General features: G+C 71.6%; 40 protein-coding genes and 1 pseudogene. 14 read left to right on the top strand and 27 right to left on the bottom strand.

Translation table 11 applies throughout. From position 1 onward, the window contains the following. From ACFW2Y_RS09785 to ACFW2Y_RS09795, 3 genes and pseudogenes are all read left to right on the top strand, one after another. A pseudogene (locus tag ACFW2Y_RS09785) lies at window positions 1–156 on the top strand (IS30 family transposase); the annotation flags it as partial. Between the two features lie 827 nt (window positions 157–983). Then, window positions 984–3,032: a SpoIIE family protein phosphatase gene (locus ACFW2Y_RS09790; RefSeq protein ID WP_384875989.1), complete on the top strand. Its 2,049-nt coding sequence runs from the start codon at window positions 984–986 to the stop codon at window positions 3,030–3,032. Window positions 3,033–3,322: 290 nt separating this feature from the next. After that, window positions 3,323–5,389 carry a SpoIIE family protein phosphatase gene (locus ACFW2Y_RS09795; protein ID WP_384875991.1) on the top strand — a complete coding sequence of 689 codons (2,067 nt, stop codon included), beginning with the start codon at window positions 3,323–3,325 and terminating at the stop codon, window positions 5,387–5,389. Between the two features lie 171 nt (window positions 5,390–5,560). On the opposite strand, the gene ACFW2Y_RS09800 is transcribed toward ACFW2Y_RS09795, so the two are convergent. The 3 genes from ACFW2Y_RS09800 to ACFW2Y_RS09810 form a co-directional block, all read right to left on the bottom strand. Next, window positions 5,561–8,623 (bottom strand): hypothetical protein, encoded by a 3,063-nt coding sequence (locus tag ACFW2Y_RS09800; RefSeq protein WP_384875993.1) that lies wholly within the window; start codon window positions 8,621–8,623, stop codon window positions 5,561–5,563. Then, window positions 8,624–10,486 carry an HSP90 family protein gene (locus ACFW2Y_RS09805; RefSeq protein WP_384875995.1) on the bottom strand — a complete coding sequence of 621 codons (1,863 nt, stop codon included), beginning with the start codon at window positions 10,484–10,486 and terminating at the stop codon, window positions 8,624–8,626. A gap of 76 nt (window positions 10,487–10,562) precedes the next feature. After that, on the bottom strand, window positions 10,563–11,537 hold the full coding sequence (locus ACFW2Y_RS09810) for a hypothetical protein (RefSeq protein WP_384875997.1): 975 nt from the start codon (window positions 11,535–11,537) through the stop codon (window positions 10,563–10,565). 510 nt (window positions 11,538–12,047) lie between these two features. On the opposite strand from ACFW2Y_RS09810, the gene ACFW2Y_RS09815 reads away from it, so the two are divergent. Together ACFW2Y_RS09815 and ACFW2Y_RS09820 are read left to right on the top strand one after the other, a co-directional pair. Then, window positions 12,048–13,130 (top strand): DUF3103 family protein, encoded by a 1,083-nt coding sequence (locus tag ACFW2Y_RS09815; protein ID WP_384875999.1) that lies wholly within the window; start codon window positions 12,048–12,050, stop codon window positions 13,128–13,130. 382 nt (window positions 13,131–13,512) lie between these two features. Further along, on the top strand, window positions 13,513–14,193 hold the full coding sequence (locus tag ACFW2Y_RS09820) for a phosphatase PAP2 family protein (protein WP_384876063.1): 681 nt from the start codon (window positions 13,513–13,515) through the stop codon (window positions 14,191–14,193). Between the two features lie 13 nt (window positions 14,194–14,206). On the opposite strand, the gene ACFW2Y_RS09825 is transcribed toward ACFW2Y_RS09820, so the two are convergent. The 21 genes from ACFW2Y_RS09825 to ACFW2Y_RS09925 form a co-directional block, all read right to left on the bottom strand. Then, complete coding sequence (locus tag ACFW2Y_RS09825; protein WP_384876001.1) at window positions 14,207–15,541, bottom strand: glutamate-1-semialdehyde 2,1-aminomutase; 1,335 nt, start codon at window positions 15,539–15,541, stop codon at window positions 14,207–14,209. Between the two features lie 7 nt (window positions 15,542–15,548). After that, on the bottom strand, window positions 15,549–16,100 hold the full coding sequence (gene rfbC / locus ACFW2Y_RS09830; protein ID WP_384876003.1) for a dTDP-4-dehydrorhamnose 3,5-epimerase: 552 nt from the start codon (window positions 16,098–16,100) through the stop codon (window positions 15,549–15,551). Next, window positions 16,097–17,335: a polysaccharide pyruvyl transferase family protein gene (locus ACFW2Y_RS09835; RefSeq protein ID WP_384876005.1), complete on the bottom strand. Its 1,239-nt coding sequence runs from the start codon at window positions 17,333–17,335 to the stop codon at window positions 16,097–16,099. Before ACFW2Y_RS09835 ends, rfbC begins: the two co-directional genes overlap by 4 nt. Further along, a complete protein-coding gene (locus ACFW2Y_RS09840) occupies window positions 17,332–18,279 on the bottom strand; it encodes a glycosyltransferase family 2 protein (protein ID WP_384876007.1) in 948 nt (315 codons plus the stop codon). Before ACFW2Y_RS09840 ends, ACFW2Y_RS09835 begins: the two co-directional genes overlap by 4 nt. Continuing rightward, complete coding sequence (locus ACFW2Y_RS09845) at window positions 18,276–19,595, bottom strand: hypothetical protein (protein ID WP_384876009.1); 1,320 nt, start codon at window positions 19,593–19,595, stop codon at window positions 18,276–18,278. The genes ACFW2Y_RS09840 and ACFW2Y_RS09845 overlap by 4 nt, the downstream gene beginning before the upstream one ends. Further along, on the bottom strand, window positions 19,592–20,950 hold the full coding sequence (locus ACFW2Y_RS09850; RefSeq protein WP_384876011.1) for a DUF4910 domain-containing protein: 1,359 nt from the start codon (window positions 20,948–20,950) through the stop codon (window positions 19,592–19,594). The genes ACFW2Y_RS09845 and ACFW2Y_RS09850 overlap by 4 nt, the downstream gene beginning before the upstream one ends. After that, the gene (locus ACFW2Y_RS09855; protein ID WP_384876013.1) at window positions 20,938–22,002 is read right to left on the bottom strand and encodes an NAD-dependent epimerase/dehydratase family protein; all 1,065 of its coding nucleotides are present in this window, start codon (window positions 22,000–22,002) and stop codon (window positions 20,938–20,940) included. The genes ACFW2Y_RS09850 and ACFW2Y_RS09855 overlap by 13 nt, the downstream gene beginning before the upstream one ends. Before the next feature lie 3 nt (window positions 22,003–22,005). Then, window positions 22,006–22,653, bottom strand: a complete 648-nt coding sequence (locus tag ACFW2Y_RS09860; RefSeq protein WP_384876015.1) for a PIG-L deacetylase family protein — start codon at window positions 22,651–22,653, stop codon at window positions 22,006–22,008. Then, window positions 22,650–23,477: a glucose-1-phosphate cytidylyltransferase gene (locus ACFW2Y_RS09865; RefSeq protein ID WP_384876017.1), complete on the bottom strand. Its 828-nt coding sequence runs from the start codon at window positions 23,475–23,477 to the stop codon at window positions 22,650–22,652. Before ACFW2Y_RS09865 ends, ACFW2Y_RS09860 begins: the two co-directional genes overlap by 4 nt. Beyond that, window positions 23,474–24,709: a methyltransferase domain-containing protein gene (locus ACFW2Y_RS09870; protein WP_384876019.1), complete on the bottom strand. Its 1,236-nt coding sequence runs from the start codon at window positions 24,707–24,709 to the stop codon at window positions 23,474–23,476. The genes ACFW2Y_RS09865 and ACFW2Y_RS09870 overlap by 4 nt, the downstream gene beginning before the upstream one ends. Further along, complete coding sequence (locus ACFW2Y_RS09875) at window positions 24,706–25,980, bottom strand: glycosyltransferase (RefSeq protein WP_384876020.1); 1,275 nt, start codon at window positions 25,978–25,980, stop codon at window positions 24,706–24,708. Before ACFW2Y_RS09875 ends, ACFW2Y_RS09870 begins: the two co-directional genes overlap by 4 nt. Window positions 25,981–25,982: 2 nt before the next feature. After that, window positions 25,983–27,227, bottom strand: coding sequence for an O-antigen ligase domain-containing protein (locus ACFW2Y_RS09880; protein WP_384876022.1), 1,245 nt, complete (start codon window positions 27,225–27,227; stop codon window positions 25,983–25,985). A 1-nt stretch (window position 27,228) separates the two neighbouring features. After that, complete coding sequence (locus tag ACFW2Y_RS09885) at window positions 27,229–28,749, bottom strand: right-handed parallel beta-helix repeat-containing protein (protein ID WP_384876024.1); 1,521 nt, start codon at window positions 28,747–28,749, stop codon at window positions 27,229–27,231. Window positions 28,750–28,757: 8 nt separating this feature from the next. Beyond that, a complete protein-coding gene (locus ACFW2Y_RS09890; RefSeq protein ID WP_384876026.1) occupies window positions 28,758–30,701 on the bottom strand; it encodes an alginate lyase family protein in 1,944 nt (647 codons plus the stop codon). After that, window positions 30,698–32,884, bottom strand: coding sequence for a bi-domain-containing oxidoreductase (locus ACFW2Y_RS09895; protein WP_384876028.1), 2,187 nt, complete (start codon window positions 32,882–32,884; stop codon window positions 30,698–30,700). Before ACFW2Y_RS09895 ends, ACFW2Y_RS09890 begins: the two co-directional genes overlap by 4 nt. Window positions 32,885–32,913: 29 nt before the next feature. Beyond that, on the bottom strand, window positions 32,914–34,848 hold the full coding sequence (gene asnB / locus ACFW2Y_RS09900) for an asparagine synthase (glutamine-hydrolyzing) (RefSeq protein WP_384876030.1): 1,935 nt from the start codon (window positions 34,846–34,848) through the stop codon (window positions 32,914–32,916). A gap of 3 nt (window positions 34,849–34,851) precedes the next feature. Continuing rightward, complete coding sequence (locus ACFW2Y_RS09905; protein WP_384876032.1) at window positions 34,852–36,375, bottom strand: Wzz/FepE/Etk N-terminal domain-containing protein; 1,524 nt, start codon at window positions 36,373–36,375, stop codon at window positions 34,852–34,854. Then, complete coding sequence (locus ACFW2Y_RS09910) at window positions 36,372–37,769, bottom strand: Wzz/FepE/Etk N-terminal domain-containing protein (protein WP_384876034.1); 1,398 nt, start codon at window positions 37,767–37,769, stop codon at window positions 36,372–36,374. The genes ACFW2Y_RS09905 and ACFW2Y_RS09910 overlap by 4 nt, the downstream gene beginning before the upstream one ends. Next, complete coding sequence (locus ACFW2Y_RS09915) at window positions 37,766–39,031, bottom strand: glycosyltransferase family 4 protein (RefSeq protein ID WP_384876036.1); 1,266 nt, start codon at window positions 39,029–39,031, stop codon at window positions 37,766–37,768. Before ACFW2Y_RS09915 ends, ACFW2Y_RS09910 begins: the two co-directional genes overlap by 4 nt. Continuing rightward, window positions 39,021–40,337: a nucleotide sugar dehydrogenase gene (locus tag ACFW2Y_RS09920; RefSeq protein ID WP_384876038.1), complete on the bottom strand. Its 1,317-nt coding sequence runs from the start codon at window positions 40,335–40,337 to the stop codon at window positions 39,021–39,023. The genes ACFW2Y_RS09915 and ACFW2Y_RS09920 overlap by 11 nt, the downstream gene beginning before the upstream one ends. 73 nt (window positions 40,338–40,410) lie before the next feature. Then, window positions 40,411–41,889 (bottom strand): sugar transferase, encoded by a 1,479-nt coding sequence (locus ACFW2Y_RS09925; protein WP_384876040.1) that lies wholly within the window; start codon window positions 41,887–41,889, stop codon window positions 40,411–40,413. 997 nt (window positions 41,890–42,886) lie between these two features. On the opposite strand from ACFW2Y_RS09925, the gene ACFW2Y_RS09930 reads away from it, so the two are divergent. Beyond that, window positions 42,887–43,126 carry a chaplin gene (locus ACFW2Y_RS09930; RefSeq protein ID WP_384876042.1) on the top strand — a complete coding sequence of 80 codons (240 nt, stop codon included), beginning with the start codon at window positions 42,887–42,889 and terminating at the stop codon, window positions 43,124–43,126. 767 nt (window positions 43,127–43,893) lie between these two features. On the opposite strand, the gene ACFW2Y_RS09935 is transcribed toward ACFW2Y_RS09930, so the two are convergent. Beyond that, window positions 43,894–44,265 carry a hypothetical protein gene (locus ACFW2Y_RS09935; RefSeq protein WP_384876044.1) on the bottom strand — a complete coding sequence of 124 codons (372 nt, stop codon included), beginning with the start codon at window positions 44,263–44,265 and terminating at the stop codon, window positions 43,894–43,896. Between the two features lie 267 nt (window positions 44,266–44,532). On the opposite strand from ACFW2Y_RS09935, the gene ACFW2Y_RS09940 reads away from it, so the two are divergent. The 3 genes from ACFW2Y_RS09940 (at window position 44,533) to ACFW2Y_RS09950 (ending at window position 49,872) form a co-directional block, all read left to right on the top strand. Beyond that, complete coding sequence (locus ACFW2Y_RS09940) at window positions 44,533–46,593, top strand: MMPL family transporter (RefSeq protein WP_384876046.1); 2,061 nt, start codon at window positions 44,533–44,535, stop codon at window positions 46,591–46,593. Window positions 46,594–46,660: 67 nt separating this feature from the next. Further along, window positions 46,661–48,268: a molybdopterin-dependent oxidoreductase gene (locus ACFW2Y_RS09945; protein ID WP_384876048.1), complete on the top strand. Its 1,608-nt coding sequence runs from the start codon at window positions 46,661–46,663 to the stop codon at window positions 48,266–48,268. Between the two features lie 788 nt (window positions 48,269–49,056). Beyond that, window positions 49,057–49,872, top strand: coding sequence for a hypothetical protein (locus tag ACFW2Y_RS09950; RefSeq protein ID WP_384876050.1), 816 nt, complete (start codon window positions 49,057–49,059; stop codon window positions 49,870–49,872). 64 nt (window positions 49,873–49,936) lie between these two features. On the opposite strand, the gene ACFW2Y_RS09955 is transcribed toward ACFW2Y_RS09950, so the two are convergent. Both ACFW2Y_RS09955 and ACFW2Y_RS09960 read right to left on the bottom strand, forming a co-directional pair. Then, window positions 49,937–50,758, bottom strand: coding sequence for a TlpA family protein disulfide reductase (locus tag ACFW2Y_RS09955; RefSeq protein WP_384876052.1), 822 nt, complete (start codon window positions 50,756–50,758; stop codon window positions 49,937–49,939). 125 nt (window positions 50,759–50,883) lie between these two features. Further along, entirely contained in the window at window positions 50,884–51,480 is a 597-nt protein-coding gene (locus ACFW2Y_RS09960) for a TetR/AcrR family transcriptional regulator (protein WP_384876053.1), read from the bottom strand. A gap of 689 nt (window positions 51,481–52,169) precedes the next feature. Here ACFW2Y_RS09960 and ACFW2Y_RS09965 point away from each other — a divergent pair. From ACFW2Y_RS09965 to ACFW2Y_RS09985, 5 genes are read left to right on the top strand one after another with little or no spacing between them, the layout of a single operon-like run. Next, entirely contained in the window at window positions 52,170–54,080 is a 1,911-nt protein-coding gene (locus ACFW2Y_RS09965; protein ID WP_384876055.1) for a sensor histidine kinase, read from the top strand. A 7-nt stretch (window positions 54,081–54,087) separates the two neighbouring features. Continuing rightward, on the top strand, window positions 54,088–54,522 hold the full coding sequence (locus ACFW2Y_RS09970) for a roadblock/LC7 domain-containing protein (protein WP_041132185.1): 435 nt from the start codon (window positions 54,088–54,090) through the stop codon (window positions 54,520–54,522). A gap of 2 nt (window positions 54,523–54,524) precedes the next feature. Further along, window positions 54,525–54,896, top strand: a complete 372-nt coding sequence (locus tag ACFW2Y_RS09975) for a DUF742 domain-containing protein (RefSeq protein WP_384876057.1) — start codon at window positions 54,525–54,527, stop codon at window positions 54,894–54,896. Continuing rightward, complete coding sequence (locus ACFW2Y_RS09980) at window positions 54,874–55,497, top strand: ATP/GTP-binding protein (RefSeq protein WP_384876059.1); 624 nt, start codon at window positions 54,874–54,876, stop codon at window positions 55,495–55,497. The genes ACFW2Y_RS09975 and ACFW2Y_RS09980 overlap by 23 nt, the downstream gene beginning before the upstream one ends. After that, a complete protein-coding gene (locus ACFW2Y_RS09985) occupies window positions 55,494–56,063 on the top strand; it encodes a GAF domain-containing protein (RefSeq protein ID WP_384876061.1) in 570 nt (189 codons plus the stop codon). The genes ACFW2Y_RS09980 and ACFW2Y_RS09985 overlap by 4 nt, the downstream gene beginning before the upstream one ends. Window positions 56,064–56,106: the final 43 nt, after the last annotated feature.

Genomic DNA, 56,106 nt, shown 5'->3' on the forward strand with positions numbered 1-56,106 from the left:
ACCGACCTGTCGCGGTGGGATCCCGACGAGCTTCAGGCGGTGGCTCTCGCGCTCAACAGCAGGCCCCGTAAGACCCTCGGCTGGAAGACACCAGCCGAAGCCCTCAACGAGCACCTACTATCGATTCAGGCCCACGGTGTTGCGACGACCGGTTGAGTCCGGGCAGTGATCTTCCATCGTCTCGAAATCGCAGCTCACGGACGTGTTCGGTGTTCGGGCTGCTCGCTCCGGTCGTGGGCGGCGGCCTGCGGAGTCGGTCGTCCCTCAGTACCGTGGCTCGCGGAGCGGCGCAGTGGTTTCGCCGGCCCGGGCCGGCCGGGTCGGGCAGCGGTCGTGAGGAGAGGCCCGTGTGAGGTCGCCTTCGGACGGAGCGGGAGTCCGCGCCGCCTCGTTGCCCGTACCGCGGGTCCCGGACGGTGCCGAGGTGGCGGCGGACGGCCGCTCCTGCCGGGGTGCACACCGGATGCACGAGGACCATCAGCAGCACCTAAGGAATATGGTCGACTCATGGGTGATTTCGTGCACTCCCCGCATGCGCAGTCGCCGGCACGCCGTCGCGAGTGCCGTCCGAGCGCGTACGGGGAGGCGGCGCGGCATGCCCACCGCTGCCGGGAAGCGCCTGTGGCCCGGCAGCGCCCGGCTGAGGACGACAGGACGGTGACCACCGGGGCACGGGTCGTCACGCCACCGGGGCTGCCGTTGCCGGGGCGGGCACCGCTCGGGCCACGGGCGAACGCCGGAGCGGCGTGCGTGCGCAAACCGGCCGAGCGGCACGCCCGGCCGGCAGAGCCGACGGGACGGCCGACGGGCACCGGCCGGGCGTCGCGCTGGGCGGGTCCGCGCGTCGGCGCGAGGGCGGCGGACGGTCGCCCCGGTCTGGCCCGCCCGGCCGCTGCGGTCGCACCGAGGGCAGGGTAGCGACCGTGCGACCGTCCCCCTCAGGCCCGGGAACCGGCCCCGGTGCGGAACGGCTGGAAGCCCTCATGGCCGACGTGATGCACGAGACCGGTGCTTCGGCCGGCCTGCTCTACCTGCTGCAGCCCGAGGACCGGCGGCTGTGGCTGGCGCTGCTCTCCGGAGTGTCCCGGCAGATCGCCGCGCCGTGGTACCGCGCTTCGTTGGATGCGGCGACGCCGGTCACGGACGCCATGCGCCAACGGCGTCCGATCTGGCTGGACAGCCAGGAGGAGGTGGCCCGTCGCTACCCGCAGCTGGGCCTCGTCCTGCCGTACGACTTCGCGCTTGCCGCGTGCCCCTTCGTCAGCGGTACCCCGGTGCGGGGAGGCATCGCCCTGCTGTGGCCGGTCGGATCCACTCCGCATCCGACCCCGTACCGGCACGAGGCCGTCAGCGCGTACTGCCGGCGGACGGCACTCGTTCTGGCGCAGGCCGCCGACCGGGGCGAGCCACTGTTGCCCCCCGAGGAGCCCCGTTACCTTCCGACATCGTTCGAGGGCGCCGACCCCGCCCGGGCCGTGGCCGCGCTCGGCTTCGCCGAACGCCTGCCCACGGGCTGCTGTGCGCTGGACCTGGAAGGCCGGCTCACCTTCATCAACTCCGCGGGTGCCGATCTGCTGGGCAGCGATGCCGCCTCGCTCACGGGCCGTCTGCTGTGGGAAGCGCTGCCGTGGCTGCGCGTGCCAGCCGTCGAAGAAGGCTATCGAGCCGCAGTGATCACCCGTCGACCGACCTCCTTCACCGCAACGCGTCCCCCGGACGGACCCCTGCTCTTCCGGCTCCATCCCGATGGCAGCGGCGTCAGCATCCAGATCACGTCCGCATCACAGCAGACGGACACCGTGGAGGCTCCGCCGGCCGAGGAAGCAGTCGGTGTTTTGGGGCTGTACCACCTCACGCACCTGGCGGCTGCCCTCGCCGAAGCCGCTACCGTCCACGACGTGGCCGACGTCGCCGCCGACCACATCGTGCCCGCCTTCGGCCCCCAGGGCCTGGCCCTCGCGGTCGCCGAGGAGGGCCGTCTGCACGTCATCGGCCACCGCGGCCACAGTGCCGAGCTCATCAACCGTTTCGACGGCACGCCCTTGGCCGCCCGCACCCCGACGGCGCGCGCACGGGAGATCGGCGCCCCCGTCTTCTTCTCCGACTCCGCCGACTTCCAGCGCGCCCACCCCGGCGCACCCCGCTACGACGACAGGAGTTCCTGGGCCTTCCTCCCCCTGACCGCCTCCGGCCGCCGCATCGGATCCCTCTCCCTCTCCTACGACCGGCCCCGCTCCTTCCCTCCGGCCGAACGCGCCCTCCTCACCTCCCTCGCCGGACTGATCGCCCAAGCCCTGGACCGCGCCCGCCTCTACGACGCCCAGCACACCGTCGCCCGCACCCTCCAGACCAGCTTGCTTCCCCCGGCACTGCCCCGCATCGCAGGCCTGGACGCCGCCGCTTGCTACCGGTCCGCAGGCCACGGCATGGACATCGGCGGTGACTTCTACGACCTCATCCACATCCCCACCGCCACCACGGCAGCGATCGGAGACGTCCAAGGCCACAACACCGCCGCCGCAGCCCTGATGGGACAGGTCCGCACCGCCGTCCACGCCCACGCCACCGCCGGCACCTCCCCCGGAAACCTCCTCGCCCGCACCAATCGCCTCCTCGCCGACCTCGACACCGGGCTGTTCACCAGCTGCCTGATCGCCCAACTCGACCTCGCCCGCCACCGCGCCCGCCTCGCCACCGCCGGACACCCCCCGCCCCTGCTCCGCCACCCCGACGGACGCACCGAAGTCCTGAGCCCGCCCCCCGGACTTCTGCTGGGCATCGATCCCAACGCCGACTACCAGACCATCGAAATCCCCCTTCCGCCCGGCGCCGTACTGGTCCTGTACACCGACGGGCTCGTGGAAGTGCCCGGCAAGGACATCGACGACACCACCCGTTCCTTCGTCCGCCACCTCGCACGAACCCGGGTCCACGACCTCGACCGCCTCGCCCAGAGCCTCCTCCGCCACGCCGAACACCCCGCCCGGAACCACGACGACATCGCCCTGCTGCTGCTCCGGCCCCTCCGGTGACCGCGGCAGCCGCCACCGCCCGACATTGCGGCGAGCGGGCCCGACGAGCGCTCGGAAGGCGCCCCCGGAAGGCGCCCCCGGAAGGCGCCCCCGGAAGACGCCCAGGGAAGCAGCCCGGGCGACCACCACACGGCGTTCCCGGCGGCGGCCCTCCACGAGCCGGCACGTGTTGGACCCCGAACGACCGGAACGGATCACTGCGCGGCGCTCGGAACCGGCGGAGTGCGCAGGCGTCGCCGGGCGGGTGTGCCGATACTGGAAGCAGAACCGGGGCGACGGTGAGCGTGGTGATGGACGAGACGGCGGCCGAAGTGACCAGCGGCGCCGCGCGGGATGCGGGCGGCTGGCTCGGTGCGCTGTCAGTGGCTGCCGTGGCCACCGACAGCGCCGGAATGATCGTTCGCTGGGACCGCACCGCGCAGGAACTGCTCGGCTACGCCTCCCGCGACGTGGTCGGGCGGCACATCGCGGAGCTGCTGCACCCCGGGGCGGACCGCAGCCTGGGCCGCTCGCTGTGGGAGCGCGCGGTCACCGGCCGTGGCGTCACGGGCACCGTGACCGCCTGGCACCACGACGGGCGGCCCCTCGAACTGGAGATCTGGGCGACACCGGTCCCCGCACGGACCCGTGGCGGCACCACGGTGCTGGTCTTCGCCGCCGACGCCCACGAGGCCCGGGCGATCCGTGGTTCCTCCGCCGTGTGGGACGGACTGTTCGCCCGATCACCCGTCGGCATCGGAGTCCTGGACACCCAGCTGCGGTTCCTGCGCGTCAACCCGGCGCTGGAGGCCATGAACGGCCTGTCCGAGGCGGCGCACATCGGCCGCCGCCTGGTCGAGGTCCTGCCCGGAGTGAACGCCGCGGACATGGAGGCCGCGATGAGGCGGGTGCTGGAACGCGGCGAACCGGTCCTGGACTTCCGCCGCATCGGCCGAACCCCCGCCGACCCCGACCACGATCACGTCTGGTCGTGCTCGTACGTGCGCCTGGAGGACCCCGACGACCGGCCGATCGGCCTGACCGCCACCCTGATCGACATCACCGCGCAGCAACAGGCCGAACTCGAGGCCGAAACCGGCCGGCGTCGTCTCGCCCTGATCAACGAGGCCACGTTCAAGATCGGCACGAGCTTGGACCTGGAGCGCACCGCCCAGGAGCTCGCCGATGCGGCCGTGCCCGATCTGGCCGATGCCGTCACCGTCGACGTCCTGGACAGCCTCGCCGCCAGTGGCGAGCCCGGCCCGGGACTGATCGGCGGCAACGCCCTGCGCCGTCTGGGCAAGGCGCCGCTGACCGGCTCCGCCGTCACTGAGGTCCTGGCCCCCCTCGGCCGTACGCTCACCTTCCCCGCCGCCGCCCCCTACGCCCAGGCCCTGGCCGATCGGCGGCCCTTCCTCATCGCCCGCCTCGATGCGCAAGCCGTCGCGCCCGCCGCCCGCCACTCCACGGCCCCCGCCACGCTCCTGGGCCTGGGAGTGCACTCCTTCATGATGGTGCCGTTGCTGGCCCGCGGCGTGGTTCTGGGCCTGGCCAGCTTCTACCGCAGCCGACCGCTCGGTCCGTTCACCGACGACGACCTCGCACTGGCCGGCGAGCTCGCCGCGCGCGCCGCGATCTGCGTGGACAACGCGCGCCTGTACCACCGCGAACACGACACCGCCCTGATCCTGCAGCGCAGCATGCTGCCCCAACACATCACCCCGCCGCCCGGTTTGGAGGTCGTCCACCGCTACCTGCCCGCCAGCGACGTCAACGAAGTCGGCGGCGACTGGTACGACGTCATACGCCTCGCCGACGGCAAGGCCGGTCTCGCCATCGGCGACGTCATGGGACACGGCACCGCTGCCGCCGCCGTCATGGGGCGCCTGTCCGCGAGCGTGCGCGCCCTGGCCCGCCTGGACCTCGAACCCGAGGCCCTCCTGCACCAGTTGGAGTCCGCGCTGGACGACTTGGCCGAGCCGATGCTCGCCACCTTCTGCTATGCCGTCCTGGATCCCGCGAGCGGCCACTGCCGCATCACCCGGGCCGGCCACCCGCCCCCGGCACTGGTGGAACCCGACGGCACCGCCCGCCTCCTCGACCTGCCCGCCGGCCTGCCGCTCGGCGTCGGCGGCGCGCCCTTCACCACCACCGAGGCCACCTTCGAACCGGGCAGCACCCTGTTGCTGTACACCGATGGGCTCGTCGAAGCCCGGGGCAGCGACATCGACGACCGCCTCACCGAGCTCACCGATCTCCTCGGGCAGCCCAGCTCTTCCCTGGACCGGCTGTGCGACGCCCTCCTCACCCATCTGGTGCCGACCTCCGCCGACGACGACATCGCGGTGCTCGCCACCCGCCTCCCGCCCGCCCGGTGACACCGCGCGACCGCGGTGCACCACCGGCCGCGCGTCCGTGCGTCCGCTCCGGTCACCCGCCGTCGGCGCACGGCTCCCGGAGCGGACCGCGGGCGCCCGGGGAAGCGGAGGGGACGGCGGACCGGACGGCGGACCAGACGGCCGGTCTCGGGGCGCCGTCCCCTCCGGGCCTCAGCGCGAGAGGAACTCCTGCCGCAGCGCTTCGAGGACGCGGGCCGCCCCCTCAAGACCTGCCGTGCGGCAACGGGCCGCTGCCCTGTTCAGCCGGACGACGGCCTCCTGCCGTCGCTCCAGGCCGTTGCCCTCGATCAGTGCTGCGATGCGGACGGCCTCGGCACGCGGAACCTCGCCGTGCTCGCCGCCCTCTTCGTGCGCGGCGATCGCCGCCTCCGCCTGGGCCATGGCCTCGTCGAAGCGACCGGCTTCCGCCAGGACGAGGGCGCGCCGGTAGTGGATCTCGCCGCGTTCGTACCAGGCCGTGAAGTCGTCCCCGTCCTCCGGCGGGGCGGCCAGGGCCGCCTCGGCGCGGGCCAGGTGGTCCAGGGCCGCGTCGACCCCGTCGGCCCCCCGCGTGGCGAGGGTGAGCCGTGCGAACTCGCGCATCATCAGGGCGATGATCGCCGTGTTCGGCGACTGGGCGTGGGAGGCGACGGCCCGCTCGTACGCGGTCTCCGCCGCGTCCCAGCGGTCGGCCATGGCCAGGGTGGTCGCCGCCTCCGCCGCCACCAGGGTGAGCACCGCGTGCTCTTCCTCCGGCCAGCTCGCCACGGTGTCCGCGAGGCGCAGCAACTGCTCGGCGGCAGGGAGGTACTCCTCCAGTTCACGCAGGCCGCGTCCGAGGGTCAGACGGGCCTGGGCCAGCATCCGCTGGTCCACGTCCGGCAGGGCCCCATCGGCGAGGACGGACTCCAGGACGGCGACGGCATCGGCCTGTTGCCCGGAGCGGGCGAGCACGTCGGCCAACTGGAGCCGCGCGTCCGTCGCCTCGGCGGCTTCCCCGTCCTGGTCGAACCGCGCCGCCGCCTCGGAGAGGTGGCGGACCGCGCCGCCCGGGTCCCCGAGGTGCACGGAGGCATGGCCGAGGAGGAGGTACGTCGGGGCGAGTGCGAAGGAGGCGTCGTCGTGCGCGACGGCATCGGCGATCGCTCCGTGGAGCAGTTCCACGGCTTCCTCGGCTTCCCCCTTGGACAGCAGGATCTGCGCGAGGAACGCGCTCGGGCGCGGCCGGCGCCAGGGCCGTTCGGCAGCCTCGACGTCCCGGAGGGCCGCACGGAGCTCCCGCTCGGCACCGGCCACGTCGCCGAGACGTCCCGCCACGTCCGCGCGGAACTGCCGGGCGTTGGCGATGTGGTGCGGGAACCCGAGGCGCTCCGCCTCGGTGTGCAGCCGTGCGGCACTCGCCTCGAACCGCTCCGTGAGGCGCTCGACGTCCGCCGCTCCGGAGCCCTGGTCGGCCGCCGCCGGCGCGCCCGCCTCCTCGGTCCCTTGCCCGTCCGCGCTCAGCGCGCCGATCACGTCCCGGTAGGTCGCGAAGGCGTCGGAGTAGAGGACGGAGAGGTACGCCAGGGTGCGCTCGGTGCGCAGGTCGTCTCCGAGAGCCGCTTCCCCGTCCCCGAGGGCAGCGCCCTCGAAGGGGGCCTCGGCCTGCAGCTTCTCCGCTGCCAGCAGGGCCTCGTCCAGTCCTGCCCGGACCGCGGCCCGGTCCGGCCGCTCGCTTTCCGCGCCGCGCGGGAGCAAGGCCCAGGCGAGGGTGCGGGCCCTGCCCGAGAGCGCGTGCCAGGGCATCTGGAGCCGCTCGTAGAGTTCGACGGCCGCAGTGGCCTCGGCGGTGCTCTCCGCATGGCGGTCGTCCAAGGAGAACTGTTGTGCGCGGTGCTCGGCGAGCTCGGCCCGGAGGAGGTCCTCGGGGCCGGAGGCCCCGTCGTGCGGAGCGGTGCCGTCGGCGAGGCGCTCGGCGATCCGGGTCCAGAGCCGGGCGTCGCCGGGGTGGCCGCTCAGCGCCATCCGGCGGGCTTCCCGCACGAGTGCGGCGAAGTCCTCGGGCACTTCGATCCGGGCGGCGGCGGCAGTGGCGGTCGTCGAGGACGAGGACGAGGACGCTGATGCCGATGCGACGGTGCGCGTCGTGGCGGAGGTGCGCAGACCGAGGGGCAACGGCTCGTCGAGCAGGGGGCGCCGCGCAAGCCGTGCCCTGCGGTCCCCACCGACGGCGTCCGTGCCGTTGCGCGCGTCGAAGGCGGCGGCGAGCGGGTCGGCCTCGGAGCGGACGTGGGTGAGGAGCGCGTCGGCCGTCCACTGGCGACCGGACGGTCCTGCCACCGGGGTGTCCCCGTGGCCGTTCTCGACGAGGTGGGCGAGGAGCACTTCGACGCCGACGAGGAAGCCGAGGTGGGAGAGCGGAGCACCGGTCGCCTCGAAGAGGGAACGGTTCTCCGCGAGGATTTCCAGGCCCCGGCCCTCGTTGCGGGAGAGCGCGCAGAACTCCAGGTGCAGGCCCACCTCGTCCTGCATGCCCGGGTTTCCCCGCACCTTGCGGTAGCCGGCGAGGTGGTGGGAACGGGCCTCGTCCGTGCGGCCGGAACGCAACAGCGGGAGCAGGGCGAAGGCCTGGCTCATCTGGGGTTCCTCGCTGCAGTGCTGGTCCCCTTCGAGGACCGGCCGCCAAGCGTCCAGGGCCGCCGCGTCATTGCCGCCGTCCACCTGGTGCCGGGCGTGGTGCCGGGTCTCGCAGGCCTCGCAGTCGCTGAGGTCCGTGCGGGGCCGGGTCGCCCAGAGGTCGTAGGCGTCGGCGACGCCCGCTCCGGTGTGGTGCGCGAGGTGGTAGGACATGGCGGCGACGGGCTGCGGACCGTGGTCCGCCTCCTCGTAGCGGGAACGCATCCGGTCGATCCAGCCCCGCACGGTCGCCAACGGAACGTCCGGCACCTGCAGCAGGGAGGTCGTCACCCACTTGAAGCGCCAGAAGACCTGGTGGGCCTCCCACGGGCTGAAGGAGTCGGGGGAGTCGTCCCACAGCTTCAGCAGACGGGCGAAGACCACCGGCGACTTGCGGTGCTCGCCGGTGAACTCGTACGAGGTCATCAGTTCCAGCAGGGCCGTGACGAGCACGTCGGACTTCTCGAAGGCCTCCGCGGCCTCGACGAGTTCCTCGGCGGTGACGGTGCGTGCCAGACCGTGGGGGCGCTCGTGGTTCTCGCGGAGCGCCTCGACCACGGCCTCGGGGGTGTCCAGCATCTACAGTTCCTTCGGGGACTCGGATCCGGGGGCCGCCGTGCCGGGGTGGTGCATGGCGTGGGTCAGCAGGCCGATGAAGGCCCGGTTGAGCAGGGCGCTCTCGCTCGCGCGCAACGGCCGGCGGCTGAGCAACAGCGCCTGCCCGTAGAGCGCCTCGGCGGTGGTGACGGCGAGGCCGCGTTCACCGATGGTGAGGGCCTGCCGGACCAAGGGGTTGAGGTGGTTGAGGACGAGCTGGGCGCGCGGGGTCTCGTCGCGCAGGGAACCGAGGATGTCGGCCCACAGCCCGTCGCTCTCGGCCGCGAGGTTCGATCGGGTGCGCTCGTGGCGCGCCTCGCGGTTGTCGAGCAGCAGCGCGGGGGCGGTGACCGGCTGGAAGTCCCGGAGCACGACGTCACAGTCGTGGGCCCCGATCGTCTCGCGGGCGACGGCCAGGAACGCGGCAGCACGCAGCTCGGCGCCCGGGTCGACGGCGTCGAGGTGGGCGGTCACGGTGCTCGGATCGAGATCGGTGACGGAGGTGCCCGGGCGGATTTCGGGCAGCCGGTGAACGAGGTCGCGGTCGTAGGTGTAGCCGCCGTTGACGACGCCCAGTCCGGCGGCCGAGGCGATCGGCGCGACCTGGCGGAACTCCTCGACGCTGCGCGTCACGAGGAGCGCGGGGTGGTTCCGCGCGAACTCTTCCAGGGTGACGTTGCCGTCGGTCGTCTCGAACGGCAGCCAGGGCAGCACGATGCGCAGCAGCTCGTCGTCGTAGCGGGCGAGTGCCTTGACCGCGAGGTGGTGGGTGTCGATGAAGCGGTGCAGCAGGGCCGGATCGCTGGCGGCGAGGCCGGTCAGCCAGTCCCGGATCCGGTCGCCCAGGGCGTCCCGTACGGCGGACAGGGTGCCGTCCTCGTACAGCGACTCCCGGGAGGCGGTCGGCCGCAGGCTCGTGGTGTCGACGACGCAGCGCACGAAGAAGGCCCACTCGGGGAGCAGTTCGGGAGCCTGGTCGGTGAGCAGCATGCCCTTGAGGTGGACGCGGTGCCCGGCGCGCTGGGCCGGGCTCACCGCGGTGGGAAGGACGTAGGCGACACCCCGGAGGCCCGCCGCCGGCAGGTTCAGCTCGACGGCGTCGAGCGGGGTGAAGTCGAAGACCTCGCGGCAGTATGCGGTGAGCGCTTCGCGCCGGGCCAGGGGAGAGCGGTGGGTCCGCTCCCACGGCGGCGCTTCGTTGACCCGGTGGCTCTCGCCGCGCGGATCGACGACGGTGACCTCGTGCCGCAGGAGACCGCCGTAGTGTCGGGCGAGGGCGATGACCCGATCCGGTTCGGTCCACTCGGCGTTGTCGACGCGCGGCACGAGCCGCACGGTGGTGCCCGGCTCGGGCAGCGTGGCGGAGGGCAGGGTACGGATGGTGTAGCGGCCGTCGGAGTGGCCCCGCCACTCGACGGTGGGTGCGGCGGGGTCGGCGGCGGACCGGCTCAGCACGGTGATCTCGTCGGCGACGACGAAACAGGCGAGCAGGCCGATGCCGAACTGGCCGATGAACTCCCCGCGTGCGGCGTCGAGTCCCGCACCGTCCAGGGTGCCCCCGGCGGTCCGCTTGGAGCTCCGCCCGATGGTGGCGAGGAACCGGTGGACGTCGGCTTCGGTCAGCCCGATGCCGGTGTCCGTGACGGTGAGGGTCTCCCCGGTGCGCACGGTGATCGTCCCGGCCGCGCCCGGCTCCAGCGCCTGCCGGGCGGTGATGGCGTCGACGGCGTTCTGCAGCAGTTCGCGCAGGTACACGCGGGGGCTGGAGTAGAGGTGGTGGGAGAGCAGGTCGACCAGGCCGCGCAGGTCGACCTGGAAGGTGTGTGAGGTCTCGGAAGGGGACACCGGGCGCAGTCCTTCGGTGCGTGTCCGCGCCGAACGGCGCGTGCGGGGTGTGAACGGGGTGGTCGCGATCGGCCGATCAGGCCGAGGAGGAGCGGAGCTGCCGGAAGGCCTTTGCCGGATCGGCACCGTTGAGGTAGTACCAGGGGAACTCGGTGACCCGCCCCCCGACCGCCCGGAAGCACTCCTGCGCGGAGCGGTCCTCGTCGGCCAGTGAGAAGGCCATGGCGAAGGTGTTGTAGACCTGGATCCAGCCGGGGCCCCGGACGAAGTCCGGATGGCGGATGGAGTGGTCGGCCGCCTCGTGCAGGGAGGCGCGCACCGCCTGGCTCCGCATGTAGCCGAAGTCCTCTTCGGAACCGAGGGAGAGCCAGTGCTCCAGATGCGCCGTGGCGACGAGCTGGCCGAGCAGCGTACCGGCGGGTGCGCCGAAGGCGGACTCGCGGGCGAAGGCGTGCATCTGCTCGTGCGAGCCGCTCCACTTCGCGCACAGGTGCTGCAGCCGTTGCTGGTGTGCTCCCAGGTGGTGCGGGGCGCGGCGCACGGTCGCCTCGAAGCGGCGGCGTGCGACGTCCGGTTCGACCTGGAGGCCCCGGCCGGTGATCTGCAGGGCGTACCAGGGCGAGATCCAGCCGGGCTCGCGCTCGGCCACCTCGTACAGCCACTTCTCCGCGGAGGCGAGCCGGGAGTGGAACAGCTCGAACTGTTCGCGGGAGACGTCCTTGGCGAAGGCGCCGGTGCGCGCTTCCCAGCCCCAGCTGATGTAGCGGATCCCGGCGACCAGGCGGGGGAGCGGAGATTCCGGCTCCGCCTCCAGGACCCCGACGATCCACCGTTCCACCCCGGCGGTATCGCCCACGGCCCACAGCAGTCCCGTGCGGTCCTCGCTCTCGGTCCTCGCTTCGAGCTCGGTCCGCACGGTGCCCCAGTCCGCGGCCTTCGCGGCTGCGCGGATGCGTCTCGCCGCGGGATCCCCCTGGTCCTTGTCCACACGCGGGACGACCTTCGTCGTCCACTTCTCCAGCGCAGGCCCCCAGTCACGGAGCAACGCCATGTCCCCACCCCTTGCCGCGTTTCGGACGGGATGGCCGATGATCACTGCATCCCGTGGGTGTAGTGACTATCACGCGTGACCGACGATCGCACATCTGTTTATGCGACCTGGTCGTGTGGCCTCGTGGTCCCGAGGGGCCCCGCCCTCCGATTCCCCGCCGGCGGCCTCCCGGACGCCCCGCGGCCGGGCCGGGCCGGGCCGCCACCCGCACCCCTTCCGTCGGTCGCGGGTGGCGGCGGAGTGCGGGCGGCGAGGAGCGGGGCGACGGACTTCAAGGATTTGTCATGTACTCGTCTTGTGTGGGATGCCCCGCGAGGCGATGCTTGCCACGGACACCCATACGCCCCGGTGTCCACGGGGTGCGGGCGCACCGCTCGATCCCACCCCGTCGAAGTCCCGTGTCCCCACATCCCAGAAGGGCCGAGTCGCGTGAGACACCACCCCCCAGGACGCCGTGGCGTCATCGTCTCCCTCCTCGCGTTAGTCCTGACCCTGTCGGGCGGTCAGGTCGTGAACAGTGCCCCGGCAGTCGCCGCCCCGCCCCCGACCCACGCCTCCGAAGTGGCCGCGGCGGAAGACCTGGCAGCACGCGACCTCGCCGGCTCGCTCGCCGACACCACCTGGCGGTCGCACGTGCGCCGCGCGGTCCTCGCCTCGGGAGAGGTCCCGGTGGCCGAGCTCGCCGGCACCGCCCACAAGCGGCTGCAGCCCCGACTGGCCGAGGCCGATCGCCGCATCGCCGAGGCCAAGGGCCTCGACGAGGGGGTGGGCCCGCTGCTGACGCTCCGGCTCGGAACGGACGCCATGCGCACGGCACTGACCGAGGGCGTCGTCCCGTGGGTCGCCGTGGTCGCCTCCGACGACGAGGCCCGCACCGTCAGGGCCTACGACAGCCGTGGTGCCGTCCACCTGCTCGATGCCCGCACGCCGCCCCGCCGCCCCGTCTACGTCGTCGACATCGACGGTGCGAAGGCCCTGTCCGCCGGGATCGACGTGCTCAAGGAACAACTCGGCCGCTACGGACTGACCTCCGCGACGGAAACCGGATCGGCACCGACCACCGTGTCTCCGCTCACGTCCGCGCCGTCGGCCGCGGCTGCTTCGGGGTTCTGGACCACCCGCATCACTTCGGTCCGCCTCTCCGACGACGAGGAGCCCTGGACCAAGGGCGACGCCGAGATCTACACCCTCGTCACCGGCTTCGGCCAGGACGGGAAGGTGCGGGTCGACCCGGTCGACATGCCCTACCTCGACGATGACGGCGTCACGTACCACCCCAACCAGGTGCTGGTGAACTGGTCGCTGTACAAGTACAACCTGGCCGACGCCGTGATGATGGAGGACGACGACGGCACCAACTACCGCGATCTGGCGAAGGCGATCGCGGCGGTCCTCCTGACGGTGACCGACCAGGGCGCCTACATCCCGTTGGTGAGCGCCGTCCTGGACGCCATGCCCGACAGCTGGTGGACGGACGACGACGACTACGTCGACTCCTGGTACACGCTGGCCCGCGCCGACAACGGGGTTCGTCGAGGAGCCCGGGGGAACGGTTCGATGACCGTGGAGCCCTACTTCGTCGAGCAGTTCTGAACGAAGCCACCGGGTGGACCCGGGCCGAAGCCCGCGGGACGAGCCGTCGCGGCACCCCGCCGCGGCGGTTCCGTCGCCCTGCCGCCCCGGCCCGGAGCGACGGTCCGGCGCCGGGAGGCACGGGGCGCGGACCCACGGACCTTCCGGGATCCTCGGCGGCGTGCCGACCCGTTGGCTAGGCTCGTCCAAGGGCCAGGGGCATCCGGTGCCCCGGCCCGTACGGACGGGCAGCAGGCGGCTCCGGGACCACATGTGCTGACGGTCCCGGAGGGTCGTGCCGGACACGACGGGGGAATCGGTGGCGGCGAGCGGGCAACAGCAGGACGCGAAGGCCGTGTCGCCCACCCTCGCCGGCCCACCCCGTACCGGACGGGGCGGGCGCCTGCCCGACCGGCGGGTGCGCGCGGTGCTGCCCCCGTCGCTCCGCGCGCCGCTCGGCGGGACAGCCGTGCTCGCCGCGCTGGTGGTCGGCGTCCTCGGGATCCTGTACGCCGGAGACAGCGGGCCCGCCCCGGTCGACGCACGGATCTGGGCGGCGGTCGAAGACGCCGGGCCCCGTTGGCGCCATGCCGCCCGGGCCGTGGACTTCTTGGGGGAGCCCCTGGGGGCGGCGGTGCTGGTCGCGGTCGTCGTGGCGGGGTGCCTCTCGTTACGGCGCCCCCGGGCAGCAGCGCTCGTCGCGGCCGGCCCCGCCGCGGCCGTGGCGACGACGACGCTGCTGAAACCCCTGGTGGGACGCACCATCCACGGCGAGCACCTGTCCTACCCCAGTGGACACACCGCCTTCCTCACCGCGCTCGCCCTGGTGACCGCGCTCCTCATGACCGGCCGGCTCGCCCCCGGGAGGCCGGCCGGCACGGTACTCGTACTCGCCCCGGCGCTGCTCGCCGGCGCCACCATGGGCTGGGCGCAGGTCCTCCTCGGCGCGCACTACCCGACCGACGTGCTCGGCGGAGGGTGCACCGCGCTGGCGGTGGTGCCGGTGACCGCATGGCTGGTCGACCGCACGGCCGACCGCGCGGTCGACCGCACGGCCGAACCCGTTCGGCAGGAGCGCGGTTGACGTCGCCCCGCTGTCACGCCAAGCGGCGGAACACGGGCTTCACCGGTCGCCCGCCCATCCAGGGCGTCGGGTCGGAGGCGTCCAGCGCCTTCCGGTACACCGCACAGGCCTGGGCCACCACGTCGACGGTGTGGTCGACGTCGGCCTCGCTGAGGGCGCTGCTCACCACGAAGGAAGGGGCCAGCACCCCGCCCGCGAGCAGGCGGCGCAGGAACAGCGTGCGGTACTGCTGGGACGGCTGCCGGTTCTCGTCGAGGGTGGCGAAGACCAGGTTGCTGGCCCGTCCCCGCAGGACGAGGTGGTCGCCGACGCCCATGCCGGCCGCCGCCTCGCGGACGCCGGCGGCCAACCGCTCGCCGAGGGCGTGCAGCCGCGCGGTGACGCCCTCTTCGACGTAGGTGGTGAGCACGGCCATCGCGGCTGCCAGCGAGTGGGTCTCCGCACCGTGGGTGGTGGACAGCAGGAACACCCGCTCGTCGGAGTGGCGCAGCCCGCCCCGCTCCATCAGCTCCCGGCGCCCGGCCAGCGCGGAGACGGCGAACCCGTTGCCCAGTGCCTTGCCGAACGTGGAGAGGTCGGGGACGACGCCGTACAAGCCCTGGGCGCCCGCCTCGGACCAACGGAAGCCAGTGATCATCTCGTCGAAGACCAGGACGCAGCCGTGCCGGTCGGCCAGTTCGCGCAGGCCGGCCAGATAACCGGCCGGGGGATCGGTGTGGGTGGCGGGTTCCAGGATCAGACAGGCGATCTCGTCCCGGTGGCGGCGGAGCAACTCCTCCGTGGCGGCCAGGTCCCCGTAGGGAAACGTCACGGTGAGCTCGTCGGTCGCCGCCGGAATGCCGGCGGACATCGGCGTGGTGCCGATGAACCAGTCGTCGACCGAGAAGAACGGGTGGTCGGCGCAGAGGGCGACCCGCGGACGCCCGGTGGCGGCGCGGGCGAGTCGCACCGCTGCGGTGGTGGCGTCCGAGCCGTTCTTCGCGAACTTCACCATCTCCGCGGTCGGCACCGTGGCCAGGAAGAGCTCCGCCGCCTCGACCTCCACGATGGAGGGCCGGACGAAGTTGCTGCCCCGGTCGAGTTCGCGTCGCACCGCCTCGGTCACGCGCGGGTGGGCGTGGCCGAGACTGACCGACCGCAGACCGGAGCCGTACTCGACGTACCGGTTGCCGTCGACGTCCCACACGTGGGCGCCGCGGCCGTGGCTGATGACCGGGGCCAGGGCCTCGGGGTACTGGTCGTCGCCCTTGGCGTAGGTGTGCGCGCCCCCCGGGACCAGGGCGTGCAACCGCTCGTTCGCCGCCCGCGACCGGGGCAGCAGGAGCTCCGTGGTGTCTTCGGTGTCCATGGTGACCTCAGCCCTTCCTCTGCCGCAGGACTTCGGCGAGACCGGGAGCCTCCCGGTCCCGCCGGGACATCGCGGCGACCGGCAGCGGCCACGGGACGGCGAGCTCCGGGTCGTCGAAGGCGATCGTCACGTCCTCGGACGGATCGTGCGGGCGGTCGATCCGGTACGAGACGTCGGCGGTTTCGGTCAGGGCCTGGAAGCCGTGCGCGCACCCGGCCGGGACGTACAGGGTCACCTGCGTCTCGCCGGACAGTTCGAAGGAGGCCAGGTTGCGGTAGGTCGGCGAGTCCGGCCGCAGGTCCACGACGACGTCGAAGACCTTTCCGTACGAGCACCGCACCAGCTTGGCCTCGCCGGCGCCGGAGCGGAGATGGAGGCCGCGCAGCACGCCCCGGACCGAGCGGGACAGGCTGTCCTGGACGAAGACGTTCGGGTCGAGGCCCACCGAGCGGACCACGTCGGCGTCGAAGGTGCGGCAGAAGGAGCCGCGCTCGTCGGTGTGCGGCGTCGGTTCGAACAGGTACGCGCCGGCGATCGCCGGGACGTCGATGGCTTTCACGGAGTCTCCCGCAGGGCGTGGGCAGGGGTGTGGTCGGTCGTCGGGAACAGGGACGAGGTCAAGGCGGCGAACTGCTGCTCCAGTTGTCGAGCGGTGATCAGGTTCCGTTCGGCGAGGGTCCTTCGCAGTTCCGCCGACCGCTGCTCCAACTCCCGGAACTGTTCGAGCAGCCGGTCGGCGTCGACCTCGCGGGCAGGGTGGCAGTACGCCTCCAGCCCCATCCGGGCCATGAGCGCGTCGCTCTTCGCCGCGTAGCTGAGCGCGAGCGTCGGCGTGCCGACCTTCAGCGCGCAGACCAGGTTGTGGTAGCGGGTCGCCACCACGGTCTCGGCCGCCGCGGTCTCCTTCATCAGCTCGGCCAGCGAGGTCGCCCCCGCAGCGGTGACCAGCGGTGAGTCCACCGCATCGAGGATCGCGGAGACCACCTGCCCGTCCACCTCGTCGCCGATGAGCAGCCGGACCCGCCTGCCGTCCTCGACCAGGGCGCGGACGAAACGGGTCGTCCCGTCGAGGTAGCGCCGGTTGATCTCCTCGGACCGGGCGCGGTCGTCGTTGCCGCCGTGGAAGTCCATGACGCCGACGCAGACCGGGCCGGGCGGATCCGAGGGGGCGCCCGCCGGCGGCGCCGGCAGGGCGAAGGCGAGGTCCGGGTAGACCCCGTCGCGTCCGGTGTCCACGCCCATCGCCCGCATCGCGTCGCGGGACAGGGCGTCCCGGTAGGACCGGTAGGCGGCCAGCCGAGCCGACCGGCGCACCAGGGCCCGGGTGGGCCGGTTGCCGATCGGGGCGGCACCGACGCCGACCAGCGCCACCCGGGTGCCGACCAACCGGCCGCTCGCACAGAGCAGGAACAGCGCGTACGGGAAGCCCCACGGCCGCAGCGGCAGGGTGGCCTCCAGGACGCCCATGCCCGGCACGATCACCACGTCGTGTCGGCGCACCCAGGCGGCGGTGCGGACGGCGTCCACGAGTTTGCCCAGGCCCTTCGCCACGACCGCGCCCGCACGCGACGCGGTCCGGTACTCCCCGCGGTACCAGTGCAGTCGCGTCGCGGGGATCCCGTACCGGGCCCCGACGACCTCCGGCCCCCCGCAGAACGCGTCCACGACCGCCCCGGGGTGCTCCCGCCGGAGGTACCCGAGCACCGCTTCGAGGGAACCGTCGTTGCCGAGGTTCCCGGAGCCGAGCAGGCCGAACACCCCGACCCGCACCGGTGCCCCGCCCACGGGCTTCACGCCCGCCTCCCCTCACGGCCGGCGACGAGGGCGTCGACGGAGACGGCGAGCCGGTCCGGGACGACCGGCGCGCGGTCCTCGACCCGCTCGCCGGCACCCGGTCGGACCCGGCTGGTCATCCAGGCGGACAGGTGGCGGAAGCACGCGCGCCGGTCGGTCGCGGACAGCGGCGCCCGCCGGATCGCCGCGACGAAGCCCCAGACGTACTCGGCGAGCAGCCGGGGCGTCGGGTGCAGCGGCCCGGCCCGGCGCGGATCCAGGTTCACGCACCGGGCGCGCTTGCTCGGGTTCGCCCGCTCGGCACGGGTGGGGTGGTCGCGCCGGAAGTACAACAGCTCCGGCACCTGGTGGAAGGGACCGTGCAGGGTGATCTCGGCGACGAAGGTGCGGTCCGCGTGGTGGTAGCTGTCGTGGGGCTTCACCCGGCGCAGCGCATCGGCCCGCATCACCCCGTAGAAGTCGTCGCCACCCGGCTCGAACAACAGGCTGCGGAAGCGCTCGGGTGCGTACGGGGAATCGGTGGCCAGCCCGTACTCGTACGGGACCTTCACCCGGCCGTCGCCGTCGATGACCGCCTGGCCGCTGTGCGCGAGGATCACGTCCGGCCGTTCGTCCAGCGCCTGCACACAGCGCTCCAGCAGGTTCCTGGCGTACAGGTCGTCGTGCGAGGCCCACTTGAACAGCTCGCCGCGGCACTCGGTGAACACGTGGTTGTGGTTCGGCGCGGCACCGATGTTCCGGGGCAGCCGGAGGTAGCGGATGCGCCGGTCCCGTGCGGCGTACCGGCGACAGATGTCCTGGGTCCCGTCGGTCGAGGCGTTGTCGGAGATGACCAGCTCGAAGTCCTCGTAGGTCTGGCCGAGCAGGGCGTCCAGCGACTCGGCGAGGTACTCCTCGCCGTTGTACACGGGCAGGCCGATGCTCAGCCGGGGCAGGGCGGTCATGACGTCCTCACTTCACTGATGGGATTGCGGTGGTTCTCGCGCAGGGCGGACCGCAGTTGCAGCCACCACACGGCCGAGCCGCTGACGGTCGCGGCGGCGACGCCCCAGGCCGAGCCGACCGTGCCGGCCACGGCCGCCCCGCCGAGCCCACCGATGACGTAACAGGCGGAGGCGAACAGCTGGCTGCGCAGACTGCGCCGGGCCGCGGCGAGCGCGCGCAACCCGGCCGCCGCGCCGGTTCCGAGGCCGGCGCCCGCGACGCCGAGCGTGGCCGGCACGATGAGCTCGGAGGCGGACTGCCAGACACCGCCGAGCACCAACTCGCCGGCGCGGTCCGGCACCAGGAGCAGTGCCGCCCCCCAGAGCAGCGCGGCGACGGCCTGCCCGCCGCCCAACAACAGGCAGAACGGGCCCAGTCGGTGCGGGGCCTGTCGCAGCACCCGTGCGGCCTCCGCGACGGTGACCAGCGACAGCCCCATCAGCACGGCGAGGAACGGGCCGAGCAGGAGCTCGGCGCCGCGGACCGCGCCCACCGCGCCGACCCCGACGATCGCGCCGAGCCCGTACGCCCGCAACTGGCCCGCACCGCTGGTGCTGACGTTCTCCACCAGATACCGGTAACCGAGGTCACGGTGCGCGCGCAGCCATTCGCGCGCACCGCCCAGACGGGGCCGGATCCCGGACTGGAAGCAGCCGTACGCCGCGGCCACCGCCGCGGACGCACCCCAGGCGAGGACGAAGGCGGGCACGCTGCCCACGCGGGCCGCCACCACCATCGCCGGGACCAACGCGGCGCCCCACACGAGGTCGTTGACGAACGCCTTCCGTCCCGTACCGGCTGCGAAGAACGAGTAGCGCCAGGCGTCCTGCAACAACAGCCCCGGCAGCACGACGCCGAGGCAGGCGAACGCGGACCCCACCGGGCCGCCGAGAAGCAGTCCGGCCAACAGGCTCGCCGCGCCGATGGCGGCGCCCGCTCCGAGGGCGGTGCCCGAAGAACGGGCCACCGCCCCGCGCCAGGAGGAGTCCGGCACGCCGCTGAAGCGCACCACCAGCGGGTCGGTGGCCACCCCGCGGGAGACGCTGAGCACCACGCCGTAGGTGACCCACGCCAGGCTGAACACCCCGAAGGCGGCCAGTCCGAGCGAGCGTGCGACGTAGATCCCCACGGCGAAGTTGGTCATGCTGGAGGCCGCCTGGTCGGCCAGCCCCCAGGACAACCGGCCGACGACGGCCCGTTTGGCGCTTCGGCGGGCGCGGTCGTCCGGGGGCGCCGGTGCCGTCGTCTCCTCCCCTCCGGTGGTCATCGGCGTCATGCCTTGATCAGTCCGGCGCCCCGCAGGGCATCGGCAGCAGCGGCGACGGCGTCGAACGGCAGCCCGGACCGCTCGGCCACGTCCAGCAGGTCGTGTTCGCCGTCGGAGAGGTTGAGCACCCAGAGCATGGCCATCTGGGCCTCCTTCGCATCGCTCCGACCGCCGAGCGACTCGTACAGGCCGCGTCGCCCCAACTGCGGCTCGCCGTAAGGGCTGAGGTTGACGTACCGCCGGTTCCGGTCCAGTACGGCGAACGCCTCGCGGCAGAGGGCCAGTGTGTCGGCCATCGCCTCGGGGGAGACGAAGTCCGGGTTGTCCGCCGACGTGTGGTACTCGGGGTAGCCGGCGTACGGCGTCCGGCTGAGCGAGCCCACGCCGAGGTCGAACCCGGGCGAGCAGAACTGCCGCTCGTCATAACCGTACGGAGTGAACTCGGTGATGTGGTGCGGGCGTTCCGAGGAATTCAGCACATGGCGCATCACCCGGTCGATCTCCGCGTCGCCGCGCCTGCTCCGCTTGTACGTCAGTCGGCCCCGGTCGCCGGCACAGGCCAGCACCAGACCGTGCCGGACCCTTCCTCCGGTGCTCGGCTCCGCCCCGGCGCTCGGCTCCGCCCGTCCGGGGGGACCCCCGTGACCGGGGAACGCCTTCTCCACCCGGTCCGCGTTGCGGGCCAGCCAGGTGATCGCCCCGATGGTCCCGGGGGCGAACAGGAACCGGTAGGTGTACCAGGGGGTCCGCTCCGCCAGCGCCCGGGCCAGGAACGTCGCCACCGCGATGCCGGCCAGGTTGTCGTTGGCCAGGGACGGGTGACAGACGTGACAGGAGACGATCACCTCGTCGGCGACCTGCCCGGGCACCACGTGCTCGGCGTAGGTGAGGTGGCCGTCGGCGAGGGTGGAGTCGATCCGCACCTCGTAGTCGCCGTCCGGAAGGGAGTCCAGGGTCTCCTGGGACAGGCAGAACCCCCAGTCGGGCTTGTAGTAGCTGGTGCGGTACGGCACCCAGCTCGGATGGTCCGGCAGGGTGTGCAGGTGTGCGCGCAGCTCGGCCAGCGGCACGGTCGCCGCCACCGGCACGCTGTAGCCGAGCACGTGCAGGTTGGACGCGGCGAAGTCGACGACCCGGCGGCCGGTGGCGTCGGCGACGTACGCGTCCCGGATGTTCCACTCCTGCGGCACCGTCCAGTCGAGCACCTGGGTGCCGGTCGGCACCTCGTGCACCTGCAGCGGCACGTACTCGCCGATGATCTCCAGGGTGGCGCGCACTCCGTCGCCGGTGATGCTCCGGCACAGCGGGTACAAGCGCTCCACCAGAGCGTGCATCTCCTCGCCCGCCACGGTCATCGGCGCCACCGCAGGGTGTCGTCGACGGCACCGGCGTCGGACGCGGCGCGCAGCACGGCGAGCCGGGTGAAGCGCTGCTCGAAGGCCTCCCGGGTCAGCCCGTGCCTGCGGTAGGCGTCGGCGAGTTCGAGGGCGCCCCGCTTCACCGTCCACTCGCAGTCGAAGCCCGGCACCGCGGCCCGGAAGCGGGAGAAGTCCACCCGGTACGACCGCGGATCCGCACCGGTCTCCCCGGTGATCACGACCCGTGAACCGGGCACCGCTTCGGCGACCTGCTCGGCGATCTCGGCGACCGTGACGTTGTTGGCCTCGCTGCCGATGTTGAACGCCCGGTCGTGCACCGACTCCCGCGGCGCGACCAGTGCGGCCGTGAAGGCCCGTGCGATGTCGGCGGCGTGCACCAGCGGACGCCAGGGGGTGCCGTCGGAGAGCACCAGCACCTCGCCGGACAGGAGCGCGTGGCCCACCAGGTTGTTCAGCACGATGTCCGCCCGCAGCCGGGGCGAGTAGCCGAAGGCGGTGGCATTGCGCATGTACACGGGGCTGAAGTCGTCGTCGGCGAGAGCGTGGAGGTCGTCCTCCACCCGGACCTTGGACTCCGCGTACGGCGTCACCGGGCGCAAGGGGGCGTCCTCGGCCACCAGCTCGTCGCCGCCGGCGGCACCGTAGACCGAGCAGGTCGACGCGTACAGGAAGCGCCGCACCCCGGCTTCCCGGGCCAGCCGCGCCAAGCGGACGGACGCGTGGTGGTTGATGTCGTAGGTCAGGTCCGGGGCCAGCGCTCCCAGCGGGTCGTTGGAGAGGGCGGCCAGGTGGATCACGGCGTCCACCCCGGCCACCTGATCGGCCGTGACGTCACGCAGGTCCACTCCGCCCCGAGCCCCCGGCTCGGCTCCGCCGGGAGGCGTCCCGACCCCCGGCGGGTCCCCGGGCAGCGGGCCCAACACGCAGTCGGCGAACAGGCCGGAGTCCAGCCCGACGACCTCGTGCCCGGCCGCCGCCAACACGGGCGCCATCACGGTGCCCAAGTAGCCCTGGTGTCCGGTCAGCAGTACGCGCAAGGTTCATTCCCCCAGGTCGAGAGTGAGTTTGGTGACGGCGAACGCCTCGGCGTAGCGCGTCTGGCTTTCGATGCCGCGGATCCGGGCCAACCCGAGGAAGGCTTCCCGGTCGTACCAGGGACGGTGCCGTTGCGAGGGGTAGTGCTCCTGCAACAGGTGCACCTTGCGTTCGGCGATCTCCGGTGACAGCGGCTGGTATGCCGTCGGACGGCCGAGGTCCCCGTCCCACTTGACGATTTCGTAGCCGAGCACCAGGTGGTCGCGGAACGCCGTGGGCACCAACTGCGCCAGGCCCCGGTGGTCCTGGTGCGCGTCGTCGGTGCGCGGGGCCAGCACGAGGTCCGGATCGGTCTGCCCGCGCAGCTCCTCGACCGCCGCCTTGGCCTCCTCCCAGTGCGCCGGAAGTCGACCGTCCGGCAACTTCAGTACGGTCAGGTGCAGTTCGGCACCCGGACAGAAGGCGGCGAGCGCAGCCCGCTCCTCCTCCTCCCGCTCGCTGCCGCCACCGGAGAGGACCAGTGCGTCCACCCGGAGGCCGGGACGGGCGAGGCACAGCGTCAGCAGCGTGCCACCGGCGCCGATCGCGAGGTCGTCGCAGTGCGCACCCACCGCGGCGATCCGGTTCAGGGGTCCGGCCCCCAGCCGGATCACGCCCTCGCTCCGGAAGCGTCCCGACGGCCGGTCGCACCCGTCCCCGCGCCGTCCCGCTCCCACACGGCCCACGGGCGGTCGCCCCGGGCGTAGGCCTCGTCGAGCGCGGCCCGCTCCTTGACGGTGTCGGTCGGCTTCCAGAAGCCGCGGTGCTGGTACGCCATCAACCGCCCGCGCTTGGCCAGTTCGGCGCACCCGTCGGCGACCAGGTCCCCGTTCTCCGGTATGTGGTCGAAGACCTCCTGGCGGAGCACGAAGTAGCCGCCGTTCTCCCACAGCGGCAGTTCGCTCACCGGGGTGATGCCCCCCACCAGGCCGTCATCGCCCAGGTCCACGCAGTGGAAGGAGGACTGCGGCGGCACCACCATCATCGACGCACCGACGTCGCTCCGGGCGAACCGGTCGATCATCTCCGGCAGCGGGGCGTCGGTGAGCACGTCGGCGTAGTTGGCGAGGAACATCTCGTCGCCGTCCAGGTGGTGGCGCACCCGACGCAGGCGCTCGCCGATCGGGGACTCGATGCCGGTCTGCACGAAGGTGATCGTCCAGGAGGCGATGTCGGTGGACAGCAGCTCGGTCCGCCCGCCCCGCAGCACGAAGTCGTTGGACGTGGTCTCCTCGTAGTTGAGGAAGAAGTTCTTGATGTGGTCGGCCCCGTACCCGAGGCACAGGATGAACTCCGTGTGCCCGAAGGAGGCGTAGTAGCGCATGACGTGCCAGATCAGGGGCCTCGGGCCGACCATCGCCATCGGCTTCGGCACGTCGTCGGAGGTTCCGTTGCGCATGCGCAGTCCGTAGCCGCCGCAGAACAGTACGACCTTCATGACTTGACCTCGACAATGCTCAGTTCCGGGATGGGGAAGACCAGCCGGCCGCCCCAGGAGTGCACGAAGGAGAGTTGCTCGACCAGCTCGTCCCGCAGGTTCCAGGGGAGGACGAGGACGTAGTCCGGCCGGTCGGCGGCTATCTGCTCGGGAGGCAGGATCGGGATGCGGGTTCCCGGGGTGAACCTGCCGTGCTTGTAGGGGTTCCTGTCGACCGTGTACGGAAGCAGGTCGGGGCGGATGCCGCAGTGGTTGAGCAGGGTGTTGCCCTTGCCCGGGGCGCCGTAACCGACCACGGTCTCGCCGCGTTCGGCCGCCTCGATGAGGAACTTCAGCAGGTCACGGCGGACCGTGGCCACCCGGGTGGAGAACTCCGTGTACCCGGACAGCTCCTGCAGGCCGGCGGCCTTCTCCCGGTCCAGCACCTCGGACACCTTGTCGGACGGCTCGCCCGCCACCTCGACCGGCCGGGCCCACAAGCGGATGGATCCGCCGTGCGTGGGAAGCAACTCGACGTCCACCAGGGCGAGTCCACCACTGGCCAGTGCCCGGATCGCGGACGCGACCGTGTAGTACTGGAAGTGCTCGTGGTAGATCGTGTCGTACTGGTTCTCCTCGATCAGGGTCAGCAGGTGCTGCACCTCGATGGAGACCCAACCGTCGTCGGCCACCAGGGCGCGCAACCCCCGGGTGAACCCGACCACGTCGGGGATGTGCGCGTACACGTTGTTGGCCACGACCAGGTCCGCCGGACCGTGCTCGGCGCGGACGGCGGCGCCGGTGTCCGGGTCCAGGAAGGCCGTGAGGGTGGGCACGCCCGCATCCCGCGCCGCCGCCCCGACGTTCACCGAGGGCTCGACGCCCAGGCAGCGGATCCCGCGGTCCACGACGTGCTTCAGCAGGTACCCGTCGTTGCTGGCGACCTCGACCACGAAGGAGTCGCCGTCGAGGCCCAGCCGCTGCGCGGCACCGGTGACGAAGGCGCGCGCGTGCTCCACCCAGGAGGTCGAGTAGGAGGAGAAGTACGCGTACTGCGTGAACGTCTCCTCCGGACTGATCAGCGGCGGGATCTGCGCGAGCCAACAGTCGGTGCAGACCCGCAGGTGCAGCGGGTAGGTCGATTCCGGCTGGTCCAGTTGCTCCGCGGCGAGAAAGCTCTCGCAAGGCGGCGTCGCTCCCAGGTCGACGACGCTCGCCAGCGCCGCCGAACCGCAGAGTCGGCATCGTGTCATCTACTGCCCCCATCCCGCTCGCGCGGGTGTCCCCGCCGCGAGCCAGTGCGTTCCTCCCCTAGCGGCGACGGGCCGTCCCCGTCGCCGGACCGTCCCGCGATCGCGGTGCGGTAGCCATTCACCAGGCGCTCCAACCCGACGGTCGGGCTGAAGCCCTGCTCGTAGCGGAGTCGGGCCGCTCGCCCCATCTCCTGGTTGCGGACCGGCTCGGTGGCGATCCGCCGCAGGCAGGACACGAGCGAGGCGGTCTCGCCCGGCCGGTGCAGCAGTCCGGTCACCCCGTCCTCGACCAATTCGACGAAGGCACCGTGACCGGCGGCGACGGCAGGCACGCCCGCCGCCATCGCCTCCACGATCACCAGGCCGAACGGCTCCAGCCAGGTGGAGGGGGCCACCACCGCGACCGATCGCGCGAGGGCCTGCCGACACTCCGCGGGGTCGTACAGGCCCACGAAGCGCACGTCGTTCCGGTCCGCCGCCCAGGCGGCGACCTCTCGCTCCAGCGGCCCCGCGCCGGCGATCACGAGCGGTACGCCCACACCGCCGTCGGCGGCGATCTCGTCCCACGCGGCCATGAGCAGCCGCACGCCCTTGGCCTCCGCCAGCCGACCGAGGTAGAGCAGGTGCTCACCGGCGCCCGCCCGGGAAGCACCCGGGTCGGGAACGAAGTTGTGCTTCACCGCCAGCCGTTCGGCCGGCATGCCCGCCCGCACCAGGACGTCGCGCTGTGCCGCCGAGATGCAGAAGAACCGCTCCACCCCGGACCACCAGCGCCGCCGGTTGACCGACAGGCTGACCGCGAGCGGCACCGTCGCCAACCGGGAGTTCCGGTAGCAGCCGTGCCGGACCGCGGGCAGCGGCGTGGAGCCGACGCACTCGGTGCACGGCCGACCGTCCCGCTGCAGGGTGCCGGGCGGACAGACCTGGGTGTAGTTGTGCAGCGTGGCGACGGCGGGAACACCGGCGTCGGCGCAGGCGGCCAGTACCGCCGGCGACAGCAGCGGGAAGACGTTGTGGACGTGCACCACGTCCGGTCGCTCGGCGCGGAGCCGGGCGGAGAGCTCCGCGCGGACCGCCGGGTTCCACGGCACCAGCAGCGGAACCGCGGCCTTGCCCCGCAGGGACAGGCCGGCGATGTCGTCGCTGCGCCGTTCGAACACCCCGACCCGGTGGCCGGCTCCGCGCAGCAGCGCCACCTCCTGGTCGACGACGTTGTTCTCCCCGCTCGGCTGCGCCGAGGCGTAGCGGTTGTGCACCACGAGGACGTGCATGGTCAGGTCACCTCCGATCTCCGGGCCCACCGCGGAACGCTCGGCCGCGGGGCTTCGGGCGTTGCGGGGGCAGTGGCAGTGGCAGTGGCAGTGGTGGGTACCGCCAGCAGTGAGGCGGCCACGGCCAGGTGCAGCAGGTACGGCGAGGCGTCGCCCAGTCCGGCCTCGGTGTACGACGCGATCGCGCAGTAGCTGATCAGGAAGATCGCGCAGGCCCTCGACAGCGACGGCGGCCGCAACAGTGCGACGCCGCCCAGCACGATGATCACCGCTGCCACCAGGACGATGCCCAGTACGCCCTGCTCGTGGTAGACGGCCAGCCAACTGTTGTCGATCGGCAGCCCGCCGAACGACTTGTCGCCCAGCCCCACGCCGAAGAGTTCCTCCGAGGTCGTCCGGGGCGCCGACAACAGGGCGTCCCAGACCTTGGCCCGACCGGTCAGGCTGGCGAAGTTCTCCCGGCTCTGCCCGCGCAGGAACCACGCCTGCAGCGCAGAGCCGAACCCGACCGCGGCCACGGCGGCGCACAGGACCGCCCAGGCGAAGATCCGGCGGGCGGCGGCGCTGGTGAGGATCAGCGAACTGATCGCCAGGGCGAGCCCGATGAGCAGTCCGAGCGTGGCGGTCCGGGTGTGGGTCAGCGCGAGCAGGACGAGGGCCGGCACGATCACCACGGCCGCGCTGCCCTTGTTGGTCCGGCGGCCCAGCACCAGCAGCACCGTGAGCCCGATGATCACCGCGGCGTACTGGCCGATCTGCGGCGGGGTGAGCGGCCACAGCGCGCCGACCAGCCGGCCTCCGTAGAGCTCGGGCATGGCGGCACCCGGCGAGAGGACCGCACCGACGGCGACCGAGCCGAGGACCGCGAAGTACATCCGGATGTGGTGCCGGACGAACGTGGGGCCGCCGTCCCACCAGCGGGTGAGCAGCCACAAGGTGGCGACGAAGAGGGCCAGTCGGGCACAGCGGAAGAGTGCGCCGAACCCCGATCCCAGGCTGGCGCTGGAGACCACGCTCAGCACCAGCAGCAGGGTGAGCAGGAACACGTAGGAGCTGGGACGGAACCGCAGCCGGGGGTTGACCACGAGCGCCAGCGCGAACGCGGCGACCAGCGATCCCATGGTGACCATCTGGATGAGGGAGCGGGGCAGCGGGAGGATGGTCTCCGCGCCGGCGGAGCCGAGCGTGTTGAGGATCAACAGTCCCCACACGACCCCGACGAGCTTCGGCGTGCGGTCCACGGACACCTCAATCACCGTCCCGCGTCGGGAAGGTGCTGCCCGCGTCCTGCCGGTACGGGGCGCCCCGCCACTGTTCGGCGTCGAGCACCTTGCTGGGGTCGTGGACGACGAACTTCCACGTCCCGCGGTAGACGTTGTTCCGCCAGCGGTTCCCCTGGGTCCCGGTGATGGCTTCGGCCACCCGATGGCCCTGGTACGGAGACCAGTCCGGATAGGTGCCGTAGTTGGCCAGCACCCCCATCCGGTCGCACTTCTCCGTACAACCGACGGCGGACTTGTCCAACACGAAGCGGTTGTCGTGGATGTCCACCCGCTGGGTCTTCCAGCGGCAGTCGGCGTAGAGCGGTGCACGGGCGATCGCCGGCTGGACGCAGCGGTCGACGTCCTTCACCAGCAAGGTGCACTCGCCGGAGGAGGTGTTGGCCGGGCTGTTGCAGAACCGGTCGGCGTTCTCCCACAGGGTGATGCCGGACCAGTTGTCCTCCAGCACGTTGCGATAGATCTCGATCCTGTCCGTACGGGCCGGGATCCGCGGCTCGCCACCGGACTCGGACACGTAGACGGTCGCGAACGGAAAGTCATCGCCGTCTTCGGCGTAACGGCGTCCTTCGACCAGGTTGTTGCGGCGGATCGTGTTGCGCCGGACGACCGCGTTGTAGCTGGTCTCGTAGATCAGCGCGGCACCGTCGTTGTCCTCCAGCAGGTTGTCCTCGATGCGGAAGTCGTTGTTGTTGGTGTCCGCCCACAAGCCGGCTCCGCGATTGTCGTGCACCCAATTGCCCCGCACGTCGGCCCCGTTGACGGCCCAGAACTTGACGCCTCCGCTACAGCCGCACTCCGGTTGCCGTCGTTCCCAGTCGTCCGTGTTGTTGCCCACGATCTCGTTTCCCTCGACCACCAGACCGCTGATGCCGCCGGCGGCCTGGTACGCGTTCATGCCGTACTGGCCGTTGTTCCGGAGACAGTTGGCGCGGACCAACTGGCGGGCACCGGCCATCAGCCCGGCGCCGGAGTTGTTCTGGACCGTCGTGTGCTCGATCACCCATCCGTCGGCCGAGTCGTGGTTGACCACGCCCTCGTTGTGCGGGGCGGCGAACCCCTGCACGGTCAGATGGCGGATGGTGACGTCGCGGGCGGTGCCGCCGAACGCGTACTGGCTGGCCCTCCCGCCGTCGAGCACCGCACCCGGCGCGCCGAGGTAGTGGTTCCCCTCCTTGGAGATCACCTGGGCGTAACGGTCCGGTTCGAGCCGGTGCGTGCCCGGCCCGAGCCAGAAGGTCGTGTGCGGCGGGCTGCTCATGGTCTTCGCGGCCAGGTCGCCGGGCACCGCGGGATCGATCCTCACCGCGCCCGCCGGCGGTTCGGCGGGTCCCGCCACGGGCTCGGCGCACACCCGGGCCACGGACGTGGACGGCGCGGCGGTCGGCTTGGGCCGGGCGTCCGACGCGCCCTCGCAGCCGGTCGCCACCAGCACGGTCAGCACCAGCGGAGCCGCCGGCCATGCCCGGTGCCGCCACTCGATCCCCACGTGTCCCCCTAGCCGTTGAACCCGAGCACGGTGATGAACTCCTGCTCGTCGTCGACGAAGCCGGTGCCGACCAGCGTCGTGGCCGGCTCCTTGCGCCCGAAACCGGGGGAGTACCAACCCAGCGGCGGATGGCTCTCGCCGCGGTGCGCCCGCCACTCCAGCTGCCCGGGCAGGTCGAGCACCGCGGAGCGGCCCTCGCCGTCCCGGACCCAGCTGAGCACCGCACGGTGCCCCGCCAGCTCCGTGGTGACGGCCGGGCCGAGGTGGAACGCCAGACGCACGGACCGACGCGGGCCGCGCACCTCGTCGACCACCCGGAGCTCACGGTTCGCGGCCGTCAGCTCCACCCGGCGGAGGTGGACGGAGCGCGGGTAGCCGTCGTGCTCGGCCCACCAGCGGCCCCCCTTCTCCTCGGACGCGTCCGCGAGCAGGACCCGGCTGCGGGCCTGCCGGAGCCACAGGAACGGACCGCCGGAGACGGACTGGTCGGCACCGTCCAGTTGCAGGGTGTTGTGCCCGAGGGTCGACCGGAAGTACTGCCGCCACTCGGGCTGTCCGTGGTAGCAGTACGTTCCCGGGTCGGCGAGCACGTCGACCCCGTCGTGCCGGACCTCCAGGGACAGCGCGTCCGCGTGTGCGTGGGCGGCGATGGACAGGAACCCGTGCGGGCCGCCGTCACAACGGCACCAGATCTCCCCCGGACCGCGCAGGATGGTCAGGCCTGCGTCGGGGAAGTGCGCCGGTCGGCTCGCCGGACGGGCCCAGCCCGTCGTGACGGGCCGGATGAGCGGGGCCAGCAGCGGCGTCCGCACATCGGTACCGGTCACCTCCGGCCACCAGGCCAGCCGCCCGAACACGGCCTCCCCGGTGGCCAACAGGGAACCCCAACGGTCGGTGCCCGCGCCGTCCAGGACCAGACCGTGCCCGTCGTCCGAGTCCCCCTGGCGGGGCGGCCGAAGTCTGCCGTCCACGACGGCGGCGAGCGCATCGGTCATCCGCAACAGCACCAGCCGGACCGTGGCGGGGACCGGCACGCCGGCGGCGTCCGCCTCCGCCACCGCGGCCAGCCCGAGCTCCAGCACCAGCCCGTGGTACTCGGTGGCCAATTCGCGGTTGAGACCGGAGCCGAAGGTGTTGCTCCGCAGGTGCCGGTCCAGCAGCCGCATCGCATCCGCACGCCAGCGCGCCGAATCGGGAAACCAGCCGAACGCGCAGGCCGCCGCGAACTGCCCGGCCGCCTCGGCGATCACGTGGTTGTTCGCCGAGGACCCACGGCTGGGAAAGGCGGCCAGCCAACGCTGGTGGTGCCAGATCTGCTCCAGCGCCACCGGGTTGTCCTCGAACAGCCCGGCCGCCCCCGACCAGCCGTCGAGCAGCCGACGGACCCACACCCAGGACAGCAGCCGGATCCCCAACTCGATGCCACTGGTCCAGTGCACCCCGCGCATCGGCGCGTTCGCCGCCCACCACGACCGCAGGTGCTCGGCCACGCGCTCGGCGTACCGCTCGTTCCCGGTGACCGCATAGGCGCCGGCGAGCACGGTCAGGTACTGGTGCCGGGACAGCTCCCAGATCTGCTTGACGTCCCCGATCGCCTCCTCGTTCCGGTACGGCACGTCGAAGGCGTAGCCCCACGGCGCCCGGCGCCCGGTCTTCGGGTCGTGGCACCAGTCCGGATCGACCAGGTCCTCCCGCTCCACCCCGAAGTACTCGACGCGCCCCGCCATCAACCGGTCCGCCTCGGCGACGAGGCGCTTCGCGGCGTCCGGCGGCACCCCGTCGACCGTCCCCGCGGGCAACACCGCGGTGAACGCGGCACCGGTCACGCGCGGACAGACCGGCTGCGCCGACCGCCACCGCCGCCTGCGCACCGCGTCGCCCACCCTGCCGGCCACCTCCTGCGGCCCCATCCGGGAGAGCCGCCGCAGGTACCAGCCCGCGCCCATGGTCATCGGCCCCTCGCCAGGGTCACCGGCGCGCCGCTCACCAGGCTGGTCCGTACGGCGAGGGTGGCCGCCGTGGTGGCGACCAGCGACTCCAGCGGCACCGGCATCGGCCCGCCGGTCCGCACGGCCTTGACGAACGCGGCCAACTCGGCGGACTGGCCCTTGTCCCGGGCCTTGGGCAGCCGTGAACTGACCCACCGCTTGCGTCCGTACACCGAGGCGCGGACGAAGTCGTCGAGCCGCAACGCGCGGCCGTCGGCGACCAGGTCCAGCGTCTCCTTGGGGAACCCCGACGGGCCGGAGGTGACGTAGCTGAGGGTGGCGGTGGACCCGTCCGGGTAGTCCAGCACGACCTGGAGGTCCTCGTTGCCGGGCGTGGCGACCGCGTACACCGATGTCGGATCGGCATCGAGCAGCCAGCTCGCCGTGTCGACGAAGTGTCCGCCCTCACCGGCGAACCGCGTTCCCTCGGTGCTCTGCTGGAGGTACCAGCTGCCGTGCTGCAGCCGGCCCGCATTGACCAGGTAGCGGAGGCTCGCCGGACCGGTCCGGGCGCCGAACTGCTTCCGGGCCTCCTGCAGCAGCGGTGCGAAACGGCGGTTGAAGCCGACCTGCAGCCGGTCGTTGCCGGATTCCTCCACCGCCGCGAGCACGCCGGCGAGCTCCTCCTCGGTGAGCGCCAAGGGCTTCTCCACGAACACCGTCTTGCCAGCCAGCAGTGCCTTCCGGGTCAGCTCCGCGTGCGAGCTGTGCCGGGTGACCACGAACACCGCGTCGACGGACGGGTCGCCGAGCACGGCGTCCAGGTCGGTGGTCGCCCGGGCGAAGCCGAACTTCCGCTGGGCGTTGGTCGCGGACAGCGCCGTCGTGGTGACGACCGTCGACAGCTCGACGCCGTCGCGCTGCGCCAGGTGCGGCAACAGCATCGACGTGGCGTAGTTCCCCGCCCCGACGAACGCCAGGCGGACCGGAGCCCTCCCGGACCGGGCCGGGGCGGGCACCGACGTGCCGCGGCGCACCGCGGGCACCGCCACCGAGGGCGCCTCCGCTTCCCCTTCCTCCACGGCCTCGGGGTAACGGAACAGCACCGCCACGGCCTTCAGCTCGCCGTCCTTCAGCCGCTGGTACGTCTTGACGGCGTCCCCGAAGTCGGCGACGTGCGAGACCAGGGGCTCCACGTCGACGTTGTCGCGGGCGAGGAGGTCGAGGAAGCAGGCCAGGTTACGCCGCTCGGTCCACCGCACGTAACCGATGGGGTAGTCGCGCCCCTCCAGCTCGTACTCCGGGTCGTAACGCCCGGGCCCGTAGCTGCGGGAGAACCGGACGTCGAGCTCCTTCTCGTAGTACGCGTTCCAGGGCAGGTCGAGGCGGCACTTGCCGATGTCGACGACCCGGCCGCGGTCACGGCTCAACCGGGCGGCCAGCTCGACGGGCTGGTTGCTGCCACCACCGGCGGCCAGGTAGACCTGGTCCACGCCGAGACCACCGGTGATTTCCGCCACGGAGTTCTCCACGGCCGCGGAGGCGGGATCGCCGCAGGCCTCGGCCCCCAGGCGCTCGGCGAGCTCACAGCGCGCCGGATCGGGGTCGACCCCGATGACACGGACCCCCGAGGCGACCAGCAGCTGCACCACCAGCTGCCCGATCAGCCCGAGGCCGATGACCAGCGCCACCTCGCCGAGTTGGGGCTCACCACGGCGAACGCCCTGCAGGGCGATCGACCCCACGGTGCCGAAGGCCGCGTGCTGCGGCGCGAGACCGTCCGGGACCCGGGCGTAGAGGTTCTTCGGCACCCAGTTCAACTCGGCGTGCAGGGCGTGCTCGTTGCCGGCGCAGGCCACGAGGTCACCGACCGCCACGTCGTCGATCCCGGGACCGACCTGCTCGACCACCCCGCACAGCGAGTAGCCCAGCGGCGTGTACGAGTCCAACTGGTTGATCACCTTGCGGTAGGTGGCCGACATCCCGTTGGTGGCCACGCTCTGCATGACCTTGGCCACCTGGTCCGGTCGCGAGCGGGCCTTACCCAGCATCGACATGCCGGCCTCGGACACCTTCATCAGCTCGGTGCCGGTGGAGATCAGCGAGTAGGCGGTGCGCACCAGCACGCCGCCCGGCTTGCACCCCGGTACCGGCACGTCGAGCACTGCCAGCTCGCCGCTCTTGTAGTTCTGTACAACCTGTTTCACCCGAAGTCCCCTTGCTTCTCAGGCGTCATCTACGCCGTCAGGCGCGCGCTCTGGTCGGACCCGGAGGTCGCGCCGCGGTACCAGTACTCGAGGGTCAGCACATGCCAGAGGTGCTTGGAGAAGTCCCGCTGCCCGGCCGCGTCCTCGGCGACCATGCGCGCCAGCGCGTCGCGGCGCAGGAGTCCGGAGCGGACGAGCAGGCCGTCGTGCACCACCTCGCGCACCAGCGGGGCGAGGTCCCGGCTCATCCAGGCGCGCAGCGGTGCGCTGAACAACCCCTTGGGCCGGTACACGATCTCCCGGGGCAGGACCGAGCAGGCCGCCTCCTTCAGGACGGCCTTCCCCTGCCGTCCGACGATCTTGCGATCGCCCGGCACCGCGAACGCCGCCTTGACCACTTCGACGTCCACGTACGGCACCCGCACCTCGGTCGACGCGGCCATGCTCGACCGGTCCGTGTAGGCGAGGTTCAGGCCCGGCAGGAACATGCGCGCGTCGCCCAGGCACATGCGGTTGACGAAGTCGTCGAGGTCGTTGTCCTGATAGACGTCCGCGTGCTCGGTCAGCACGTCCTCGACGGTCCCGGCCAGATCCGGATCGACCAGGGAGAGCAGTTCCTCCTGGTCGTACATGGTGTAGCTGCGCCGGAACGCGGTCTCCTCCGGAAGGTCGGCGAAGGACAGGAACCGCTTCGCGAAGCGCACCGAACGGTATCCCCGGCGGGCCGAGGCCACCGGCAACCGGTCCACCGTCGCGGACAGGCCGCGGCGCAGCGGCCGGGGGACGCGCTGGTAGCGCAGCGCGATCAGGTTGGCCAGGTGCTTGCGGTAACCGGCGAACAGCTCATCGGCCCCCATGCCCGAAAGCAGCACCTTGATCCCCGCTTCCCGGGCGGCCGAGCAGATCAGGAACGTGTTGATGGCGGCGGGATCGCCGATCGGCTCGTCCAGGTGGTACGTCATCTGCGGCAGCAGGTCGAGCACGTTCGGAGCGATCTCGATCTCGTGCAGGTCCACGCCGAACCGCTCGGCCACCCGCCGGGCGTAGCGGAGGTCGTCCGGCATCGCCTCGAACCGGGCGTCCTCGGCGCGGAAGCCGATGGTGTAGGCCGAGATGCCGGGACGGTCGCGGGCCGCCAGCGCGGTCAGATAGCTGGAGTCCAGACCGCCGGAGAGGAAGGTCGCCACGGGTACGTCGGAGAGCAGGTGGCGCCGGGTCGACTCCTCGACGACGGCGGCGATGTCCGGTTGCTCGCCGGCCAGGGCCCGCTCCCTCCCCTCGGCGGCGACCTCCTTCAGGTGCCAGAACCGACCGCGCTCCACCCGACCGTCGGGGCGGCACCGCAGCCAGCTGCCCGGCGGCAGCTTCTCCGCCTCGCGGAACGCGCACCGCGAGTCGGGAACCCAGTAGTACAGCAGGGAGGCCACCAGAGCCGCGTGGTCCACCTGCAGCGAGCCACCGGTCACGGCGGCGAGCGCCTTCAGCTCGGAGGCGAACACCAGCCCTCCGTCCCGGCGGACCAGGAACAGCGGCTTGATCCCGAGCTGGTCGCGGACGAGCACCAGGTCACCGGTCCGCTCGTCGAAGACCCCGAACGCGAACATGCCGCGCAACCGGGGCAGACACTCCGTGCCCCAGCGACGCCAGGCCTCCAGGACCACTTCGGTGTCGGAGGTCCCGCGAAAGCGCACCCCGGCCGCCGCCAGTTCGGCCCGCAGTTCGGGCGCGTTGTACAGCTCGCCGTTGTACGTCAGGGCGAGGCCGTCCGAGACCATCGGCTGGGCACCGGTCTCGGACAGGTCCACGATGGCCAGTCGGCGGTGCCCGAGGTGCACCTCGCCGTCGCCGACCGGATGGCTGTACCGCCCCGTCCCGTCCGGACCGCGGTGGGCGAGGGTGTCGGTGAGCCGGTCGGTCACCGCCTTCCCGTCCGGCCACCGGTACGTGCCTGCGATGCCACACATGTCCTACCGCACCTCCTGGTCGCTGTCCGGGACGCGTCCCGCCCACATCGGCAGCCGTTCCGTCAGCCGCCGGCCCGCCCCGTACGGTCGGGCCGTCCGATCGTCCTGCTCCCTCAGCGCGGTGAGCAGCCCGTCCCACAGGGTGCCGTCGGTCCGGTCCCGCGGATCGGGGTCGACCAGCACCACACCGATCACCGCGATCCGCTGGTCCGCGAGCTGCCGTGCCACGGTGTGCAGCCACGCGGCGCTGCCGTGCCCGGCGCGCACCACCAGCACGGTCCGCGTGCCGAGGTGATGGAGGTCCGTCCACGCGGTGCCGGGCGCCACCGATCCGACGCCGAGCCGTCGTTCCTGCCGCGACACGGTCGCAGCACGTTCGGCATCGACCACGAGGGGGTCCCCCGGCTTCGCGCCCCGCCGGGAGAGTTCCGTGCCGGGCAGGGCGTCGATGACGGCCACGGGCCCGTCCGGTTCCACCGCCCGCGCGAGGTCCAGGGCGATGGCGCCCGCGCTGCGCGCACACCCCAGCTCCAGCAGCGACATGGGCTCTGCGGAGTTGCGGAAGGTACGGGCCAGGGACGTGGTGAGCCGTGCCCGTGCCGTCCGGACGTGCCGGCGTCGCCAGGGCGCCGCCGAACGGCTGGGCAGCTCCGCGACGATCGAGGCACCGAGGTTCGCTGCGATCTCCCGGCGCAGCACGGGGCGGTCCGCCACCACCGTGCTGACCGCCGCCACCGCGAGGCCGAGGACGAGACCGAGGACGGAACCGATCGCCGCGTTGGTGGCAGCGGCCTTGGGCAGGGAGTGCCGCACCGCGCGCGGTGCGTCCACGATCTGCGTACCGGCGATGAGGTGGGGCGTACCGATGTGCGCCTCCGCGGCGCGCTTGCTGAAGTCGGTGATCCGCGAGGTGAGTTCGGCCCGACGCGCGAAGAGCGACTCCAGGTCGGCCGATGCCTTCGGCCCGTCCTTCGGCGTTCCGTCCCCGATCTCCTTGTTGATCCGGTCCAGCTCGCCCTGCATCCGGTCACGTTCTTCGAGCAGGCTCTTGGCCTCTGCGTTCGCGGCTTCCCGGATCCGTCTCACGTGGTCCGCCATGAACGCCCGGGCCAAGGCCTCGGCGCGGGTCACCGCTTCCGCGTCGCTGTCGCCCGTCACGTTGATCTGCAGCAGGTTGTTGGTCAAACCGAGGCCCTCGTACTCCTCCATGAAGTCAGCGGGCTTCTCGTTTGACTTGAGGGATTTCAAGGCGCTGCTGGCGATCCGCGTGGTCTGCAGGAGTGCGACGTCGGTGCGGATCAAGGTTCCCGGATCGTTCGGTTGGTCCTGTTCATGGGCGACCAACACCTTGGTCACCGCGGTCGGCGGTGGCGGCAGCAGGATCGCCGAGGCAGCACCGAGGAGCAGTCCCAGCAGCGCCACGGAGCACCAGAGGCGCCGTCGCCTCCGCACCGCCACGATCAGCGCCTGCAGGTCCAACAGGGGAGCGGCGGCGGCCGACGGTTCGGCAGTCGTCCTCGTCGTCACCCCGTACCTCCCGTCGCGTCCGTGCCGGCCGCCAGAGCCGGCACGGCGTCGGCCCGGGAAGAACCGCCGGACCGCCCCGGACGGGCCCAGACCGTGCCGGCGAGGACGACGCCGACGATCTCGTGCGTGGCGTCCGCGCACGCCCCGGCGATGCCGGAGAGCTCCGCGGCGGTCCAGCTGCCCGCGCTGAGCACGATCAGGACGCCCGCCTCGTCGTTGCGGTCCGGCACCATCGGCTGGGACACCGAGACCTCGACCACCCGGAGCGCGGGGCGTCCCCCGTCGGGAGAGTCCGGGGAGGGGATGCCGTCGGCCTCGGCGGAGAGCCGTCCGGCCGCCCGCCGTGCGATCTCGTCGCCGTCCGGAACGACGACCAGAAGCCCTCCGGGGGAGAGGAGTTGGTCCCGGAGACGGGCGCACACCCTCCGGTAGCGGATCTGTCGACCGGCTTCGTCCCCGGCCCTCTGCGGGGTGGGCGTGTCCCACCGGACGTCGAGGCCGAGCAGTCGGCGCCCCCAGGCCCGCGGGCCGCGTTCCTTCGGCCGGTGCGCGAGCCGTTCGGTGGGCACCTGGACGCTGCCCAGCATCACCGCTCCCAAGGCCGCGGCGATCTCCGGTTCGGTGCGCAGCCGGCGACTCATCCGCGCGGCGGTGAGGTGGCTGATCGCCGCGACCAGGAAGAAGAGCAGCGCTCCGGCAATGATGAGCTGTGTCTTCGTCGGCGGTGTCTTGTCGGTCGGCCGCACCGCCGGTCCCATGACGACCATGTCGGCCTTGTGGGCGCCGGGATCGACCTGGTCCAGTTTGCTGACGGCCTCCTGCAGCGCGGTGCGCAGCTTCGCCAGTTCGGTCCGCGTCTGCACGCTCTCCACGGTCCGTCCCGGGTCGGTCGCATCCGCCAGTTCGCTGATCTTGCGACTGGTCTGCGTCACCAGTTGCCGCAGCGCCTCGGGTTGTGCCGTGGCCTTGGGGTCGGCACTGGTGCCCACGAGTTGTGCGGCGAAGACCACGAACTGACTAGCCACCTGGTCGGAGAGCTGCTGCGCGTGCTCCGGGGTGTCGGCCGTGCCCGAGATCTTGATGATGTTTCCTTCGGTGGCTTTGGCCGTCACTTGTTCCCGCAGTTCGTTCCCGCTGACCCCGACCCATCGAAGGGCGGCGCCCGAGCGGTCGATCACCACCGAACTGGTCGCGATCTCCGCCTGGGTCAGCAGCTCGCGCTCCTCCCACGTCCCCGGCAACAGCACCGATGCCGACGTCGTGTAACGCGGCGGGAACAGCGATGAGGCGCCGTAGCCGACGAGCGCGCCCATCACGGTGAAGAGGGTCAGGAGCCGCCAACGCCGGCGGATAATCCGCCCGATCGTGACCAGGCGTATCGTGTCATCGCTCAACGGCGCGGCCTCTTCCCCGCCCGCACCGGCGAGCCCGCCGATACGGGGGAGTGGCCACGGCAGGCGGCGGCATAAGCGTTGAGCAGGGATTGCTGGGAGTTCTTCCAGGAGAGCGGCCCGTTGATCCTTTCCTCGCCGATCTTGCCCATCTCCGCGCGCTTCTCCGGGTCGTCCAGCAAGCGGGCGACGAGTTCCGCGAATGCGGACTCGTCGTTGGCTGGTGCGTAGACGGCGGCGTCGCCGGCGGAGACACGCGCTTCCCGGAGGTCGAACGAGACGATCGGACGGCCCATCACCATGTATTCCAGGACCTTGTTCATGGTGGACACGTCGTTGAGCGGATTGTGCGGGTCGGGGGAGAGGCACACGTCCGCGGTGGACAGGTAGCGCACCAGGTCGGCGTCCGGAACGCGCCCGGTGAACTGCACCTGGTCCGACAGCCCGAGCTGTCGGGACAGCTCCACCATCGCGTCGAAGGTGTCGCCGGCGCCGACGAACACCGCGTGCCAGTCGGTCCGTCCGCACTCGTCGCGGAGTTTCGCGAGCGCCCGCAAGGCGTAGTCGACACCGTCCTGAGGGCCCATCACACCGAGGTAACACAGCAGATGGGGCTTGCCGCGCTTCAGCTCCGGCTCGGGCGGTACGGGGTGGAACCGCGTGGTGTCGGGTGCGCTGCGCACCACGAAGACGTCGTCCGGACGCCGACCGCCCCGGCGCACCGCGACGTCCCGGTAGCTCTCGTTCGTGGCGAGCACGACGTCCGAGGCCCGGTAGGTGAGCCGTTCCAGTGCGCACACGGCGCGGTAGAGCAGGTCCTTGCCGCGGTCGAACCGGGAGAGGTACAGCTCGGGCACCAGGTCGTGCTGGTCGAAGACGAACCGCGCTCCGCGTCGCTTGAGCCACAGCGCCGGCAGGAACAGGAGGTCGGGCGGGTTGCAGGCATGGACCACGTCGACCGGGCCCACCTTCCGGGCCAGCCGAAGGGTGTGCCACAGGGCCGATCCGTACTCCTGGAGGTAGCCCGCGGGCCCGCCGGTGGCGGCGCGCAACGGGTAGCGGTGGATCCGCACCCCGTCGATCTCCGCCTCCGGTTCGGTGTCCCGCTTGGTTCCCCGGGGACAGATGACGTGTACCTCCCAGCCTGCGTCACGCAGGGTCGTGCACTCCTGCCACACCCGTCGGTCGAAGGGCACCGACAGGTTTTCCACCAGGATCAGTGCGCGCCGGCCGGGCCGGTCGCTCCTGGTCGTGTCACCAAGCAAGGCCTATGTATCCCGGTTCGGTCCGACGCTTCTCGGCGTCGGGAAGGCGGATGAGATCGATGATCACTGGACCGTCACCATGGGGCAGGGCCGCCAGCACGGCCGGATCCGCGGTTCCGACCAAGCACACCTCGGAGTGTGCGAGTACGTCGTCGACGGAGTCCGCGAGCAGTTGCGCGAGGTGCGGCAGCCGCGTCTCGATGTACTCGCGGTTCGCTCCGAGCAGCCGGGAGAGGCTGACGTTGGCGTCGTGGATCCGCAGGTCGTAGCCCTTGCCGAAGAGTCTTTCGGCCAGTTCGACGAGCGGGCTCTCCCGGAGGTCGTCGGTCCCGGGCTTGAAGGACAGCCCGAAGAGTCCCACCCGACGCTTCCCGGTGCGTTCGACCAGCTCCACCGCGCGCTGCAGGTGATCGGCGTTGGAGGGCAGCACATGGGAGAGGATGGGCACCGAGACGTCGGCCCGCTGCGCCGCGTGCACCAGGCTCCGCAGGTCCTTGGGCAGGCAGGAGCCGCCGAAGGCGAAGCCGGGCCGCAGATAGGCGGGGCTGATGTTCAGCTTGCGGTCGGCCAGGAACACGTCCATCACCTGGTGCGAGTCCACCCCCAGCGCCTGGCACACCGCACCGAGCTCGTTGGCGAAGCCGATCTTGAGACCGTGGAACGCGTTGTCCGCGTACTTGATGGCCTCGGCCGTCGGAACCGGCACCCGGAACACCTCGCCGGGCAGGCCGTCGTACAGCGCGGCCACCGCATCGCCGCTCGCCCGGTCGAGCTCGCCGATGACCGTCTTGGGCGGGTCGAAGAAGTCCCGCACGCTCGTGCCCTCCCGCAGGAACTCCGGGTTGACCGCGACTCCCACGTCCACCCCGGCGGTGCCGCCGACGTACTTCTCCAGGATCGGCACCAGCAGGTTCAGACAGGTGCCGGGGAGCATGGTGCTGCGGAACACGACGGTGTGCCGCCCACCCCGCTCGGCCAGCGCGGCGCCGATCTCTTCGGTGACCCGCTCCAAGTACGTGGTGCACAAGCTGCCGTTGGGCTCCGACGGGGTGCCCACGCAGACCAGCGACACCTCGCTCTCCGCGATCGCCTCGCGGACGTCGGTCGTGGCACGTAAGGCCCCGGTCCCCACGACTTCGGCGATGAGCTCGCCGATGCGCTCCTCCACCACCGGTGCCTTGCTGTCGTTGACCAGGTCGACCTTCACCTGGTTCACGTCCACGCCGATGACTTCGTGGCCCATGCTGGCCAGGCACGCGGCCGACACGCAGCCCACGTAGCCCAGTCCGAAAACGCTGACCCTCACGACCCGTTCCTCCCCCCAGGCAGGCCCTTCCGGCCTGCGTTCCGAGTACCTGCCGGTCCACGGCCCTCGTGCATCAGTAGGCCCCCTGCCCGTAGAGCACCGCACGGAGCGTCTTCCACAAGATCACTGTGTCCAGAGCGAGTGACCAGTCCTCCACGTACCGCAGGTCCAGCCGGACCGCTTCCTCCCAGGAGAGGTCGCTGCGTCCGCTGATCTGCCACAGACCGGTGAGTCCGGGCTTGACCAGCAGCCGTCGCCGGATGTCCGGGCCGTACGCGGCGGACTCCTCCGGTAAGGGAGGACGCGGCCCGACCAGTGACATCGATCCGGTGAGCACGTTGAAGAGCTGCGGCAACTCGTCTATCGAGTACCGGCGCAACACTCCTCCGACCCGGGTCACCCGCGGATCCTTGCGGAGCTTGAACAGCAGGCCGGCACCCTCGTTGCGGTCCTCCAGTTCGGCACGGGCCCGATCCGCATCGGCGACCATGGTGCGGAACTTGAGGATGGTGAACTCGCGACCGTCCTTGCCGACCCTGCGCTGGCTGTAGAACGCCCCGCCCCGACTGTCCATCAGCACCAGCAGCGCGACGAACACCATGAGCGGTGCGAACAGCACCAGCAGGATCGCCGCGCCGATCCGGTCGACGACCCCCTTGATCGCCCTGCGCCCCCCGGTGAAGGTCGGCATGCTGACCCGCAGAAGGGGGATTCCGAGCACCGCGTCGATGTGCAGGCGCGGGCCGGCCACCTCCATCAGTACGGGGGCCACGACCATCTCGGCGTCGCTCCCTTCGAGGTTCCAGGCCAGCCGCTGCAGCCGGTCCGGTGACCAGTGCGGGTCCGGTGTGATCGCAACGACGCGGTAGCCGTCACGGCGGACGTGCTGGGCGACGTCGGAGAGCCGGCCGATGATCGGCACCCCGTCGACCTGGTCACCGTCGAGCCCGATCTCTTCCGTGGCGCACACCCCGTCCACCCGCCAACCGAGGTGGGGGAACTTACGGGTCCGGGTGATCAGGTCGTGCACGGTCGCCGTGCTGCCGGCGGCGAGCACCGACCGCAGGCACCTGCCTTCCTTCCGCTGCTTGTGCAGCCAGAGACGCAGCACGTACCGCGCGGTCATGGTGACGAGCGCGATCGCGGGGATCGCGACGAAGATCCAGAGCTTGATGTTGCGCGAGGTGAGGGCGATTCCCCCGAGGGCCAGTACGACGGTGGCGGCGAAGAGGGAGCGTCCGAGTCGACGGAACTCCTCGGCACCCTGGCCGAGCACGGCCGGGGCCCATGACCGGGTCACCGCGAGCGCCGTCAGCACCAGGAGTTCGGTGCCGAAGGCGAGGATTCCCCACTTCTCGTGCCAGTTGGCCGCGTCCCGGGCCCCGAAGAAGTTGCCGATCGTCGCCACCACGAAGGCGGTGGCCACGGTATCGCTGATGATCACGGTACGGCGGTACCGCTGTTCCCAGTCGATCGTGGGCTGGCTGATTGTCCCGCTCGTCTGGTGCTCACGCGTTGACGGAAACGGGCTGACAAGTCCCCCTTGCCGCACAGAACCCCCCAGGTCCCCAGTGGTTCGACGCATTCGCCGCGCACTGTTGCTTCCCCCCCCGGGAGGCGCCTGCCTCCCGCACCGCTCCTTTCCGCAGGGGCATTCGCCCCCCGTACGACGTCCAGCCGTGACCGCACCGCGCGAACGACCCGTGACGACGGCAGTGACTCACGAGTCCTGCCAGGCCATCCCCAGTCGCCTGCGATGAGCGGAACCGCAGGAGCCTCCGGTGCTCCCCGCACCCGAGGCTCTTGTTCGGGCACCAGGAATTGATCGCCTCGCGTCCGACGCCCGAAGGAGACTTCCTGTTTTCCGTGGCGCCGTACCTAAAGATCATTAATGGTCGCCTCGTGCCCGAACGGCTGAAGCACCGTCAATCTAGACCATGCGGAGCGGTGTTGGAGAGAGGATGTGTGTAATTTGTGCGCAAGCTTTGAGACAAGATCCACGAGTCGTTGACCAACAATGCGCCCTTGACGCCCCCATGCGGTGCAGCTGTGTCGCATGATCCGCAACTCGCTTTGTGTTCAACCTTGTTGGTTGAGCATTCAAGAGGGAAGTGATCGTTCCGAGGGCCACTCGTGTGTCGTGGCGCCGCTCCGGAGAAGAGGGGCGGCAACCGGGTTCCATGGCACGGAACAAGATCGATGTGTACGTCTGGTGCCCGTGGTCGCATGGGGCCTTCACCGCATTTCCGATTCCCGGGAACGAGGTGCGATCAGGGAGCCGGACGGGAGGAGGGGTACCGCGGAAAGGAGTCCCGTCCCCTCGAAAACGCGGGTTGGCGTTCTTCGCGGCGGACGAGTGCGTGAACGGCACCCGCCGTCAGCCCCGCCACCGCTCATTGCCCCGATCGGGTGGGACGCGGCGCGTCGACCCAGCCGGCGGGCACCCCGTGGCGAAGGAACCGGTGAGGGAGCCGAGACGTCCTGCGGATCCCCGAGGGTCGCGCGGGCCGTCCGCGCGGCGCAGTCGTTCCCCATGGGAGGTAGTTTCGATGATGCACGTCCGACGTGGTCTCGCAGTGGTGGTTGCGGCCGGAGCGGTGGTGGCCGGCGGTGCTTCGATGGCCGTGGCCGACGCGGGCGCCGGCGGAGTGGCCGCCCACTCGCCCGGTGTGCTCTCGGGCAATCTGATCCAGGCGCCCGTCCACGTACCGGTCAACGCCTGTGGCAACACCGTCAGTGTCGTCGGGCTGCTCAACCCGACGTTCGGAAACACCTGCGTCAACGCCTGACGGTCCGCTCGACCCCGGTCCGGCGCCGATGAGACGGGGTGGCGCGGACCGGTGACCCGACCGTCCGCGGGCGAGGGTTCTGAGCGGTGCCCCCGCACGAGTCACCGCGGACGGGACGGGTCGGCTGGGGGTGGCCGTCGGCACGGCCACCCCCAGCGCTCCCGACGCCGGCGCGACTACCAGGACAGAACGGCGACGACCTGCTTGCCGTGGCGCGAGGCGCTGACGAGGACCTCCGCCCCCAGGGCTCGGATGATCTTCAGACCGCGTCCGCCCTGTTCCGTTCCTTTCCGCCCGGAGCCTGCACGGGGCAGCGCGCAGGAGGCGTCGCTGACGACGACGCCCGCCCGTCCGTCCGTCCTCCAAGCCCAGCGTCAGGATGTACGGCCCTTCGGCGTGCACGACGGCATGGGTGACCAGTTCGGAGACGATCAGCAGGATGTCGTCGGCGATGCTGCGGGGGCAGGGCAGGGCAGGGCAGGGCAGGGCAGGGCACGGCAGGGCAGGGCAGGGCAGGGCACGGCGGGGCAGGGCACGGCGGGGGCGGCGAGCATTCGCTCCGCGGTGCGGCGGGCCCGTCGCGGAGCCTGCACACCTGCGGGAAGTCGAAGGTGGACCGTTGTCGGTCCCACGCGAGATGCGGTGGAGCGGTCCATGATGAGGCCTCCGAGAGGCCGTGCGGTCGACCGGTGGTCCGGCCGCGGTGAACGGGGAACACCAGGGGCTGCGGCGCCATGGCTCCGCAACCCCTGATCGGTCCACCGGCGCTACCACTTGGCGTGGCAGTCCCCATGGATCGGAACCCAGTGGGTCACATGGTGTCCGGGCACCCAGTGATGCTTCCACGAGCCCTTGCCCCACGAACCGCCGTGCCACCGACCGTCGTGGTCCCGGTACCCGTGGTGCCAGGTGCCGTGGTGCCACTTCTTCTCCCAGTGGCCCTTGACCCAGATGCACCGCTGGTGATGGTCGCCCTGGTGATGGCGGTGGTCACGGTCGCCGGTGACCGTGGAGGCCACCGTGGACGTCGTCGGTGCCGCGCTCGCCGTGGCGGAGACACCCAGCACGGACGAGCCTGCCAGAAGGCCTGCCGACGCGGCTCCGGCGATCAGGCGCAGGGCGTGCAGGGGTGCGGTCATCGGACTCACCTCCTCCCGTTCCTCGTCGGGCTTCTTCAGGTGATTCATCCGGTTTGTGGAGTCTCAGCGATGATTCGTGCCGAACCGTGCGCCGGATCGCTCATCACCTCATCTGATTCCTGGGGCCGTACGGCTGACGGATCCGCCCCCCGCCCATCCCGTGCCGCCCCGGGTCCCGAACCTTCCGCGCGAGCCGAGGCCGCGTCGCCCGCAGCGGCGCGGCTTGACCCGTTCACCGCGGGCGGCGTTCACGGAGAGGCGGATGACGTGAGGTGGGCGAAACGGTCGGGAGTCCCGGCCACCCTTCTGCTGTGGCTGGTCCTCGCCGTACTGAGCGGCCCCTTCGCCGCCCGCCTCGGCGACGCGGGTGCCGGGGGGCAGCAGGCCCCCGCTCTCCCCGGCACCCAGTCCGCCAGGGTGGCGGAGGCGTTGAACCCCACGGGTGGACCGGAGCCCCTACCACTTGCCGTGCTGTGGACACGCGCGGACGGCGGTCGGATCGGACCGCTCCAGGAGCGGTCCGCGCGCCAGGTCGCGGACCGGCTCGCCGGCCCCGCTGCGGTGTCCTTCCCCTCCCGGGACGGAGAAGCCGTCGCGGCCGTCATCGCGGCAGGTCCGGACCGTCTCGCCGAACAGCTCACCGGCATCCGCGAGGCGGCAGCCGGGGTGCCGGGCACCGTGGTGCACCTGGCAGGCCCCGCCGCCGCGCAAGCCGACCTCGAGGACTCCTTCGCACGCACCGACGGGGTGCTGCTGGTCGTTGCCCTCGGCGGAGTGGTGGTCATCCTGCTGCTGGTCTACCGCAGTGCACTGGTGCCGCTGCTGGTGATTTCCGGTGCCCTCCTGTCCCTGTCCACGGCCTCCGCGTTGCTGTACGGGCTGGCCAGGTCAGGTCTCCTGGCGGTCGATGGTCAGGCTCAGGGAATCGTGTTCGTCCTGGTCATCGGTGCCAGCACCGACTACGGCCTGCTGTTGGTGGCGCGCTGCCGCGAGGAGGTCCAGCGGGGAGGGGGGAGTCGGACCGCGATCGCCGTGGCCCGTCGAGCCATCGCGCCGCCCGTGATCGCCAGTGCCGCGACCGTCGCCTGCGCGATGATGACGCTGGTGCTGGCCGCACTTCCGGCCGACCGGTGTCTGGGACCGGCGGTCGCCATTGCCATGGCCTGCAGCGCCGCGACTTCCTTGACGTTCCTGCCGGCAGCACTCGTGCCGTGCGGACGGCGGGTGCTGCACACGAGGACCCCGGGAGGGGGAGCCGGTCCGTGGAAGGGGCCGGCCCGTGCGGTCCAGTGCCGTCCTCGCAGGACCTGGCTGGTCTGCCTCTCCCTGCTTGCCGCGGGAGCGGCCTGTGCGCCGCTCCTGCAGCAGGACGGCGTCCCGCTGCACCGGGCATTGCCGGCCGGAGCCGCTTCGGTGACGGGCCAGGACGTCCTCGCGCGTCATTTTCCCGCCGGCACGGCGAGCCCCTTGGTCATCGTGGCTCCACGACCCGAGTCGGCCGGAGCGGCCGGCACCGCCTCTACGACCCCCGGCGTCGCGGCCGTCGTCGTCGGTCAGGAGCTGGAGCGCACGACACTGATCCTCGCGACGCTCACGGACCCGCCGGACAGCGATCGGGCGCGGCGGACCGTGGAACGGCTACGCGCCTCGCTGGCGGGGACGGGAGTACTGGTGGGCGGCCAGGCGGCGCAACTCGCCGACATCCACACGGCCGCCGCCCGGGACCACCGACTGATCATGCCCCTGGTCCTCCTGGTGGTCCTGGCGGTCCTCTTCATCCTGCTCCGCTGCCTGCTGCTGCCGGTGTTGCTGGTCGTGGCTGCTGGGATCGGTCTCCTCGCCGCCCTCGGCACGGCGGCCCTCGTCCTCCGGCTGTTCTGGGGGAGTTCGTCCACCGAACCCGCAGTGGTCCTCTTCTCCTTCGTCTTCCTCGTCGCGCTCGGCGTGGACTACAACATCTTCCTCGTCCACCGCGTGCGCGATGAAGCGGTGACGAGGGGCACGGCGGCCGGAGTCCTGGCGGGTCTTGCGAGCACGGGCGGGGTCATCAGCGCGGCAGGACTCGTGCTGGCGACCACCTTCGCCGCACTCGGCGTGATGCCCTTGCTCTATCTCGTGCAGATCGGACTGATCGTCTCCGTGGGCGTTCTGATCGACACCCTGCTCGTCCGGCTCTTCCTGGTGCCCGCCCTCATGACCGACCTCGGGCCCCGGGTCTGGTGGCCCTCTCGATTGGCGGGTGACCGGGCGCCCCGTATCCCCGCCGTCCTCCCCGCTGCGGAAGTCGAGGGCGCGTCCTCCTCCCCGGCGCCCGCGACGCGCGCCTGAGGGGAGTCGGACAGCGGATCTCCGTCCGTTCGGCCGGCAGACCAATCCACTCGGCAGGTTCCACCGAATGCCGTGCGTGAGCAGCCTCCGCAGCACCCTCTCCCGCACGCTCCTGGGCGCCGTGGCCGGCCTCCTGGCCGGCTTCACCGCTTTGGCCGTCGCCGAACTGCTCGCGGGCCTGGTCAGGCCCGCGGCCGGACCGGTCACGGTCGTCGGCGGTGCGGTCATCGACCGGACCCCGGCACCGCTGAAGGACTTCGCCGTCCGTACCTTCGGCGAGAACGACAAGGCGGTCCTCCAACTCGGCATCCTCGTGATCCTGGCCCTCGTTGCGGCCGTCCTGGGTGTCGTCAGTCTTCGCTTCAGGGCGGTCGGCGCCTCCGGGGTGCTTCTCTTCGGGGTCATCGGTGCGGTCGCGGCCCTGAGCCGCCCGGACTCGAAGGGAGCCGCCGACGTCCTCCCCTCGCTCGTGGGTGCGGTGGCGGGCGCCCTGGTCCTCTACGCCATGGCGGGAAGAACCGTCCGAGTGCCCGCCAGCGCCGGCGAGCTCGGCGTGGTCCATGCGGATGACGGGGACGGCGGAGGGTGGCACCGGCGGGGCTTCTTCGTCGCCGCCGGTGCCACGGCCGTCGCCGCCGCGACCGCCGGCCTCCTCGGTCGCCATCTGGTGCGACGTCAGGGACGTGGTGCGGTTGCCTCCCGTGAGGCGCTCGTGCTGCCCGCACCCGCGTCGCCCGCGCCGCCCGTTCCCGGGGGCGTCCGGCTCAAGGTCGAGGGAATCACCCCGTTCATCACCCCCAACAAGGACTTCTACCGCGTCGACACGGCTCTCGTCGTCCCCAAGGTCGACGCGGACACATGGCGTCTGCGCATCCACGGCAAGGGCGTCGCCCGGCCCAGGACCTTCACCCTGGACGACCTCCTCGCGCGACCGATGATCGAGCGTGACATCACCCTCACCTGCGTCTCGAACGAGGTGGGCGGTCCCTACGCGGGGAACGCCCGCTGGCTCGGCGTCCGGCTGGGGGAGTTGCTGGGGGAATGCGGAGTCAAACCCCCTTCCGGAGGCGGTCCTGCCGATCAGCTGGTCGCCCGGTCCGTGGACGGCATGACGCTCGGTTCCCCGGTGGAAGACGTGATGGACGGCCGGGACGCCATGCTGGCCGTCGGCATGAACGGCGAAGCCCTGCCGTTCGACCACGGCTTTCCGGTCCGGATGCTCGTCCCCGGCCTGTACGGATACGTATCGGCCTGCAAGTGGATCGAAGACATCGAGCTCACCACCTTCGACGCCTACGATCCGTACTGGGTGAGGCGGACATGGGCCCGGCGCGCTCCGATCAAGACGCAGTCGCGCATCGACACCCCCCGCCCCTTCGCCCGTCCGGCCGCCGGCACCGTCACGGTCGCCGGGGTCGCTTGGGCCCAACACCGCGGCATCACCCGGGTGCAGGTCAGGATCGACGAAGGACCCTGGCAGGACGCCGACCTGGCGGCCGAGGACTCCGTCGACACCTGGCGCCAATGGTCCTACCGCTGGCAGGCCGCCCCCGGCGGACACACGATCGCCGTCCGCGCGACCGACGGCACCGGCCTGCTCCAGACCGAGCGACGGGCCAGGACCATCCCCGACGGGGCGAGCGGTTGGCACAGCGTCTTCGTCACCGTCACCTGATGTTCTTCGGATCCCGCACGCGTCGGCCGGGGGCGCGCGAACCCGAGCATCGGCAGCCTGCGTTTCGAGGAGTGCGGGGCGCGGTCTCAGGACGATCCCGAAGGGGGCATCGGTCCTTCCGGACGGGCTCGGGAAACCGAGTGACCGCCAAGTCTCGTGGAGCGTGATCGGGAGTGCCCGCCCGCTGCCTTCGAGCCGCCATCCACCGGGGCGTGCCCGACCGGTGGGTGGCTGTCGCTCATCGGATCGTGAGGGCGTCGGCGAGGGCAGGCACGGTGCACGGACCCAGGACCACGAGGGAGTCTTCCGAGGCGGCCACGATGGCGAAGGGGAACCGGTCGACCTCAAGGCAGTGCAACGCCGTCGGGGTGCACCCCATGACGCGCCGCCCGCGCAAGCTCGGCGGCGGCGCGCGACTCGGCGGCCCGCGGGAGGAACGCAGAAGCGTCCGCCTCGGTGTGTTCGACCAGCCGGCCGCTTTTTCGAAGCGTGCGCCCGCGCGCACGAGCGGCACGAGCGCCCTGAGGAGCGATCGCACCCGGACAGGGACCAGGGTCTGTACGAGGCCGAGGTCAAGCCGAAGGACCCTCAGGGCTGATCGTTTGGGCTCCTTGTCCGCTTTGCCGAAAAGGCGCCTTCTCGGTGTGGTGGCTCGTTGGTTCCGGGCGATGGTGCGGCCCGTGGCACCGCTGGGCGGGGGATGACGTCCGGTGGCGCGGCGACCGGACCGTCGGAGCGGCGTAGGGGGCGGCTGAGGGCCGGATCGGGCTCGTGAGATGCTCGTCCCGATGAACACGTGTACCACCTCGCCGCGCCAGCGCAACATCGCCGTGGCCCTTGCCACCGCGCTTTGTGGCGTGTCCCTCCTGTCCGGTTGCAGCGCCGACGTCGACGCAGACGGCACGCCGGGGCCCGGCTGGATTCCCATGCCCGAGGCCAGCGGCACCGCAACGCCCGGGCCGGCCCCCGTGCCCGACCTGGCCGCCGCTGCATCCGAAGTGCCCGCAGACGAGGCCTTCGACCCGGCCAAGGTCCTTGCCGCCACTGGGGATGCGCCCTACGCGGCAACCCTCCGGATGATCTCCGAAATGAACGGAGTGTCTTCGCAGACCATGAGCGGTCGGGGTAACTTCAACGGCCCCTTCACGGGGCGCATGAAGATGAATCCCGGCGAGTTCACGACCGAGGTCATCATGACGGATGACACCACCTACGTCCGAGTCGCCGACGGGGCTGGGGCCGAGTGGAAGGGGGTCCCCCGCAGCGGCACCGACTCCCCGGCCAGTTACGAGGGCTACGCGAAGCTGCTGCTCGATGCGGGTCCTTCCGCACGCAGGGGCATGGAGGAGCAAGACGGCATCGCCACCTATCACCTCTCGGGCCGCCTCGGCCTGGCGCAGATCGCCTCGGTCGACCCGCGCATCCACACCTCGATGAAGGCCAAGGGCGTGACCGGCTTCGACGTCGACCAGTGGATCGACGACCGGGGTCGGACCATCCGCTTTGAACAAAGATTCGAACTGCGTGGTGTCCAGGTGGCCAACAAAGCCACTTTCGGTGATTTCGGGCCCGCCGAGAAGTTCGCCGCGCCCACGAACGGCTGAGGGCCACCCGTCATCGGCGCGGTCGAGGCCCTGGGCGCGCCCGCCGGCGCCTCGGCCGGATGGTTCAGCCCAGCACCGTGAACGTGCCGACGGCAGCGGTGCAGGCGAGCAGGGCGAGGGCCACCGCGGCTGCGGGGCCCCGTCGATCGGCAGGAAGGCGGTGGAAGAGCCGGGAGAGCGCGCCGAGGACCGCCAGAGGGGGCGCCGCGCGCCAGACGTCACGACCGGTCCTGCTGCCGGCGGCCCTGACGATGCCCGGCAGGTGACCGACCGCCCGGAGCAGCGGACCTGCCACGGCCCGGCTGTGACCGTGGACGGGGTGCCCGGAGACGGTCCGTTCCAGTGCCCGACGCGGAGCCGGCTCGTCGTTCGCCCGGTGCGAGAGGAAGAGGACGGTTCCACCCGCGTCGATCAGGTAGGCGGAGTTCGGCTTGGGCGTGAAGGCGCGGTGCAGGGTGCCGTCGATGTCGTCGACCGCGACCTCGAACGGGATGTCGTGGTGGTCGCGCAGCCGTTGTGCGTGCAGGCGCTTCTCCTCGCTGGTCCCCGGCTGTCCGATCGTCTGACCCGGGTGCGCTTCGCGCGTGTTGACCAGAACGAAGCGGACCTGCCTTCCGAACCGGTCGTGGAGCCGCTTGAGTACGGGAACGGCGCTTTCGGTGACGGGGCAGGTCCGTGACCCGAAGACCATGAGCACCGGCCGTCGGCCGAGTGCCCCGGAGGCGAAGCGACCCCCTTCGAGGGTGGACAGGTCGAACTCCGGCAGGGTGCCACCGGGGCCGAGCGCGTTGCGGCCGAACGTCATGTCGTCGATCAGGAGTCGTGTCCGGAAGCGCTCGAAGCGGCACTCCGTTCCGGCGTGGCGTTCGGAGGGTCGTAGGTCCACGGGAGTGCTCCTCGGGAGGGGAAGGGAAACCACTTGACCGTTCGGTCAAGTGAATGGGCAGGCGTGTCCTCTGTCCGATCGTGGGCCCTTGGGGCCGCATCGAGGACGGCCGGAGCGGGGTGCCGTCAGGGCGTGGGGGTCTCGATCAGGGTCCGGATCGCCGTTCTGGCTTCGGCGACGAGCGTCGGCCGGTCGTACGCCTTGGCCATCAGGGTGATGCCCTGGAGGTACGCCAGGGCGCGCAGGGCAGCCGCGTCGGGGTCCACTCCTGCCGGCACGTCTCCCCGGAGCCCGGCTTCGGCGACGGCGTCGCGGAAGTACCGCTGCCAGGAGTTCAGGATCTCGGTGATCCTGCTCCCGGCACCTCCTGGGTGTCCGGCGAGTTCCAGCGCGAGGTTGCCGATGGGGCAGCCCGGTGTGGAGCCCATGGCGTCCCGTGCCGCGGTCAGCATGCCGGCGAAGCCGGTGACGAAGGCGTCGATCCGCGTCAGGGGTGGAGTCGCCTCGTCGAACGCCTCGTCGAGGACGGCCTTGAGGAGCTCCCAGTTGGCGTCGATCACGGCGAGCCCGACGGCGTCCTTGGAGGGGAAGAAGTGGTACAGGCTGCCGCGGTGCACTCCGGCTTCGCGGCACAGGTCTCCGATGCCCACGTCGGCGAACGACGAGCCGTGGATCAGTGCGCGTGCCGTCCGTACGAGGCGGGTGCGGGTGTCATCCGTCATGGAACCTCCGGTTGACCGCTCGGTCCACGGTAAAGCGCGCTTGACCGAACGGTCAAGCGCCCCTCTTTCCATGGTTGTTGAATGATCGTCAAAGAAGTCGTGACGGAGAGGGGGCGGTGGAAGTCGGGGGAGTCTCTCGGGTCCTTCCCGGCGACCATTCGTGCCCGGAAGGTTCCGCTTTCACCGATCGTCACTCATCGTGTCCGGAGTCCGATGTGGTCGAGGGGCGAGGTATGTGCCGATCCGGGCGATCGAAGGTGACGTTCCGAGTCACGGCGTGGGTGCGAAATGTCGAGGGCGCTGGAGGTGCATGCTCCGCGGGAATGTGTCGGGATGAGTGGCCCGGGCCCCTCTCGGGCATTCCGGGCAGGCGTGATTCCCCTGGAGTGAAGGGGGGTGTAGGCACCTCGACCCCCTTCCGCTACCGGACGACGGGGATCCCTCGGGAAGGTGAGCTTCACCTTTTGGCCACTGCTTATCGGCCTGCCGTATGGGGGGCGATACCAGATCTGCCGGGTCTACGGGTAAGTTTGTCAACTGCGCACCGCACATGAACGGTTGACGACTACAGTGTGTGGCTGATGATCATCGATAGGCTCATCGAACTCCTGTAGAACACCCCCACCGTAGACCTCCTGCACCACACCCCCCGCAGCACGCCGATTCCTGGGCACGTACCAAGGACACTCATGTCTCAACTTCGCGCACCCGCGCCGCGGTCCGACCGACGCGAGGGCGGGCGGCACGGCCGGCCAGGCGCTCGCTCCGCCACCGGCACCCAAGGCAACCCCCCGGCGCAGGCATCTGCACCCCTTCCGACGGAAGCCCGCATACGCCCCCAACTCCTGCGCACCTCCGTCCTGCCCGCGGTCGCCGTGGCCCTGGGCGGGGCGGCGGCGGTTCTCTTCACCATCCGTTCCACGGGTGCCAGCCCCTCGCCCGGCCTCTGGGCGGCGCTCACCGGTGCCGCAGCCCTCACCGTCGCCTCGGTGACGGCCGCCGCGCTCGGCGCGGACCGCGCCGCCAAGGCCGTGCTCGACCGCTGCAACGCCCTGCGTCGTGCCGGCTCACGGAACCAGGGGGAACTCCGCACGGTCGTCGAGCTCCTGCGCAAGGGAGAGGCCCTGCCGCCCCGGCCCGCGCGGCCCGCCGCTACCGGTGCAGGTGACGAATTCGACCTGTTGTCAGAAGAATTGACACGCTCTCACGAAGCGTCCGTCGCGGCCGTCGTGGAGGCGTCCCGACTCTCCAGCAGCGTCGGAAACGAACAGAAGGTCGAAGTCTTCGTCAACCTCGCCCGGCGCCTGCAGTCCCTGGTCCACCGCGAGATCCAGCTCCTCGACGAGCTGGAGAACGAGGTCGAGGACCCGGAACTGCTCAAGGGCCTGTTCCACGTCGACCACCTCGCCACCCGCATCCGACGCCACGCGGAGAACCTCGCCGTCCTCGGCGGCGCCATCTCCCGCCGTCAGTGGTCGAACCCGGTCACCATGACCGAGGTGCTCCGTTCCTCCATCGCCGAGGTCGAGCAGTACCCGCGGGTCAAACTCGTACCGCCGATCGACGGTACGCTCCGGGGCCATGCCGTGGCCGACGTCATCCACCTGCTCGCCGAACTCGTCGAGAACGCAACGCTGTTCTCCGCACCGAACACCACGGTCCTGCTGCGCGCCCAGTACGTCACGGCGGGTCTCGCGATCGAGGTCGAGGACCGTGGCCTCGGCATGCCCGTCACCGAGCAGAACAAGATGAACGCCCTGCTCGCCGACCCCGACCAGGTCAACGTCGCGCACCTCCTCCAGGACGGCCGCATCGGGCTCTTCGTCGTCTCCGCCCTGGCCCGCCGGCACGGCATCGCCGTACGCCTCCAGTCCAACATCTACGGTGGCGTCCAAGCCGTCCTGGTCCTCCCGCAGGGTCTCCTCGGCGCCGACCCCGAGGGGCTCGCCCAGCACGAGCGCCGGACCGCGGCGACCGCCGGCTCCGCGGCCATCCCGCCCGGCCAGGTGCAGATGCAGCCCCAGTCGCAGGCCCCGGTTCCCCCGCAGGCCCCCGTTCCCCCGCAGGCACCGGTTCCCGCGTCGGCTCCCGCCGCGCGTCATCCGCAGGTGAGCGCACCGGTCGGCTCCCACGGGATGCCCGGCGCGAACGCGGTTCCCGTTGCCACCGCGCCGCCCGCACCCGCACCTCCGCCCTCCCCCTCCCCGGAGCGGACCGCCGTCCGATCCGAGGAGCCCCCCACGCCCGGCACGCACGCGTACCCCCGTACGGGCGCGCAGCCCATCGGGTACGGAGATTCCGGTCCCACCGCCCCGGCCCCCCCGGCCGGTGCCGAGTACCAGGGGCCGCCGGACTCCCTGCTCTCGCCGCTGCCTCCGGCCCCCCGCGTCGAGGAAGGCGGCCGACCCCTGCTTCCCAAGAGGCGTGCCCAGGAGCACATCGTCCCGCAGTTGAGGGACGAGCCCGTGGTGCGCAAGCCCGAGGAGCACACCCTGCACGACCCGGGTCTGATGGCTGCGTTCCAGCGCGGCATCGGCCTTGCTGAATCCCAGCCCGCCCCCCATGAATCGTTGCGTCACGGCGACGCGCACAAGGAGTAGATGCACCATGGCGAGCAATGTGCCGACCGGCCATTCCTCCGACCTCGACTGGCTGCTCAGCGGACTGGTCCAGCGGGTCCCCTACACCCGCAACGCTGTCCTGCTCTCCTCCGACGGTCTCGTGAAATCCGTCCACGGCCTCGACCCCGACGCCGCCGACCACATGGCGGCCCTCGCCTCCGGGCTGTACTCGCTCGGTCGTAGTGCGGGAGCCCGGTTCGGCGACGGAGGAGAAGTCCGCCAGGTGGTGGTGGAGCTCGACTCCACCCTCCTGTTCGTCTCCACCGCGGGCTCCGGCACCTGCCTGGCCGTTCTCGCCGGACGCGAGGCGGACGCCGCCGTCCTCGGATACGAGATGGCGATGCTCGTCAAGAGCGTCCGTCCCTACCTGGTCACCCCCGCTCGGCAGGCCGCCGGCGCGGTGGGCGGACTCGGACAGTAGACGTGACGTCCCCTCAAGAAGGTCCCTGGCTCGACGACGCGGCCGGGCGTCTGATCCGCCCCTACACCGTGAGCGGCGGCCGGACCAAGCCGACCACCGCGCTCGACCTGCTGTCCATGGTGATGGCGACCGGCTCGTCGCCCATGGCGCACATGGGGCCCGAGCACAGCCTGGCCCTCGGCCTGTGCGACGGGCCCACCTCGGTGGCCGAGATCGCCGCGCACTTACGGCTGCCCGCAGTCGTCACCAAGGTCCTGCTCTCCGACCTCGTGGACTGCGGGGCACTGACCGCGCGGGCACCCCGCTTCCATGCCAATCCAACCGACCGTTCCTTGCTGGAGGCAGTGCTCGATGGCCTACGACAACGGCTCTGAACGCCGCGACACGTTCGCGTCCGACCCTTTCCCCACTGCGCTCAAGATCCTGGTGGCGGGCGGGTTCGGCGTGGGCAAGACGACTCTCGTGGGTGCGGTCAGCGAAATCGAACCCCTCAGCACCGAGGAGTTGTTGACCTCGGTCAGTGCGGCCACCGACAGCCTGGAGGGCGTGGAATCCAAGACGACGACCACCGTCGCCATGGACTTCGGCCGCATCACGCTCGACGACCGCCACGTGCTGTACCTCTTCGGTACCCCGGGGCAGGAACGCTTCTGGTTCATGTGGGACGAACTCTCCGAGGGTGCGCTCGGAGCCGTCGTCCTCGCCGACACCCGTCGGCTCCAGGAGTGCTTCTCCGCCGTCGACTTCTTCGAGCGGAGGGGGATCCAGTTCATCGTGGCGGTCAACGAGTTCGACGGCGCCTACCGCTACGAACCGGACGAGGTGCGAACCGCCCTCGACCTCAAGCCGGAGGTGCCGGTCGTCCTCTGTGACGCCCGGATCTCCAGCTCCGGCATCCGCACCCTGCTGACCCTCGTCCAGCATCTGCTCACCACCATCCCGGACACCGTGCCGAGCTACGGAGCAACACCATGACCTACGACCCGACCGGTCACCTCCTGCTGACCCCCGTCGACAAGGAGGCGCCCGCCCGTCTGCAGCGGCTGCGCGAACTCGGTCTCGGGGAGCGACCGGATCCGGCGTTCGACGACTTCGCCCACCGGCTCGCCGAGGTGACCGGTGCCCCGTTCTCGATGGTCAACTTCATCGACGAGAACCGGCAGTTCTTCGCGGGACTGCACACCCCCGAAGGCAACCACTCCGGCAGCGACCTGGGTGCGGCTGCCGCCGGCGGCGGCGTCGGCCGCTTCATGGCCCGTGACCACGGTTACTGCCCGCACGTGGTGGTGCGCCGCAAGGCACTCGTCCTGGAGGACGTCTGTGACTACCCCCGCTTCGCGGGCAATCCGGTGGTGGACGAGATCGGCATCCGCTCGTACATGGGGGCGCCGCTGATAGACCGCACCGGTGTCGCGCTGGGCACCATCTGTGTGGTCGACACGGACGTCCGCCCTTGGGGGCGCGCGGGTCTGGAGACGATCAAGTCGATGGCGGTGGAGCTCATGGAGCAGATCCACCGCCGCGAGGACGGCGCGCTCTGAGCGACGACCGTCCGAGGGAGCCCGGTACGGCGCGGCCGTACCG

It is taken from the genome of Streptomyces sp. NPDC058877, assembly GCF_042742855.1.
Classification (GTDB): Bacteria; Actinomycetota; Actinomycetes; order Streptomycetales; family Streptomycetaceae; genus Streptomyces.

Coding starts and splice junctions, on each gene's coding strand:
- ACFW2Y_RS09790 (WP_384875989.1), top strand. CDS start 984: ATGGCCGACGTGATGCACGAGACCGGTGCTTCGGCCGGCCTGCTCTAC.
- ACFW2Y_RS09795 (WP_384875991.1), top strand. CDS start 3,323: ATGGACGAGACGGCGGCCGAAGTGACCAGCGGCGCCGCGCGGGATGCG.
- ACFW2Y_RS09800 (WP_384875993.1), bottom strand. CDS start 8,623: ATGCTGGACACCCCCGAGGCCGTGGTCGAGGCGCTCCGCGAGAACCAC.
- ACFW2Y_RS09810 (WP_384875997.1), bottom strand. CDS start 11,537: ATGGCGTTGCTCCGTGACTGGGGGCCTGCGCTGGAGAAGTGGACGACG.
- ACFW2Y_RS09825 (WP_384876001.1), bottom strand. CDS start 15,541: ATGGACACCGAAGACACCACGGAGCTCCTGCTGCCCCGGTCGCGGGCG.
- ACFW2Y_RS09840 (WP_384876007.1), bottom strand. CDS start 18,279: ATGACCGCCCTGCCCCGGCTGAGCATCGGCCTGCCCGTGTACAACGGC.
- ACFW2Y_RS09845 (WP_384876009.1), bottom strand. CDS start 19,595: ATGACGCCGATGACCACCGGAGGGGAGGAGACGACGGCACCGGCGCCC.
- ACFW2Y_RS09865 (WP_384876017.1), bottom strand. CDS start 23,477: ATGAAGGTCGTACTGTTCTGCGGCGGCTACGGACTGCGCATGCGCAAC.
- ACFW2Y_RS09870 (WP_384876019.1), bottom strand. CDS start 24,709: ATGACACGATGCCGACTCTGCGGTTCGGCGGCGCTGGCGAGCGTCGTC.
- ACFW2Y_RS09875 (WP_384876020.1), bottom strand. CDS start 25,980: ATGCACGTCCTCGTGGTGCACAACCGCTACGCCTCGGCGCAGCCGAGC.
- ACFW2Y_RS09890 (WP_384876026.1), bottom strand. CDS start 30,701: ATGACCATGGGCGCGGGCTGGTACCTGCGGCGGCTCTCCCGGATGGGG.
- asnB (WP_384876030.1), bottom strand. CDS start 34,848: ATGTGTGGCATCGCAGGCACGTACCGGTGGCCGGACGGGAAGGCGGTG.
- ACFW2Y_RS09930 (WP_384876042.1), top strand. CDS start 42,887: ATGATGCACGTCCGACGTGGTCTCGCAGTGGTGGTTGCGGCCGGAGCG.
- ACFW2Y_RS09935 (WP_384876044.1), bottom strand. CDS start 44,265: ATGACCGCACCCCTGCACGCCCTGCGCCTGATCGCCGGAGCCGCGTCG.
- ACFW2Y_RS09945 (WP_384876048.1), top strand. CDS start 46,661: ATGCCGTGCGTGAGCAGCCTCCGCAGCACCCTCTCCCGCACGCTCCTG.
- ACFW2Y_RS09950 (WP_384876050.1), top strand. CDS start 49,057: ATGAACACGTGTACCACCTCGCCGCGCCAGCGCAACATCGCCGTGGCC.
- ACFW2Y_RS09960 (WP_384876053.1), bottom strand. CDS start 51,480: ATGACGGATGACACCCGCACCCGCCTCGTACGGACGGCACGCGCACTG.
- ACFW2Y_RS09965 (WP_384876055.1), top strand. CDS start 52,170: ATGTCTCAACTTCGCGCACCCGCGCCGCGGTCCGACCGACGCGAGGGC.
- ACFW2Y_RS09970 (WP_041132185.1), top strand. CDS start 54,088: ATGGCGAGCAATGTGCCGACCGGCCATTCCTCCGACCTCGACTGGCTG.
- ACFW2Y_RS09980 (WP_384876059.1), top strand. CDS start 54,874: ATGGCCTACGACAACGGCTCTGAACGCCGCGACACGTTCGCGTCCGAC.
- ACFW2Y_RS09985 (WP_384876061.1), top strand. CDS start 55,494: ATGACCTACGACCCGACCGGTCACCTCCTGCTGACCCCCGTCGACAAG.